Source organism: Variovorax sp. YR752 (assembly GCF_943372545.1).
Genome location: NZ_CALRZC010000028.1, coordinates 1 through 56,106 on the forward strand (window position 1 = coordinate 1; position 56,106 = coordinate 56,106).

Below are 56,106 nucleotides of genomic sequence, written 5' to 3' on the forward strand. Positions count from 1 at the left end.
TGGACGCGGAGCCCGTGTTCGACACGCTGCAGCGCTGGCTCGACCGGCGGTTTCCGGTCGCGGCCGAGTCCACGCTCGCCGCCTGAGGTCGCTCAGGCCTTGGCCGCCAGCGCCTGCTTGCGCTGAGTCTGCGCGAGCCAGAGCAGCGCTGCGCCGGTCAGCACCACCGGCACCAGCGAACCGTAGTTCAGCAGCTGCCAGCCCTGCGTGGTCACCAGCACGCCCGAAGCGAACGAGGTCAGCGCCAGCGTCGCGAACACGCAGAAGTTGAGCGCGCCCTGGGCGCGGTCGCGCTCTTCGGCGGTGTAGGCCGTGAGCGAGAGCGTCGTGCTGCCGGTGAACAGGAAATTCCAGCCCACGCCCAACAGGAACAGCGCCACCAGGAAGTGGTGCAGCTCCACGCCCGACAACGCCACCACGATGCAGCCGAGGTTGAGCGCCAGCCCCACCCCCATCACCGGCAGCACGCCGAAGCGGCGAATCAAGTGGCCGGTGAAGAAGCCCGGCGCGAACATGCCGATCACGTGCCATTCGAGCACCAGCGCCGCGTCGGAAAACGGCAGGCTGCAGATCTGCATCGCGATGGGCGTGGCGGCCATGAGCAGGTTCATCACGCCGTAGCTCAGTGCGCCCGCGGCGGCGGCCACGATGAACACGGGCTGCCGCATGATCTCGCCCAGCGACCTGCCGCCGGCGGCTTCCTTGCGCGTCGGTGACGGGGGGAATTCGATGAAGCGCATCACCGCCATCGAGAGCAGCGCCACCGCCGCCAGCGCGATGTACGCGCCGGCGAACGGCACGGAAAGGGCGTCGCGCGTGAAGGTGGCGAGGTTCGGGCCGGCCACCGCACCGATCAGGCCGCCGGCCATCACCATCGACACGGCCTTCTCGCGCCAGGCCGGCAGTGCCAGCTCGGCCGCCGCGAAACGGTAGAGGCCGGCGTTGGCGTTGTAGTAGCCCGCGACCAGGGTGGCAAAGCACAGCAGCCAGAAATTCTTCGACGACGCCGCGTAGGCGCACAGCAGCGCCGAGCCGACCGCCACCGCCAGCCCGATCTGGAACGAGCCGCGGCGGCCGAAGCGCTGCTGCGTGCGCGCCACCAGCCCCGTGCTCAGCGCGCCGCCCACCACGTAGCCCATCACAGGCAGCGTGGCCATCCAGCCCTGCGGCGCGATGCCCAGGCCCACGAGACCGTTGATGGCGATGAAGGTGACGTTGTTGGTCAGGAGCAGGCCCTGGCAGATGGCCAGGAGCCACAGATTGCGATTCATGGGGCGCGGTTCTACGCGATTGGCCGACGAAGGCAAGGCGCCGGCCAAAAAAAAGCGCCCTCGCGGGCGCCGGAATTCTGAGAATGAAAATTCGCCGGTTGGCAGGTCAGGTCGGCTTGTTGCCTTGCAGCAGACCGCTGAGCGAGCCCAGTAGGTCGTCCTGGTTGCCGAGGCCTTGCTCGGGCACCTTGCCCTGCGGCGTGAGCTGGTTGATGAGGGCCGGCAGCATGGTGGCCAGCATCGGCAGCAGCATTTGTGCGTTGATGCCGAGTTTGGACGCGATGGCGGCGATCGTGTCGCCGCCCAGCGCGTTCTGCAACTGATCGCCCGAGACCTGCTTGTTTTCACCGTTGCCGATCCACGAGCCGATCACGTCGCCCATGCCCGCCTGCTCGAATTTCGAGACCATGCCGCCGAGGCCGCCCTGCCCGCCGTTGTTGGCAAGCAGACCGCCCAGGGCGCCGGCGAGGCCTCCGAGATCTCCCAATCCCCCGAGGCCACCGCCCTGCGGTTGCTGCTGTTGTTGTGCAGCGCCTCCCAGCACCTGACCGAGTACCGAATCGAGCAATCCCATGGCGTTTCCTTGGTGTGTGACAGAACCGGCGGCATTTTCCGACGCCCCGGACCGCAAGCCGAAGGTGGCGTGACCACTTTCAAGCTGGCATCGTGACAAATTACTTGGTCCGCGCAGGCCGTTTGGGAAGCAATGCGGGATTGACCCCTTGCACGCCCACCAAGCCCAGCACGGTGACGAGCGAATTCTGCGCGCCTTTCCATGCATCTGTCACGTCGATCGACTCGGCCAGCGAGTGGAATCCGCCCGACTTGCCGCCGCCGCCGATGATGATGGCCGGGATGCCCAGCGAAATAGGAACGTTTGCATCCGTGCTGCCGCCGCGCAGCAGCGTCTTGTGGCCAAAAGCACTGTTGGCGCGCGTCGCGGCTTCGACGATCACCGAGTCGGGTGCCGTGCGGCCACCCGGGCGGTCGCCGATGAGCTTGGTGCTAACGCTCAGTGAGCTCACGTTCCAGCGCTTGTTCTCTTCCGCCACGGCCTCGTCGAGCGTGGCGAGGATCTTCTTCTCGGCCTCGAGCAGCGAGGCCATGTCGTCCGAGCGGATGTCGATCGCCATGCGCGCATCGGGCGCGATGGTGTTCACCGACGTGCCGCCGCCCACGGTGCCGACGGTGAAGGTGGTTTTGGGGAAGCTGGGCGTGCGCACTTCGGCGATCTTGGCGATGGCGCGGCCCATGCCGTGGATCGCGCTGGGCACCTGGCCGAAGGCGCCGAAGCTGTGGCCGCCCGGGCCCTTGAAGGTGACTTCGTAGCGGTGGCTCGCGGTGCCGAGCACCAGCACGTGGCCGTCGGGCGAGGGCTCGAGGCCGACCATGCCGTCGATGTCGAGGTGGTCGCGGAAGATGGCCTTCATGCCGCGCAGGTTGCCCAGCTCTTCCTCGCCGACGTTGGCGACGAACATCAGGTCGCCGACGGTCTGGATCTTGTTGTCGTTGAGCACCTTGAGCCACGACAGCAGCACCGACAGGCCGCGCGTGTCATCGCCGATGCCGGGCGCATAAAGCTTGCCGTCGCGCTCCTTCACCTTCACGTCGGTGCCGGCCGGAAAGACCGTATCGAGGTGCGCTGAGATCAGCAGCTTCGGGCCGTTGCCCGTGCCCTTGCGCACGCCGACCACATTGCCTTCGGCGTCGATCTTCGCGTCGGTCAGGCCGAGCGCCTTCATGCGCGCCAGGAAGGCTTCGGCACGCTTCTGTTCCTTGAAGGGCGGCGCCTCGATCTCGGTCAGCGTCTTCAGTTCTTCGACCGTGCGTTCGTGGTCGGCCTTGACCGATTCCAACAGCTTGCGGATCGCAGGCGAGGCCATGAGTTGGGTGTAGGCCTGGTCGACCGCGGGGCTGACCTGCGCCGGCGTGGGCGCGACGGCCTGGCTCTGGGCGTGGACGGCGGGCACCGCGCACAGCGCGGCCAGGACGAGGGGAGCGAGACGAAACGCGCGGGATGAACGAGGCATGAGGGAGCGGTCCTTCCGGGAGGCGGATTGAACAAGAAAAGGGAAGCGGCCATTGTTCCGCAGGCGCCCGGCTCGCGCCTCGCGGAAAACCCCCCGGAACGGCTCAGGCGCCGATGAGCGACACCAGCGCGGCGAGTGCGGCGGTTTCCGCGCGCAGCACCCGCGCGCCGAGCGTGGCTGGTGCGAAGCCGCGCGCGATGGCGTCCTGTTCCTCGGTGGCGCTGAGCCCGCCTTCGGGGCCGCTCAGCACGAGCGCGGGCTGCGTGGTCGGGGTGCCCGCAGCCACGGCGGCGACGGTGCGTGTGCCGTCGGCCAGGCTCAGTACGAGACGCGTTGCCGCAGCGTCGGAGGCGGCAGCACCGCCGAGCCAGCCCGCGAAGGACTGCACCGGATGAATCACCGGCACGCGGTTGCGTCCGCATTGCTCGCAGGCCGCGACGGCGATGGCTTCCCAGTGCGCCCGCTTCTTCTCGGCGCGTTCGCCCGACAGGCGCAGCACGCCGTGCGCGGTGGCCAGCGGCTGGATGCTGGTCACGCCGAGTTCGGTGGCCTTTTCGACCAGCCAGTCCATGCGCTCGTTGGCCGGCATGCCGACCGCGAGGTGCACGGCGCGGGTCGCTTCGCGCTCCACCGGCGTGTGGGCGCCGACCGCCACGGCGACCTCGCTGCGGCCCATGCGTTCGACCGTCGCGGCGTACTCGCCGCCCGCGCCATCGAACAGGGTGAGGGTGTCGCCGGGCTGCATGCGCAGCACCTGCACATGGCGCGCGGCGCCCGGCGGCAACGCCAGGCTGGCGCCGGCGGTCAGCGGCACGGAGCAGTGAAAACGGGGCATGCTATGAAATCAGGAGCTGACGGCGCCCGTGGTGCGGGCGCTACAGCGATTTTCTTTTTCGGCTTTTTTCAGTTTCTCTTCAGACTCGGCCGTAGGCGAAGCCGGTGACGGCCGTGGTGCCCTCGACCTCGTCGATCACCCGCACGAGCGGCGTGAGTTCCATGTAGCGGCTGGCGGTGGCGCGGATGTAGGCAATGAAGCGTGGCGTGTCGGCCAGGTAGCGCGGCTTGCCGTCGCGCAGCGTGAGGCGCGCGAAGATGCCGGCGACCTTGAGGTGGCGCTGCAGGCCCATCCATTCGACCGCGCGGTAGAAGGCGCCGAAATCTTCATCGACCGGCAGGCCCGCCTTGCGCGCGGCGTTCCAGTAGCGGATGGTGATGTCGAGCACGAACTCCTCGTCCCAGCTGAGGAACGCATCGCGCATCAGGCTGGCGATGTCGTAGCTAATCGGGCCGTAGACGGCGTCCTGGAAGTCGAGCACGCCCAGCGGCTGGCCGGCCTCGCTGCCGATCATGAGGTTGCGCGGCATGAAGTCGCGGTGCACGTACACGCTCGGCGACGCGAGGTTGTTCTCGACGATCAGCGCGAAGGCGCGGTCCAGGCGTTCTTTCAGCCGGCCTTCCACGGCCACGCCGCGGTGCTTGCTGATGTACCACTCGGGAAAGAGCGCCAGTTCACGTTCGAGCAGCGCCCGGTCGTAGGGCGGCAGCACGCCGGGTTTCGAGGCCAGCTGCCAGCGGATCAGCGCGTCGATGGCCTGGTCGTAGAGCGGCCGGTTGGCGTCGGGGCGGGCCGGGTCGATCACGTCGAGCATGGTCTGGTGGCCCAGGTCGTCCAGCAGCAGGAAGCCGTGGTCGCGGTCCCATTCGAGCACCTGCGGCGCGGTCACGCCCGCCTCGGTCATCAGCTGCGCCACCTGCACGAAGGGGGCACTGTTTTCCTTGTCGGGCGGCGCATCCATCACGATGCGCGTGCCGCCGTCGGCGGTGTCCAGGCGGAAGTAGCGGCGGAAGCTGGCGTCGGCCGAAGCCAGCCGCACGGTGTCCGGGCGCAGCTGCCGAGTCTCGGCGATGCCGGCCAGCCAGCCCCGGAACGCTTCGGCCCGCTGCGGATCTGTCCAGAGAATGGCCTGAGCGGGGTGTGGGGTCGTGGACGCCGGGGTCGAAGGTGCTGTCATGGATAATCAATTCTACAAATCCGCCTGGCGCGGCCCCCCTGTTCAAGGCCGATCCGGCCGGGCGGGGTGGCTGCCGGACCCCGCAACCCGCCGGCTTGCCGCGCCGTCCCGACGATTTTTCGTTCCGAATCGATGCCTACGACCCCACGCGCTGCCCTGCGACGTTCGAGCCCGCCGCTGCCACTGGCCGTGCTGTCGCTGGCGCTGCTGCACGCGCATGGCGCCTTTGCCCAGCAGGCCGGTGTGCTTGACGGACCGCTCACGCTGAAGCGCACGCCGCTGCTCACCGAGACACTCACGCCCGCGCAACGCAGCCAGCTGCCCAGCCTCGTCACCGGCGACCGCATTTCCGGCCGTCCCGACCTCGAGACGGTGGTCGAGGGCAACGCCACGCTGCGCCGCGGCCCGCTCGCCATCACGGCCGACCGCCTCGAGTACTACCAGCCCGACGACCGCGCCAAGGCCACCGGCAATGTGCGGGTCAACCAGGCCGGCAACGTGTACGAAGGCCCCGAGCTCGAACTCAAGCTCGAGACCTTCGAGGGCTTCTTCAACAACGTGCGCTATCGCTTCCTCTCGACCGGTGGCCACGGCGAGGCCGAGCGCATCGACTTCGTCGACTCCAACGTCTCGATCGCGCGGCGCGCCAGCTACACCACCTGCCGCCGCGAAGATTTCCCCGGCTGGATGCCGGCCTGGCTGCTGACCGCCGCCACGCTGACCACCGACACCGAGGAAAACGAGGGCGTCGCCATCGACGCGCGGATGAGCTTCATGGGCATCACGACGCCGCCGATTCCGCGCGTGACCTTCCCGCTGTCGAACGAGCGCAAGAGCGGCCTGCTGCCGCCCACCATCGGGCTGGACAACACCAACGGCTTCGAGGTCGCGCAGCCCTACTACTGGAACATCGCGCCCAACCGCGACGCCACCATCACGCCCACGCTGATGAGCAAGCGCGGGCTCAACCTGGCCAACGAATTCCGCTACCTTGAGAAGGACTACAGCGGCAGCATCCGCCTGGACCTGATGGGCAGCGACCGCCTCGTGGGCCAGCGCTACAACGAGGCGCGCGCCGAGCAACTGCAGAGGTTCAACAACGGCGAGATCGCGCTCAAGGACCTGAACCTCGGCAAGCAGCCCGACGGCAGCAAGCGCTGGGGCCTGTGGCTCAACCACCACCACGACTTCGACGCCAAGGCGTTGGGGCTCGACTCGCTGTCCGCGAACATCAACATCAACCGCGTCAGCGACAACGACTACTGGCGCGACTTCACGCGCACGCCGACGCTGGCGCAGCGCCAGCTGCCGAACGATGCCTCGCTGAACTGGGTCAAGGGCGACTGGAGCGGCGCCGTGCGCGCCCTGCGCTACCAGACGCTGCAGTACAACCTGTCGCCGGTCGTGCCCTCGTATGACCGCGTGCCGCAGATCACGGCCAACTACGCCAAGTACGACTGGCATGGTTTCGACGTTTCGCTGAACACCGACTACTCGCGTTTTCGCGTCAACAGCATCCTGGCGGGCCAGCCCGGCTTCGATCTCAACCAGCAGTCGCAGCCCGACGGCGACCGCGTGTTCGCGCAGGCGGCGATCAGCCGGCCGTTCCTCACGCCGAGTTCCTTCGTCATTCCCAAGCTGCAGCTGCACGCGACCTCGTACAACTACTACCTGCCGCAGTCGTCCATTCCGAAGGTGTCGGTCAACGGCATCGACTATGTGAACGGGATGCCGTACAACCCGAGCCAGCTGTACTTCTTCCAGACCTCGTCGAACCGCGTCGTGCCGACCTTCAGCCTCGACAGCGGCCTGATCTTCGAGCGCGACGCCAACTACTTCGGCCGCGCCTTCCGCCAGACGCTGGAGCCGCGCGCGTACTACGTGTACACGCCGTACCGCAACCAGAGCATGCTGCCGAACTACGATTCGGCCGCCAACGACTTCAGCTTTGCGACCATCTACACCGAGAACGCCTTCTCGGGCGCCGACCGCATCTCGGACACCAACGCGCTCACGCTGGGCGTCACGTCGCGCCTGATCGACCCCGGCACCGGCGTCGAAGCCGTGCGCTTCGGCATCGCGCAGCGCTTCCGCTACGCCGACCAGAAGGTCACGCTGCCGGGCATCGCACCGGTCACCGACCGCACCAGCGACCTGCTGCTGGGCGCCCAGATCAACTGGACGCCCAAGTGGAGCCTGGACACGCTGCTCCAGTACAACCCCGATTCGCGCCGGTCCACGCGCAGCGCGATCAGCGCTCGCTACAACCCGGGGCCGTACCGCAACCTCAGCGCCGCCTTCCGCTACCAGGCGCCGAGCACGCCCACGGCCACCGACGGCAACAAGTCGATCGACTTCGGCTGGCAATGGCCGCTCAACGACCTGTGGGGCGACAAGGGCAAGGACCTCGGTCCGGGCAAGGGCGAAGGCGGCGGACGCTGGTACGCCGTGGGCCGCCTGAACTACAGCCTGCAGGACAAGAAGCTCACCGACGGCGTGCTCGGGGTCGAGTACGACGGCTGCTGCTGGATCAGTCGCGTGGTGCTGCAGCGCATCACCACCGGCCAGGTCACGGCCAACACCCGCATCATGTTCCAGCTCGAATTCGTCGGGTTCTCCGCCATCGGATCGAGCCCGATGCAGGCCCTGCGGCAGAACGTGCAGCGCTACCAGCCGCTGCGTCAACCGACCGAGGCGCCGAGCCGCTTCACCAATTACGACTGAAACGACGACCGTTCACGCCATGAAACACATCCGTTCCCTCCTCACCCTGGGTTGCCTTGCGGCCATCGCCGCAACGGCCGGCGCACAGGGCTTTCGTTCCGGCAGCGGCATCACGGACATCATGCGCGCCGGTCCCCGCATCGTGCCGCCGACGGCCCGCCCTGCCGCTCCCACGGCGGCGCCGGTGCAGCGCGCCGCCGAGTACATCGTGGCGCTGGTCAACTCCGAGCCCATCACCAACACCGAGGTGCAGTCGCGCGTCACGCGCCTGATCCGCGAGAACCCGGACGCCGAGCGCGTGCCGCGCGCCGAACTCACGCGCCTCGTGCTGGAGCGCCTGATCACCGAGCGCGCGCAGCTGCAGCTCGCGAAGGAAAACGGCATCAAGGTCGATGACGTGGCGATCGACCAGGCCGAGCAGACCGTGGCCCGCCAGAACGAGATCAGCCTCACCGAACTGCGCAGCCGCGTCGTGGCCGAGGGCATCTCGCCGCGCGAATTCCGCAACGACCTGCGCGACCAGCTGCTGCTCACCCGCCTGCGCGACCGCGAAGTCGAGTCGAAGGTCAAGATCAGCGACACCGAAGCCGACGAGTACCTGCGCGACCAGCGCGAGAGCGCCGTCAAGAACAACGCCCTGCTCAACCTGAACATCGCCCAGCTGCTGGTGGCCGTGCCCGAGAGTGCCACCGACGCGCAGATCGCGACCGCACAGAAGAAGGCCACCGACCTCGCGCAGCGTGCGCGCAGCGGCGAAGACTTTGCCAAGCTGGTGCGCGAGAACTCCGACTCGCCCGACCGCGCCAATGGCGGCGCGCTCGGCCTGCGCAGCGCCGACCGTTACCCGCCGGTGTTCGTCGAAGCCACGCAATCGACCGCGGTGAACGGCATCTCCGGCCCCGTGCGTTCGGGCGCCGGCTTCCACGTGCTCAAGGTGCTGACCAAGACGCAGGTGGGTTCGTCGGATGCATCGATCACCCAGACCCAGGTGCGCCACATCCTGCTGCTGAACGACCCCAAGCGCACGACCGCTCAGGCGGTGGCGCAGCTGCAGGAATTCAAGCGCCGCGTGCAGTCCGGCACGGCCGACTTCGCCGGCCTGGCGCGCGACAACTCGCAGGACGCCAGCGCCAAGGAAGGCGGCGACCTCGGTTGGTCGCGTCCCGGCCAGTTCGTGCCCGAGTTCGAGGAAGCCATGGACCGCCTCACGCCGGGCCAGATCAGCGACCCCGTGGTGTCGCGCTTCGGTGTCCACCTGATCCAGGTGGTCGGCCGCCGCGAAGCCAAGCTGAGCCAGTCGGAGCAGCGCGAAGCCGCGCGCGCCGCGCTGCGCGAACAGCGCGTCGAAGAAGCCTTCACCACCTGGGTGCAGGAAGTGCGCGCGCGCGCCTACGTCGAATTCCGCGAGCCGCCGCAGTCCTGATGGCCGCGGCAGCGTTCTAGGCCGCGATGGCACAACACATTGCAAGAAAGCGGTTCGGACAGCACTTTTTGTCCGACGGCGGGATCATCGACGGGATCGTGCAGGCGATCGCGCCACAGCCCGGCGATGCGATGGTCGAGATCGGACCGGGGCTGGCGGCGCTCACGCAGCCGCTGGTCGAACGGCTCGGCCGCCTCACGGTCATCGAGCTCGACCGCGACCTGGCCAAGCGGCTGCGCGAGCATCCGCAGCTCGAGGTCATCGAGTCCGATGTGCTCAAGGTCGACTTTGCCGAACTCGCGGCCAAGGCCGAGCCGAAGCCGCTGCGCGTGGTCGGCAACCTGCCCTACAACATCTCGACGCCGATCCTGTTCCACCTGCTGGGCTACGCCCACCTGATCGCCGACCAGCACTTCATGCTGCAAAAGGAAGTGATCGACCGCATGGTGGCCAAGCCCGCCACCTCGGACTACAGCCGCCTGAGCGTGATGCTGCAGTGGCGCTACGACATGGAGAACGTGCTGTTCGTGCCGCCCGAGAGCTTCGACCCGCCGCCGCGCGTGGACAGCGCTGTGGTGCGGATGGTGCCGCTGGCGCAGCCGCCCGCGGTCGACGCGGCGCGGCTCGGCGAGATCGTGCAGGTGGCCTTCAGCCAGCGCCGCAAGATCCTGCGGCACACGCTGGGCAAATGGCTGGAGACGCACGGCTTCGAAGGGGCGTTCGACCCGCAGCGCCGCGCCGAGGAGGTGCCGGTGGCCGAATACGTCGCACTGGCCCAAGCCGTTCCCCCATGAAAAATGCCCGTCGATGACGGGCATTTTTTCTTTCCAGGGTGCCACCGATCCGGCGTTGCCGCTCGGTAGGCGCCGCTCCGTGCGAGCCTGCTTACGCAGCGGCCAGCCAGTAGCCTGCGTTGAAGGGGCTGCTCATGCGCAGCGCCAGGGGCGACACGTCGACGAGCTTGTCGGTCGGCATTTTTTCGCCGGCCGGCTCGGTGCTGGCGGCGGTGGCCGCCGCGGTTGCTGCCGTGGCGGCAGGGTTGACTTCGATGCCATCGAGGGTTTCAGCGGTGGGCTGAGCCTCGTTCGCCCGTTCTGCTTGGCTGGTAGATGCAGAACGGGCTACAGAAAAGAATAGAAGCAGCGGAACGGGACCTTGCGATCGCCCCAGTAGTCCGAGGCGTCGCGGAAGATGTCGAGCAGTTGCTCGCGCGCTTCCTTGTCGAACTTGGCGTTGGCCGGGATCTGCTCGAGCACGATGACGAAACCCGGCTGCGGGCCCGATTTATGCAACGGGTCGGTCATGCAGTCGTACAGCGCGTCGAAGTTCTTGCCGAAGTGCGCCGGGAAGGTGAACTGCTGGGCAATCAGGTCGAGCACGTCCTGCTTGGTCTGGGCGTTGCCCAGGTTGGCGTACAGGAAGTGCTGGCCGGCCGCGTTGGCGGCATCCTGCAGGTCGTTCACGCGGAACGCGCGGATCGATTGCACGATGTTCGGGCGTACGGCTCGAAGGGATAAGGTCATATCCGCTGGTCTTTCCATAGTCATCATCATCTCGTCGGGGCGCTTCGGGGCGCCGCTCAGGTCGTTGTCATCGCTCATGGCGCAATCCGTCTGAAACTCGCATAGTGATCCGCCGTGTACCAGCAGGCTTCGGGCGCCGCGCGCTGCTCGCCACCGCAAACGATCCGCCGGGCACCGCGGTTGCGCGCGCCGGGCGTTGGCACCGTGTACTCGCGGTAATGCCCGCGACGTGCCGCGGGCAGAATGCGTTCGCGATTGCCGAATACCGTGCCGTCTTTGTCGTACCGGAAGGGGCCACCGTCAAGGATGGCCTGGTAGGTTCGCTGGCCCTGGACCGGGAGATCGGTCAGGGCAATTGATTCCTCGGAGGACGTTTTTCCGGCGCCGAACCATCCGCGGGCCTCGGCCCCCGTCGTCAGAGCCACCAGCATCAAGCTGGTGAGCGCAAACTTAGTGACAGAGGACGTGATCGAGGCGTAAGCCGCCATGGGGCACCACAAGAAAAGAGCGGGGGGTTTGAACTGCGCTCAACCTCGGGGTTAACCCGCAAATTCAAGCCCGCGAGTGTGCACCACGCTGGCGAAAATAGCAAGCGACTGCCCAAAGTTTGAGCAGTCGCCGGGACGAAAAGCGACGCCTTAAGTTGGCGTCCACTCTCGCCAAATGGCCTATCTCTCGGCGTTTGCGTCGGCGACTGTCAAGGCCGTCATGTTCACAATGCGGCGAACAGTCGCGCTCGCCGTGAGAATGTGCACAGGTTTGGCCGCGCCGAGCAGAACCGGGCCGATGGCGATGTTGCCGCCGGCCGCGGTCTTGAGCAGGTTGTAAGAAATGTTGGCGGCGTCGATGTTGGGGAACACCAGCAGGTTGGCGTCGCCCGCGAGCGCGCTGTGCGGCATGACGACCGCGCGTTGCTTGCTGTCCAGCGCCACGTCGCCGTGCATTTCGCCGTCGACTTCGAGCCAGGGCGCCTGCACGCGCAGCAGGTCGAGCGTGCGGCGCATCTTGATGGCGCTGGGCTCGTTGCTGGTGCCGAAGTTGGAGTGCGACAGCAGCGCGGCCTTCGGCTTGAGGCCGAAGCGCATCATTTCCTCGGCCGCCATGGTCGTGATCTCGGCCAGTTCCTCGGGCGTCGGGTCGTAATTGACGTGCGTGTCGACCAGGAACACCTGGCGGTCGGGCAACAGCAGGCCGTTCATGCAGGCGTACACTGGCACGTCTTGCGGGGTGCTCTCGCAGCCGCCGGGGCGCTTGCCGATCACCTGGTCGATGTAGTGCAGGTGGATCAGCGTGGTGCCCCAGGTGCCGCAGATCATGCCGTCGACCTCGCCCTTGTGCAGCAGCATGGCACCGATCAGCGTGAGGCGGCGGCGCATCTCGATCTTGGCGGTCTGCACCGTCTGGCCCTTGCGCTCGGTCATGCGGTGGTAGGTCTGCCAGAAGTCGCGGTAGCGGTGGTCCTGCTCGACGTTGACGACGTCGTAGTCGAGCTCTTCCTTCAGGCGCAGGCCGAACTTCTCGATGCGCTGGGCGATGATGGCCGGACGGCCGATGAGTGTTGGGCGCGCCAGGCCTTCGTCCACCACGATCTGCGCGGCGCGCAGCACGCGTTCTTCTTCACCTTCGCAGTACGCCACGCGCTTCTTCGGTGCGCGCTTGGCGGCGTCGAAGATCGGCTTCATGGTGGTGCCCGAGGCGTAGACAAAGCTCTGCAGCTTGTCGCGATAGGCGTCCATGTCCTTGATCGGGCGCTGCGCCACACCGCTTTCCTCGGCCGCCTTGGCCACGGCCGGCGCGATCTTCATCATCAGGCGCGGGTCGAAGGGCTTCGGGATCAGGTATTCGGGGCCGAAGCTCAGCTTTTCACCGACGTAGGCAGCCGCCACACGTTCGCTCTGCTCGGCCTGGGCCAGCTCGGCGATGGCGTGCACCGCGGCAATCTCCATCTCGTCGGTGATGGTGGTGGCGCCCGAGTCGAGCGCGCCGCGGAAGATGTACGGGAAGCACAGGACGTTGTTGACCTGGTTCGGGTAATCGGTGCGGCCCGTGGCCATGATCACGTCGTTGCGCACCGCATGGGCGTCTTCGGGCGCGATCTCGGGGTTCGGGTTGGCCAGCGCGAAGATCACCGGCTTGGGTGCCATCTTCGCGACCATCTCAGGCTTCAGCACGCCGCCGGCCGACAGGCCGAGGAACACGTCGGCACCGGCGATCACTTCCGACAGCTTGCGCATGTCGGTCTTCTGCATGTATTGACGCTTGTCGTCGTCCATCAGCTCTTCGCGGCCTTCGTAGACCACGCCGGCCAGGTCGGTGACGAACACGTTTTCGCGCTTCAGGCCCACCTTGAGCAGCAGGTTCAGGCAGGCCAGCGCCGCGGCTCCCGCGCCCGAGGTGACCAGCTTCACTTCGGCGATGTTCTTGCCGGCGACCTTCAGGCCGTTCAGCATGGCAGCCGCCACCGTGATGGCCGTGCCGTGCTGGTCGTCGTGGAACACCGGGATCTTCATGCGCTTGCGCAGCTCGCGCTCGACGTAGAAGCAGTCCGGGGCCTTGATGTCTTCGAGGTTGATGGCGCCGAAGGTCGGCTCCAGCGAGGCGATGATCTCGACCAGCTTGACCGGGTCTTTTTCGTCGATCTCGATGTCGAACACGTCGACGCCGGCGAATTTCTTGAAGAGAACGCCCTTGCCTTCCATCACCGGCTTGGAGGCCAGCGGGCCGATGTCGCCCAGGCCCAGCACGGCGGTGCCGTTGCTGATGACACCCACGAGGTTGCCGCGCGAGGTGTACTTGAAGGCGTTGGCCGGGTCCTTGACGATTTCCTCGCAGGGCGCGGCCACGCCGGGCGAGTAGGCCAGCGACAGGTCGCGCTGGTTGACCATCTGCTTGGTCGCCGCAATGGCGATCTTGCCGGGAACGGGAAACTCGTGGTACTCGAGGGCGGCACGGCGCAACAGGGCGCGCTTGTCTTCCGGGGTGGGGGTCGAAGGGGACGATGCGGTCGAATCGGACATGTGCCGTTGCTCCTGGTGGCGCTTCTTCTGGGGGCGCCGATTGTAGACCTGGGTCCATACCGCCCTACGCCGCATGGCCGGTGGCAGGCATGACCAAAAGCACGGGGCGCCGTCAAAGCCCTGTGGCAATATGTGCGGCTGGGATACAAACCGACAACATCTCGAGAGGAACGACCATGGCCCTGATGGATTTCATCAAGAAACAGTTCATCGACATCATCCAGTGGACCGAGTCCGGCGATGGCACGCTGGCCTGGCGTTTCCCGATGGCCGAGATGGAAATCCAGAACGGCGCTTCGCTCACCGTGCGTGAGTCGCAGATGGCCGTGTTCGTCAACGAAGGCCAGGTGGCCGACGTGTTCGGCCCCGGCATGTACAAGCTCACGACGCAGACGCTGCCCGTGCTCACGTACCTGAAGAACTGGGACAAGCTCTTCGAATCTCCCTTCAAGAGCGACGTCTATTTCTTCAGCACGCGCCAGCAGGTCGACCAGAAGTGGGGCACGCCCCAGCCGATCACGATCCGCGACAAGGACTTCGGTGCCGTGCGCCTGCGCGCCTTCGGCAACTACAGCTTCCGCATCGGCGATCCGAAGCTGTTCCACACTGAAATCTCCGGCACGCGCGACATCTACTCCGTGGCCGACCTCGACGGCCAGTTGCGCGGGCTGGTGCTGCAGAACATCAGCAACGCCATCGCTTCGAGCGGCCTGCCCTTCCTCGACCTCGCGGCCAACCAGATCCAGTTTGCGACCGCGCTGGCCACCCAGCTGGTGCCCGAGTTCGAGAAGATCGGCATCAAGCTCGAGAACATCACGGTCCAGAACGTCTCGCTGCCTGAAGAGCTGCAGAAGATCCTCGACCAGAAGATCGGCATGGGCATGGTCGGCAACGACATGGGCAAGTTCATGCAGTACCAGACGGCGCAGGCCATTCCCAAGTTCGCCGAAGGCGCGGCCGGTGGCGGCGGCATCGCGGGCGACGCAATGGGCCTGGGCGCCGGCGTGGCGCTCGGCCAGGTGCTGGCGCAGAACCTCGCACAGGGCCTGAGCCCCAACGCCGCGGCCCAGGCTGCGGCCACGACGCAACAGCCGGCCGTGGCCGTGGTGAGCGCCGCCGACGTGATGACCACGCTCGAGAAGCTCGGCGAGCTCAAGACCAAGGGCATCCTCACGCAGGAAGAGTTCGACGCCAAGAAGGCCGAACTGCTCAAGAAGCTGGTCTGACCCCAGGCTTCGCGCGTTTCGTGTCGCTCTTCCCCGCTCCTTGCAGGGGGCGATGCCTGCGGGCCGGCGTAGCCGGTGCCGCGGTGGTGTCTCCCGCCTCGTTCGTTGTTGCCGTCGTGTCTTCTGCTGTGTGCCATGGCTGAGGAAACCGGCAACCAACGCTACTACCGCGCGCCCTGCCCCGGCTGCGGCGCGCCGGTCGAATTCCGCTCGGCGCAATCGACGCACGCCGTCTGTCCTTACTGCCAGAGCACCGTCGTGCGCCAGGGCGACACGCTCGCGCGCACCGGCAAGATGGCCGAGCTGTTCGACGACTTCAGCCCGCTGCAGCTGTTCGCCGCTGGCCGCATCCAGGACAAGCCCTTCACGCTGATCGGCCGGCTGCAGTACACCTACCCCGGTGGCCGCTGGACCGAGTGGATCGCTGCACTCGACGGCGACCGCACCGGTGTGCTCAGCGAGGACAACGGCGCCTACGTTTTTGCGCTGCCCTTCGACCTGCAGCGCGCCGCGCCGCCGCCGGTCGACCTGCGCGTGGGCGCCACCACCGCCTTCGCCGGCCAGAGCTACACCGTCGCCTCCAACGAGCAGGTGGCGCTGACCTCCGCGCAGGGCGAACTGTCGCACCTGCCCGAGCTCGGCAAGCCGTTCGCGATGGTCGAGCTGCGCAACGACAAGGGGCTGGTGCTCAGCATCGACTACGGCACCGCCAAGCCCACCGCGTACCTCGGCCGCTCGGTGCAGCTCGACGACCTGCAGCTCACCGGCCTGCGCGACGAATCCGCGAAGGACGAAAAGGGCCGCAGCTTCAACTGCCCGAACTGCGGCTCGCCCGTCACGGTCAACCTGGCCGACAGCAAGAGCATCACCTGCGGCTCGTGCAACAGCATCATCGACCTGTCGCAAGGCATCGGCGGCGAGCTGAAGCACGCCGAGCAGAACGAGCCGGTGCGCCCGCTCATCGCGCTGGGCAGCATGGGCCAGTTGCAGGGCGCGCAGTGGCAGGTGGTGGGTTTCCAGCACCGCATGGGCCAGGAGCCCGGCGACGACGAGCAGTTCGGCTGGGACGAGTACCTGCTCTACAACAAGAAGCGCGGCTTCAGTTTCCTGGTCGATGCCGAAGACGGCTGGAGCATGGTCAAGCCGACCACCGGTGCACCCGTGATGGCCGAGAACGGCACCACCGCCACCTACCTCAACAAGCGCTACCAGCAGCAGTACGCCTACAACGCCGAGACCACCTACGTGGCCGGCGAGTTCTACTGGCAGGTCGAGCGCGGCCAGAAAACCTTCAACCGCGACTTCGCCAGCGGCGGTGCGCTGCTCTCGATGGAGCGCTCGGCCAACGAGCTGACCTGGTCCTCGGGCAGCAAGATCGACAGCGGCGCCGTGGCCACGGCCTTCAAGCTCGACGCCAAGAAAGACCTGTTCTCGCGCGGCGACGCGCTGCCCGTGAGCGCCGCCTCCGGCATGGGCTGCGGCACGATCATCCTCGTCATCGTGGTCATCATCTTCGTGCTGATCATGATGAGCAACTGCAGCGGTTCCTCGAGCGGCTACCGCAGCTCGGGCGGTTCGTACGGCGGCTATTCGAGCGGCGGCGGCCACAAATGACGAAGATCGCGCGCAGGCGTTGCGCTCTCATCACATCTCTTTTTATTGCTACGACTGGAGGTCCCCATGGGAATTGAATGGCTGAAACCGGGCGTGGTCCTCGGATCGCTCGTGTATGCGCTGATCGGCGTGGCGGTCTTCTGGGTCTGCTTTCTGATCATCGACAAGATCACCCCCTATGACCTGTGGGGCGAGATCGTCGAGAAGCAGAACATGGCGCTGGCCCTGGTCGTGGCCGCCATGAGCCTCGGCATCAGCGTCATCGTGGCTGCTGCAATCCATTGAGCGACGCGGCCCTGCCCGCGCGCACCCCGGAGGCGCGGGGGCCGCAACCCGTCGAGATCGCGCTGCTCGCCAGCGTGTTCGTGGTCGCCGCGTGCGGCCTGGTCTATGAACTGAGCGCAGCCGCGCTGAGCTCTTACCTGCTCGGCGACTCGGTGCTGCAGTTCAGCACCATCATCGGCACCTACCTGTTCGCCATGGGCGTCGGCTCGTGGCTCTCGCGCTACTTCGAGCGGCAGCTGCCGGCGCACTTCCTTCGCATCGAACTGCTCGTGGCGCTGATCGGCGGCGCGCTGCCGGCGATCCTGTTCCTGGCCAACGCCTACGTGCCGGGCGCGTTCCGTCTGCTGCTGTACGGCCTCGTGGTGGTGGTGGGCACGCTGGTGGGGCTCGAGATTCCGCTGGTGATGCGCATTCTCAAGCGCAACATCGTGCTCAAGGACCTCGTGTCGCAGGTGCTGACCTTCGACTACCTGGGCGCGCTCGCTGTGTCGGTCGCGTTCCCGCTCATTCTTGTGCCGCAGCTGGGCATGATCCGCACCGGCCTGCTGTTCGGCGTGATGAACGCCGCGGTGGCCGTGTGGGCGCTGTGGCTGTTCCGCCATGAACTGCGCCGCGCCGGCGCGCATGCGGTGGCCTGCTTCCTGACGCTGGCCGCGCTCATCGGCGCCTTCTGGGGGGCCGACCACATCACCACGCTGGCGGAAGACAAGTTCTACCAGGACCACATCGTCTTCAGCGCCAGCTCGCCCTACCAGCGCATCGTGGTCACGCGCGGCGCGCTGGGCCACCGGCTGTTCCTCAACGGCAACCTGCAGTTCGCCGAGCGCGACGAGTACCGCTACCACGAGGCGCTGGTGCACCCCGCGATGGCCGCACACGGCGCGCCGAAAAAAGTTGCCGTGCTCGGCGGCGGCGACGGCATGGCGGTGCGCGAAGTTCTCAAGTACCCCTCGGTCGAGTCGGTCACGCTGGTCGAGCTCGACCCGAATATGACGCAGCTCTTCACCACGCACGAGACGCTGGCCGCGCTCAACGGGCACGCGCTCTCGTCGCCGAAGGTGAAGGTGGTCAACACCGACGCGTTCCAGTGGCTGCAGCAAGAGGGCGATACCTTCGACGTCATCGTGGTCGACTTTCCGGACCCGACCAACTTCGCCATCGGCAAGCTCTACACCAACAGCTTCTACGCGCTGCTCGACCGGCGCCTGTCGGCCAGCGGCTACGCGGTGATCCAGACCACCTCGCCGCTGGTGGCGCGCAAGAGCTACTGGACCGTGGCGAGCACCATCGAGTCGGTCGGCCTGAAGGCCACGCCGTACCACGCGCACGTGCCGAGCTTCGGGGAGTGGGGCTACATCATCGCGAGCCGTCGGCCCTACCGGCTGCCCGATGCGCTGCCGGGCGGCATGCGCTTTCTCACGCCTGCCACGCTGCCCCTGATGTTCGACTTTCCGCTCGACATGGCGCGCGTGCCGACCGAAGTGAACCGCCTGTCGAACCAGACCCTCGTCACCACTTACGAACAGGAGTGGGGCAAGGTCATGGCGCACTGATATGGCTCGCCCCCAGGCTGCGCGCACTTCGTGTCGCTTCGCCAACCCCCTACCGGGGGCAACACCTGCGGCCCGGCAAAGCCGGTTCCGCGGTGTTCCACGAAGGAACCGGGTGCCATGAGGCGTCGTGGCTTTCTTGGCGTCGCTGCCGGTGCAGGCGCCCTGGCGCTGGCCGGCTGCGAGGCGCCACCGCCGCCCATCGACGGCGGCTTCACCGGTGTCGATGTCGCGCGCGGCCACGCGATGCGCGACGGTGCGCTCAGGTCGCAGGCCCCGGCCATCGTCAAGCGCACCCGCGTCGTCATCGCGGGCGGTGGCGTGGCCGGCCTTGCGGCGGCGCGCGCGCTGCGTCTCGCGGGCATCGACGACTTCGCGCTGCTCGAACTCGAAGACACCGCCGGCGGCAACGCGCGCGGCGGTGCGGTCGGCGGCATCGCCTGCCCGCTCGGCGCGCACTACCTGCCCACGCCCGGCGACGACGCGCACGAGGTGCAGGACCTGCTTGAAGAACTCGGCCTGCGCCGCCGCGTGGCGGGCCGCTGGACCTACGACGAGCGCCACCTCTGCCACAGCCCGCAGGAGCGCCTGTTCTTCCGAGGCGAGTGGCAGGACGGGTTGCTCCCCGTGCACGACGTCGGCGACGGCACGCACGCCCAATACCGCCGCTTCGCGCAGCGCATCGATGCGCTGCAACACGCCGCGCACTTCGCCATTCCCACGCTGCGCTTCGCCGTCACACCTGAACTGCTCGCGCTCGACGCCGTGCCCTTCGCGGGCTGGCTCGACCGCGAAGGCTTCGACGACGCTCACCTGCGCTGGTACCTCGACTACTGCTGCCGCGACGACTACGGCGCTGGCATCGCGCAGGTGTCGGCCTGGGCCGGCATCCACTACTTCGCAAGCCGGCACGGCTTCCATGCGCCGGGCGATGCGAGCGGGAGCGTCAACGACACCAACCCCGATCGCGATGGCGTGCTCACCTGGCCCGAAGGCAACGGCTGGCTCACGAAGCAGCTGGCCGCGCCGCTGGGCGAACGCCTGCGCATCGGCCAGGTCGTCACGCGCATCGCCGAAGGGCGCGGCGGCGTCGAGGTCGATGCGTGGGATGCCGCCTCGAAATCGATGGTGCGCTGGCAGGCCGAGCGCTGCATCGTCGCGCTGCCCGTCTTCATCGCCGCGCGCGTGGTCGAGAACCCGCCGGCGCTGTTGACGAGCGCCGCCGCGCATGTGCGCTACGCGCCGTGGCTGGTCGCCAACGTGCACCTGCGCGGCCCGCTGGCCGACCGCGTCGGCGCCGCGCCGAGCTGGGACAACGTGATCTACGGCACGCGCGGCCTCGGCTACGTCGATGCGCGCCACCAGACGCTCGACCCCACGCCGCGCGGCACCGTGCTCAGTTGGTACCGCCCGCTGGGCCCGAGCAGCTACGACACCGGCGATGGCCGGCAGCTGCTGCTCGAACGCCCGTGGACCGCATGGCGCGACGAGCTGCTGGCCGAGCTGTCGGTGCCGCACCCCGACCTGCCCGCGCTCGCCACGCGCGTCGAAATCACGCGCTACGGCCACGCCATGTCGATCCCGCGGCCCGGGCTGCTCGCGCAGATCGGCGCGCATGGCGACCGCGTGGCCGCGGGCCGGCTGTCGTTCGCGCACGCGGACTGGTCGGGCTATTCGATCTTCGAGGAAGCGTTCACGCGCGGCCATATCGCCGGGGCGAGCCTCGCATGAAGACCTTGGTGCTCGGCGGCTACGGCAATTTCGGCGCGCGCATCAGCCGCGCGCTGGCGCAGGACGCGGGCATCGAACTGTGGGTCGGCGGGCGCGACCTCGAACGGGCCACGGCGTTTGCGCAATCGCTGGGCGGCAGTGTGCGCGGTGTGCGCGTCGATGCGCAGTCGCCCGATCTCGCGCAGGGGCTGGGCTTTCTGGGCGTGGACCTCGTCATCCACACCGCCGGCCCGTTCCAGGGCCAGGATTACCGCGTGCCGCAGGCCGTGGCGGCCGCCGGTGCGCACTACATCGACCTGGCCGATGGCCGGCGCTTCGTCTGCGACTTTCCCGCCGCGATGGACGCTGCCTTCCGCCGTGCGGGCCGCACCGCCGTGACCGGCGCCAGCACCGTGCCCGCGCTGTCGTCGGCGGCGGTCGATCACCTCGCCGCCGGTTGGCAACGCCTGCGCAGCATCGACATCTGCATCGCGCCGGCACAGGGCGCACCGCGCGGCGAAGCCACGCTCGCGGGCGTGCTCGCCTACTGCGGCGCGCCGATCCGCGTCTGGCACGACGGCCGGTGGACCGAGCAGCCCGGCTGGGCCCATCCCGCGAAGGTGCAGTTCGCCCGCATGAAGCCGCGCCGCGGCGCCCTGTGCGACATCCCCGATCTCGAACTCTTTCCGGCGCGCTATGCCGGCGTGCAGTCGGTCATGTTCCGCGCCGCCCTCGAAGTCGGCCTGACCCAGCACGCCTTCGCCTTCCTGGCCTTCCTGCGCCGCGCAGGCCTGCTGCGCGCGCCGCAGAAGCTGGCGCCCTTGCTGCATGCGACGGGCGGCGTGTTCGATGCGTTCGGCACCGCGCTGGGCGGCATGGTGGTGCGCGTCGAAGGCATCGATGCGCACGGCGCCGTCGCACGCCGCGCCTGGCACATCGCCGCCGACGACAACCACGGCCCCGAGATTCCTTGCATGGCCGCGATCCTGCTGGCACGGCGGCTCGCGCGTGGCGATGCATTGCCGGAGGGCGCACATGCCTGCGCCGGCCTGCTCACGCTGCCCGAGTTCGACCCCGAGTTCGCGCGCTGGGGCATGGTGACGGATGTGATCGACGAAGGCGACAGCGCGGCAGGCCATGGCACACCAGCGCTTTGAATTCGACATGCCGGCGCCGGCCGACGTGGTCTTCGATGCCTTTCACTATCACGTCTGGCGTGCGCGCTGGGACTCGCTGGTCGGCAACGCCCGCGTGGTGGGCGGCGCGCCCTGCCCTTTCGTGGGCGCGGAAACGGAGAACACCGGCGGCGGTTGGCTCCGCGGCCTGTCGATGCGCACGCGCTTCGTCACTTTCAACCGGCCACACGTGGCAGCGGCTTCGATGGTCGGCCGCTCCTTTCCTTTCAGCCGCTGGGCCGCATCGATGCGACACCGGGACACGCAACCCGGGCATTCGGTGCTGATCTACGTCTACACCATCGAAGCCGGACCGAAGGCCTTGCGCTGGCTGCTGGAGCCTGTGGTGGCCCGGGTCTTCGCACGGCAGACACAGCGGCGCTTCGCGCGCCTGCGCGACTTTCTCGCCGGGCATGCGGACGAGGTCGTTCAGTGGCAACGGGCACAGCATGGGAGTGATGCGGCATGACAAAGACGCGTGACGACGATCGCCTGCTGCGCCTGAGTCTCGTCGCCGTCTGGCTGTTCACCGCCATCGCCAGCCTCGTCGAACTCGACGGCCAGAGCCGCCGTGTCCTCGCTGACGCAGGCATCGCCTCGCCGCCGTGGCTGGTGCAGTCGTTGATCGTCGGCGGCGCGGCTGCCGATCTCGCGATCGGCCTGGCGCTGTGGCTGCGGCCGAGTCGCATCGTCTACCTTTCTGCTTTCGTGCTGATGCTCGCCATGACGCTCGTGGCGACCGTGCTGCAGCCAAGCCTGTGGCTGCATCCGCTCGGCCCGCTGCTCAAGAACCTGCCCATTGCCGCGCTGCTCTGGCACCTGTACCGACGCACGACGCCATGAACACCTACCTCGTCCTCAAGTGGCTGCACATCGTCTCCAGCGTGCTGATGGTCGGCACGGGGCTGGGGTCGGCCTTCTACATGTTCTTTGCCAACCGCAGCGGCAGCGTGCCGGCGCAGGCGGTGGTGAGTCGGCTGGTGGTGCGCGCCGACTGGTGGTTCACCACGCCGACGGTGATCCTGCAGCCGGTCACCGGCTTCGCGCTGGCGCACATGGCGGGCTGGCCGCTGTCGACGCCGTGGCTCGCGCTCTCGCTGGGGCTCTTCGCGTTCGCGGGGGCGTGCTGGCTGCCGGTGGTGTGGCTGCAGGTCCGCATGGCGGCCCTTGCGACGCAGGCGCACCGCGAGGCCACGCCGCTGCCGTCGCTGTATCTGCGCTACCAGCGCTACTGGGAACTGCTGGGCTATCCGGCCTTCGTGGCGATGGCGGTCGTGTTCTGGTTGATGGTGAACAAGCCCGCACTTTCGTTCTGACGCTCGAGACGGGCCGGTGCGCGGGCCTGTGCGGTTTTCACGCAGACTTCACACACAGCGCCGTGGCTTCACAGACCGGGCAGAAACTGCCAGGTGCCAACAAAAACATCAGGGGGAGCTTCCATGCTTCAAGTCGCCAATCGAAAACTCGCGTCGCTGAGCGACGTGCTCTTCACCGGACTGGGCCGCGTGCTCGGGTTCCTGCGTCCGCTGGCACGCGGACTCATCGGTTCCTGGCGACCTCCGGGGTGGCTGCGCATCGTGGGCGCCTTTCTTCTCTTCGGGTTGCAGTGGGTGCAGCAACGGCTGGCCTGGGTGGTGCTGCTGGCGTTGCTGGTGCTCGCCGGCTGGTTCGCCAGCCCGCATGTGCTGAAGTGGTGGCACGGCCTCACGCCCGACCGCGTCGAGCCTGTCGTTTCCACCGCGCAGATCGTGCCGCCGCCGCGCACGCAGATCGAGAACGACAAGGGGCCCAACCCGGTCGTCATCAATTTCTCCGCATCCGTCGCGCCGATTGCGCGCATCGGCCAGGAGGCGCCCGGCATCACCATCGAGCCCGCCATCGCCGGTCGCTGGTCGTGGAGCAGCCAGAAGAAGCTCGAATTCCTGCCCGCGCAGGACTGGCCGGTCGGCCAGCCCTACAAGGTGCAGCTCGCGAAGGACGCGCTCGCGCCGCACATCGAGATCGAGCAGCGCAAGTACGAGTTCACCTCGCCTGAATTCAACGCGCGCATCGCGGGCGCGGAGTTCTATCAAGACCCGGTGCAGGCCAACGTGCGGCGTGCGCTCTTCCAGGTGCGCTTCTCTCACCCCGTGAACACGGCGGAGTTCGAAAAGCGCCTGGTGCTGACCTATGACCAAGCCTGCGGCACTTCGATCTTCAGCGTGGGCAAGTGCGCGAGCGAGAAGTTCAGCGTCAGCTACGACAAGCTGCGCCTCACCGCCACGCTGCAGTCCGAGCCTCTGCCCATTCCCGAGAAGACGCGCCCCGTCGTGCTGAGCCTCACCGCCGGTGCGGTCGCACAGAAGGGCGGCCCCGGCCAGCGCAACGACATCTCGCGCGCGGTCGACATCCCCGGCCTCTTCAGCCTCGCCATTTCCAGCATCGACCCGACCATCGTCACGGGCGAGAACGGCGAGCCCGAGCATGTGATGCACGTCACCGCATCGATGCCGGTGCACGAGCGCGAAATGGCGCGCGTGGTGCAGGCCTGGCTCTTGCCCGCCACCGAAGAAGTCAAGGGCGATCCGGAAGAAAAATTCGACTGGTCCGCCGACCCCTCGAAGGTCACCGACGCCGTGCTGCGCCGCGCGAAGAAGATCACCCTGCAGCCCATCGCCAGCGAGCGCGAAGTCACCGAGATGGTCAGCTTCCGCCTCCCGCAGGCCGAGGGCGGCCGCTACCTCCTGGTGCGCGTGGCCAAGGGCCTGAAGACGCCCGGCGGCTACCAGCTTGGCGCCGCGCGGCAGGACGTGCGCCTGCTCAAGACCTTCGCGCCCGAGCTCACCATCATGAGCCAGGGTTCGCTGCTCGCGCTGTCGGGTGAGCGCAAGCTGCCGATCCTGGTGCGCGACCTGCCCGGCATTCGCCTCGAAATCGGCCGCCTGCTGCCGCAGCAGTTGCAGCACCTGGTCACGCAGACCAATGGCGATTTCGCGCATCCGCAGTTCAACGGCGGCCTGCAATCGGACAACCTCGTGGACCGCTTCCAGAAGGAGATTCCGCTCAGCATTCCCGCCGGCAAGGCGCACTACGAGACCGTCGACTTCGCCGAGTACCTGCGCAGCGACGTGGCCGACCGCCGCGGCGTGTTCCTGCTCAAGGTGCAGGGCTTCGACCCCAAGGCCAAGAAGAAAGCCGAAGGCGATGCGGCACAAGTGCAGCCCGAGGAAGAGCAGCAGGAAGAACAACAACAGTACGAAGGCGATCCCGAAAGCGGCAACCCCGAAGACCAGAAGGACCAGCGCCTGGTGCTCGTCACCGACCTGGGCATCGTCGCGAAGAAGTCGCTGGACGGCACACGCGACGTGTTCGTGCAGAGCATCGCCAACGGCCAGCCGGTGGCAGGCGCATTGGTCGAGGTGTGGGGCCGCAACGGCATGATCGTCGCGTCGCAATCCACCGATGCCACGGGCGCCGCCAAGCTGCCCAACCTCGCTGGCTACCAGCGCGAGAAAGCGCCCGTGGTGCTGGTCGTGCGCAAGGACGGCGACCTGAGCTTCCTGCCCTTCAACCGCACCGACCGCACGCTCGACATCTCGCGCTTCGACGTCGGCGGCCTGCGCGCGGCCGGCGTGCCGAACCAGATGACGGCCTACGTGTTCAGCGACCGCGGCATCTACCGCCCGGGCGACACGATGCACATCGCGATGATGGTCAAGGCCGGCAACTGGGGCACGTCGCTGCGCGACCTGCCGTTGGAAGCCGAGATCATCGATGCGCGCGGCCTCAGCGTGCGCCGCGAGAAGCTCAAGCTCGGCCCCGGCGGCGCGGCGGAAATCGCCCACGCCACGCAGGACACCTCGCCCACCGGCAACTACACAGTCAACCTCTACCTGCCGCGCGAGTCGTCGCCCGGCAACCCCGAGGTGCAGGGCCTGCTGATCGGCAGCACGACCGTGAAGGTGCAGGAATTCCTGCCCGACCGCACCAAGGTCGTCGCCAAGCTCAGCAATGAAGTGGCCGAAGGCTGGGTCAAGCCGAAAGACCTGAAGGCGCTCATCGACGTGCAGAACCTCTTCGGCACGCCCGCGCCCGACCGCAAGGTCGAAGGCACGCTCACGCTGAGCCCGGCCTTCCCGGTGTTCCGCGCGTTCGCGGACTACGCCTTCTTCGATCCGCAGCGCGCCACCGAGAAACAGGTCGACGACCTGGGCAGCGTGCAGACCAGCGCGGAAGGCAAGGCGGAGTTCGACCTGCGCCTGTCGCGCTTCGATGCCGCCACCTACCAGGTGCACGTGCTCGCCAAGGCCTTCGAGCCCGAGGGCGGGCGCAGCGTCTCGGCCGAAGCGCAGACGCTGGTGAGCGACATGCCCTACCTCGTGGGCGTGAAGGTCGACGGCGACACCAGCTACGTGAGCAAGGGCGCCGCGCGCAACGCCACGGTGATCGCGATCGACCCGCAGGCGAAGAAGACGGCGGTGGCCGACCTGAAGATCGAGCGCGTGGAGCGCAAGGTGCTGTCGGTGCTTGTGAAGCAGGACAACGGCCTGTACCGCTACGAGTCGCGCAAGAAGGAAATCGTGATCGACGAGAAGCCGCTGGCCATCGTCGCCGCAGGCAACACCATCGCGCTCAACACCGCCACGCCCGGCAACTTCGCCTACGTGGTGCGCAATGCGGGCGGGCTGGAGCTGAACCGCGTGGAGTACAGCGTGGCGGGCAACGCGAACGTCTCGCGCTCGCTCGATCGCAACGCCGAACTGCAGCTCACGCTCGACCGCAAGGACTACGAGCCGGGCCAGGAGATCGAGGTGAGCATCCGCGCGCCCTACGTGGGCGCGGGCCTCATCACCATCGAGCGCGACAAGGTCTACGCCCACGCGTGGTTCAAGACCGACAAGACCGCCTCGGTGCAGAAGATCACGCTGCCCAAGGACTTCGAGGGCACCGGCTACATCAACGTGCACTTCGTGCGCGACCCGGCCTCGGACGAGGTCTACATGAGCCCGCTGTCGTACGGCGTCATTCCTTTCGCCACCAGCCTGGCCAAGCGCACCGCGAACCTGCAGCTCACCAGCAGCGAACTCGTGAAGCCCGGCCAGACGGTGAAGATGAAGCTCACCAGCGACAAGCCCACGCGTGCCGTGCTGTTCGCTGTGGACGAAGGCATCCTGCAGGTGGCGCGCTACAAGACGCCCGATCCGCTCAAGCACTTCTTCCAGAAGCGCGCGCTCGAAGTGGGCACCTTGCAGACGCTCGACCTGATCCTGCCGGAGTTCAAAAAGCTCATGCAGGGCGCAGCGCCCGGCGGCGACGGCGAAGGCGAACTGGGCAAGCACCTGAACCCGTTCAAGCGCAAGCGCGACAAGCCGGTGACCTACTGGTCGGGCCTGGTCGACGTGAACGGCAGCCGCGAATTCAGCTACACCGTGCCCGAGAGCTTCAATGGCAGCCTGCGCGTGATGGCCGTCGCGGTGAACGACGAGACGACCGCCGCCAAGAGCACCCGCACCGTGGTGCGCGGCGACATGGTGATCCTACCGAACGCGCCGCTCGCGATGGCGCCCGGCGACACGGTCGAAGTGGGCGTGGGTCTTGCGAACAACATCGTGGGTTCGGGCCAAGGGGCGCCCGTCGCGCTCACGCTCACCGCCTCGGGCGGGCTCGAAGTGGTGGGCGATGCGACGCAGACGCTCAAGGTCAACGAGCGCGGCGAAGCGAGCACCAGGTTCAACGTGCGCGCCAAGCCGGGCGAGCAGGCGGTGCTGGGTTCGTCGGCGCTGGTGTTCACATCGACGCACAAGACCTTCAGCGCGCGCCTGTCGACCGAAGTGAGTGTGCGGCCCGCGTCGCCGTTCGTCACGATGGTGCAGGCGGGGAGCTTCCAGCGTGCGGGCGAGTTGAGCAGCAAGGCCGACCTGTACCCGAACTTCCGCAAGAGCGATGTGGCGGTGTCGGCCGCGCCGTGGGCCTTCGCGACCGGTCTCATGCAGTACCTGGAGGTCTACCCGCACGGCTGCACCGAGCAGATCACGAGCCAGACTTTCCCGGCCGTGCTGCTGTCCAGCCGCCCCGAGCTGGTGAAGGAGATGGCGCGCGGTCGCACCCCCGAGCAGGGTCCGATGCCCGAAGCGCGCAAGACCTTCGAGCGCTACCTCGTGCAGTTGCGCGCACGGCAGACGGCCGACGGCGGCTTCTCGCTGTGGCCCGGCGCGGGCGCCGATGCCTTCGCCACGCTCTACGCGGTGCACCTGCTGGTCGAAGCCAAGGACCACAAGCTGCCGGTGCCGCAAGACCTGCTGCAGAAGGCCAACACCTACCTGCAGGGCTGGCTAGGCAGCGGCGACACCTCGCTCGACGGCTGGCGCCAGCGCACGCAGGCGGCCTACCTGCTCACCCGCCAGGGCATCATCGCGCCGGCCGCACTGGCCAACCTGCGCGAAGCCTGGCGCAACAAGCAGACGCAAGGCTGGAGCGACGACCTGGGCGCCGTGTACCTCGCCGCGAGCTACCAGCTCGTGAAGCAGGAGCAGGTGGCGAACGAGCTGCTCAACCCCGTGTGGTCCGACCTGCTCGCGCGCACCGAGAAAAAACAGCGCCGCAACGTCTGGGGCGCCTACTACGACCCGCTGGTGCACGACAGCATGACGCTTCACCTGGTGGGCCGCCACTTCTCCTCGCGCCTGAAGACGCTGAAGCCGGAGGTGTGGGAGGGCATGGGCGCGATGGTGCGCGACGGTTGGTACAACAGCCTGTCGTCGGCCTCGATGCTGCTGGCGGTCGATGCCTACTTCGAAGCGGTGGCGCAGAACGCCGAGGGCAAGCTGACGGCGCAGAGCGTCAACGCGCAAGGGCAGGCCGCGGCGCTCGCACTGGGTTCGGTGAACCCGATCACGCGTGCTGCGGTGCCGGCCGGCACGGCCAAGCTCAAGCTGTCGAACGACAGCGACTTCAACCTGTACTACAGCTGGGCCGAGCAGGGCTTCGAGCGCAACGTGCCCACCACGCCGGTGAACCAGGGCCTCGAGATCTTCCATGAAGTGCTCGATGCCAAGGGCAACCCGATCACCAAGGCGAAGCTCGGCGAAGAGGTCACGGTGCGGGTGCGCGTGCGCAGCCTGGAGCGCACACAGCTCAACGATGTGGCGCTGGTCGACCTGCTGCCCGGCGGCCTGGAGCCGGTGCTGCAGGCCGTGGGCGACGATGACCAGGCGAACGCCGATGCGCCGATCTGGAAGAAGCGCCTCGGTGGCGGCGGTTCGTGGAAGGTGCAGTACGCCGACATCCGCGAAGACCGCGTGGTGTTCTATGGCGCCGTCGACAAGAACCTGCTCGAAGTGATTTACAAGGCGCGTGCGACCAACGTGGGCGACTTCGTGGTGCCGGCGGCGTATGGCGAGGCGATGTACGACCGGCGCGTGTATTCGCGCTCGGCGGGGGCGCGCTTCCAGGTGGTGGCCAATTGACCATGACGGTTTCCTGTCTTGTCCCCTCTCCCGCTTGCGGGAGAGGGCCAGGGTGAGGGTGCAGCGCCACCATGACCACGTTGCCTGATCGGCGGCCGATGCCCTCACCCCAACCCTCTCCCGCAAGCGGGAGAGGGAGTAAGAAGGGTCGAGGGAAGAGGGTTGCGGTCGCCTTTGCAGCGGTGGCGTTGCTGCTCGCGCTGTTGCGCCTCTGGCCGCATGCCCCGCTCAGCGAAACCGTCGGCAGCTCGCGCGCCGTGTACGCGCAAGGTGGCGAGCTGTTGCGCCTCACGCTCGCGGGCGACGAGCAGTACCGCCTTTGGGTGCCCCTCGACCGAATCTCCCCGACGCTTATCGACGCGGTGCTGCTCTACGAAGACCGACGCTTCTACGCACACCCCGGCGTCAACCCCGCCGCGCTGGTGCGCAGCGCCTGGCGCATCGCCAGCGGCGAGCGCAGGCAGGGGGGCTCGACGCTCACGATGCAGCTCGCGCGGCGCGTCTACGGCATCGACAGCCGCACGGCCTTGGGCAAGGTCGCTCAGATCAGCGCGGCCCTGTGGCTCGAAGCACAATTCAGCAAGCGCGACATCCTCGAGGCGTACCTCAACACCGCGCCCTACGGCGGCAATATCGAAGGCGTGCAGGCCGCGAGCCTCATCTACTTTCGCAAGGACGCCGCCAAGCTCAGCCTGCCCGAGGCGCTGACGCTCGCGGTGATTCCGCAGAACCCCGTCAAGCGCATCGCCGAGCGCGGCCGCAATGCCGAACTGCAATCGGCGCGCGAGCGGCTGTGGGCGCTGTGGGCCGAGCGCGACCCGACCGCGAAGCAGCATGCGCCCGATGCGCAGCTCGCGCTCTCGGCGCAGTCGCGCGGCAGCCTCCCCTTTCTCGCGCCGCACGCCACCGACATGCTGCTCGCGCAGGAGCGCGGCGTGCAGGAGGTGCGCACCACCCTCGACCTGCGCATGCAGGCCACGCTCGAACGCGTGATGGGCCAGTACCTGCGCACCCACGCCGACGTGGGCATGACCAACGCGAGCGCGCTGCTGCTCGACGCCTCGACCATGCAGGTGCGCGCGCTGATCGGCTCGGCCGACTGGCACAACGACGCGATCGCGGGGCAGGTCAACGGCACGCAGGCGAAGCGCTCGCCGGGCTCCACGCTCAAGCCCTTCATCTATGCGCTCGCGCTCGACCAGGGGCTGCTGCATCCGAAGACGATGCTCAAGGATGCGCCGACATCGTTCGGCCCCTACACGCCCGAGAACTTCGACCATCGCTTCGCCGGCCCGCTGCCTGCACAGGAGGCGCTGATCCGCAGCCGCAACATCCCGGCGGTGTCCGTGGCCGCGAAGCTCTCCAAGCCCGGGCTCTACGACTTCATGCGGCTTGCGGGCGTGCAGAAGTTGCAGAGCGAATCGCACTATGGCCTCGCGCTGGTGCTCGGTGGTGGGGAGGTCACGCCCGAGGAGCTTGCGGGCCTCTACGCCACGCTGGCGAACGGCGGCATTTCGCAGCCGCTGCGCTACACGCAGTCCGCGCCCGATGAGCGGCCCGCGCAGCCGCTGCGCTTGCTGAGCGAAGAGGCCTCCTTCATCACGCTCGACATGCTGCGCCACACGCCGCGCCCCGACACCACGCTGCCCGCGCGCCCCGCCATCGCATGGAAGACGGGCACCTCGTGGGGCTTTCGCGATGCGTGGACCGCGGGCGTGTTCGGTCGCCATGTGCTCGTGGTGTGGGTCGGCAATTTCGACGGCACGAGCAACCCCGCACTCGTGGGCGTCGATGCGGCCGCGCCGCTGTTCCTGCGCATGGTCGATGCGCTGCGCGCCGAGCGGCTGGACCCGGGCGAGATCGCGACGCGCCAGCCGGCCGACCTGCGGCAGGTCGAGGTGTGCACCGCGACGGGCGGCTTGCCCGACGCGCTGTGCCCGGTGCGCACCACGACATGGTTCATCGCCGGCAAGTCGCCGATCCAGGTCAGCAACCTGCACCGCGCGGTGTGGGTCGACGAGACGACCGGCAAGGTGGTGTGCGGGCCGCAGCCCAATGCGCGCCAGCAGGTGGTCGAGCAATGGGGCAGCGACATGCGCCGGCTGTTCCGCCAGGCCGGCCTGCCGCGCGCGAGCCTGCCGGCCGATGGCTGCGAGAGGGGCGAGGCCTCGGAAACAGCGCCGCTCATCACCTCGCCCCTGCGCGGCGTACGGCACACGCTGCGCGTGAAGAGGCCGGAGCCGCTCGTGCTGCGCGCCGAAGCGGCGGCGGGCACGCAGGCGATCTACTGGTTCGCCGACGACGCACTGATCGGCAAGACCACGCCCGGCGAAGGCATCACGTGGCTGCCGGACATGGCCGAGTCGGGCCGGCGCTACGTGCTGCGCGCGGTCGACGACCAGGGCCGCGCCGAGTCGCGCGAGGTGACGGTAGACATCGCGCCTTGAACGGATGTCATGGCTGCGTCACGCGGGCTCGGCATGGTCTCGCGTTTCGACTGAAACCTTTCTTCTGCCCATGACGCGTCTTGCCTCTCTCTCCTTCATCGCGCTCGCCACCGCCTTCGCTTGCGGTGGTGCTGCTGCCCAGACCGCCTTCCCCGCCACGCTCGCCGGCCACGCCGTGCTGCCCGCGCAGAGCTTCGTCGCTGCACCGAAAGACGCACCGGCCGACCTGCAGGCCAGCGGCAAGTTCACCACCGGCAAGCGCGTCGAGGCGCTGGGCACGGTCGAAGGCCTCTCGGCCGGCCGCGGCACCGGCGTGTCGGTGCCCTTCAAGGGCCAACCGCTGCAGGGGCACTCGGGCATCAAGAAGATGGACGACGGCTCGTTCTGGGTGCTGACGGACAACGGCGCCGGCGCGAAGGCCAACTCGCCCGACTTCATGCTCTACCTGAACCACTACAAGGTGGACTTCAAGAGCGGCAAGTTCAACCGCCTGAACACGATCTTCCTGCACGACCCCGACAAGAAGGTGCCCTTCCGCATCGTCCATGAAGGCACGAAACAGCGCTACCTGACGGGCTCCGACTTCGACCCCGAGAGCTTCCAGTTCGCCGGCGGCGCGCTGTGGATCGGCGAGGAGTTCGGTCCCTTCCTCATCAAGGCCGACCTCAAGGGCAAGGTGCTCGCCGTGTTCGATACGCAGGTCGACGGCAAGGCCGTGCGCTCGCCCGACCATCCGGCCGTGACCACGCCGGGCGCACCGGGCCTGCCAGGTGGAGGGGTCGATTTCCAGATCAAGCGCTCCAAGGGCTTCGAAGGCATGGCCTCGTCGAAGGACGGCAGCAAACTCTATGCATTGCTCGAAGGCCCGGTGTGGAACGCCGAGACGAAAGACTACGAAAAGCTCGACGGCAAGGAAGCGCTGCGGGTTCTGGAGTTCGACGTGGCGTCCGAAAAATGGACGGGGCGCCATTGGAAGTACGCGCTGGAGGCGAACGGCCACGCCATCGGCGACTTCAACATGATCGACGGCACCACGGGCCTCATCATCGAGCGCGACAACGGCGAAGGCACGTCTGACAAGGCCTGCCCCGAAGGCCAGAAGCGCACCGACTGCTTCCACGACATCGCCAAGTTCAAGCGCGTCTACAAGGTCGAGCTGAGCGATGCGAACGTCGGCGGCGTGGTGCGCAAGATCGGCTACATCGACCTGCTGAACATCGCCGACCCGAACAAGCTGGCGCGCAAGCCGTTGAACGACGGCGTGCTCAAGTTCCCGTTCTTCACGATCGAGAACGTCGACGTGGTCGACGCCACGCACATCGTGGTCGGCAACGACAACAACCTGCCCTTCTCCACCAGCCGCGAGCCGAACAAGGCGGACGACAACGAACTGGTGCTGCTCGAAGCCGGCGCGCTGCTGCAGGCGAAGTAAGCGTAAAGCGCGGCCCGCCTTTCAAGGCCTCGCTCGCGGGATGGGCGGGGGCGAGAAAAACCCAGAAGATGAGTATGATTCTCATTCTCCAGGTTTCTCCTCTCCCTCTGTCCCATGAATTTCCGAACGACCTTGCACGTCGTCCGGCGCTCGTCGTGAGCGCCGGCGTCCGTTACCGGATGGGCGTGGCGTCGCGGGCCGTTGCCGCCATCGCGGGCGGCTACGGCGTCGCGGCGCTGTCGGCCGCCGTGCTCGCGCTGGGCCTGCCCGCCCTCTTCGACATGGCGCGCAGCGAAGCCGCGCTGACCGGCACGCTGGCCTCCTTCCTCGTCTACGCCGTGGCCGTGATGTGGGTCTTCGCGGCCCGCTCGGCGTGGCGCGCCTGGACCGGCCTCGCCATCGCAGCAGCGCTGCAGGGCCTGCTGTTGCTGCTGTGGACGCAGGGCGCCGGAGGTGCCGCATGAAAGACGGATTCCGCCAGTCGATGGCGTGGCTGCACACCTGGTCGGGCCTGCTGGTCGGCTGGGTGCTCTTCATGGTGTTCGCGGCCGGCACGGCCTCGTACTTCAAGGACGAGATCACCTTCTGGATGAAGCCGGAGCTGCACGCGGTGACGCCCGGCAGCGTGGCCCAGCCGGTCGCGGCCGAGAACGCGGTGGCCTACCTGAACCGCAACGCCGGTAACGCGGCGCGCTGGTTCATCACGCTGCCGACGGCGCGCGAGCCGTCGGTCAGCCTGCTGTGGCTCAAGCCCCCGCCGCCGCCCGGTTCGCCGCCGGTGGAGCGGCGCCGCAGCTTCGACCGCGCCACGCTCGATCCGGCCACGGGCCAGGCGATCACCGCGCCGCGCGAGACGCGCGGCGGCGAGTTCTTCTACCGCCTGCATTTCGACCTGCACTACATGCCCGCGCTCTGGGCCCGCTGGATCGTCGGCTTCTGCGCGATGTTCATGCTGGTGGCCATCGTCAGCGGCATCGTCACGCACAAGCGCATCTTCAAGGACTTCTTCACCTTCCGTCCGAAGAAGGGCCAGCGCTCGTGGCTCGACGCGCACAACGTCACCGCCGTGCTCGCGCTGCCGTACCACGCCATGATCACCTACACCGGGCTGGTCACGCTGATGTTCATGTACATGCCGTGGGGGCCGCAGGTGGCCTACAAGGCGCACGGCGGCAACGACACTTTCTTCGCCGAGGCCTTCCCGGGCGGCGTGCGCACGCAGATCAAGCCCTCGGGCACCAAGGCCGCGCTGGCGCCCCTCGCGCCCATGGTGGCGCAGGCCACGGCCCACTGGGACGGCGCGCCCGTCGGCCGCATCGTGGTGCACCAGCCCAACGACGCCAACGCCGTGGTCTCGCTCGCGCGGGCCGAGGGCCGGCACCTGTCGTACGAGCAGCCGACGATGCAGTTCAACGGCACGACCGGCGCACTCATCGGCAGCTTCGGCGACGTGCCCAAGGCCGCGGCCGAGACGCGCGGCGTGCTCTACGGCCTGCACATCGGCCGCTTTGCCGATCCGCTGCTGCGCGCGCTGTTCTTCGTCTCGGGCCTCGCAGGCTGCCTGATGGTGGCGACCGGCCTGCTGCTGTGGGCCGTGAAGGAGCGCCAGAAATACGCCAAGACCCTCAAGCAGGGCGGGCGCATCGGCGTCGGCCTGCGGCTGGTCGACGGGCTCAACCTCGGCGCGATCGCGGGCCTGCCCGTGGCGATGGCCGCCTTCTTCTGGGCCAACCGCCTGCTGCCGGTCGACGTGGCCGGCCGCAACGAGGCCGAGATCCGCTGGTTCTTCATCGTCTGGGGCGCCACCGCCGTGCTGGGCCTGCTGCGCCCGACCCTGCGCATGTGGCAGGCGCAGCTCGCGCTTGGCGCGCTGCTGTTCGCGCTGCTGCCGGTGCTCAACGCCTTCACCGGCCCCGCGCCGCTCACGGTCAGCCTGCGCACCGGTCCGAGTTCGGTGGCGGGCTTCGACCTCGTGGTGATCGCGCTCGGCCTGGGGCTCGCGGGTGCGACCTGGCTGGTGGAGCGCAAGCGCCGCAAGGCTTTGGCGGCGCCCAAGAAGGCCGTCAAGCCGCCGCCGACCGAACTCGCTGCTTCGGGGCAGGGGTCGTGATGCCGCTGCTCGGATTGGTGTTCGCGGCCTCGCTGGCCGGCTTCTGCGCGCTGAGCCTCGCGATGGACCGCCACAGCGAAGACGTCTTCGGCCGCGGCAGCACGCCGGGTGCATGGCGCCGATGGCTGCAGCTCGGGGGCACGGCGCTGCTGTGCCTGTCGCTGTGGGCCAGCCTGGAGGCGGCAGGCGGGTCGGTGGGATGGGTGTTGTGGCTCGGGGCGCTCACTGCGGCGGCGCTGGCGACGGTGGGGTTGTTGAGCGGGTTGCCGCATCGCTTTCACTGGATCGCTTCTGCCGCAGGGGGCGTTGCGTTCCTCAGCCTGCTGTTCTGCCTCTGATTGCTTGCCGCCGCGACAGGCAAGCCCCCGCTCAGGTCTTCTTGTCTGTTTTCTCGAACAGTTCTTCCAGCAGTTCGCGAGCCATCTCCTCGGCAGATGTCCTGGCGAACGAGGTGCGGCGAACTTCACCCGCCGTGATCAGTTTTCCAGAAAGGGGATCGCGAACCTTGATGGTGAGCTTGAACAGGAACATGGACATGTCCCAGGACCATTGGTCGTTGTAGGTCAGGATCACATCCATCGGCTCGCTGGGCTTGGCGGCAGCCCCCACCACGGCGGTGTACCCCATCGACTTCAACTGCTGCGCAATGACGCGGTCGACGTTGTAGCCATCGCCCTCGACCGTCTGCACGTAGATCTTGCGAACGTCCGGAGGAATCTTCTTGCTGGATGTCGTGAGGTCGGCGGCACATCCGGAGAGCAGGATCGCAAGGGACGACATCCATACCCAGAGCCAGCGCGACATGGTGCTTTGGATGGCATCCATTACTTGTTCCCTTCCAATTGAATCCTGCATTCCTCGAGCAGGTTCTTGCTCTGCGTCACGTGAAACGGCGACCCCACAAACATGGTGACGAGGGTGCCGTGCGCTGACTCCTCCAGGTCAAAAACGCGCATGGTGATGCCACCTGCCCTCAGGGCGACCGAGTCTGTGCTCGTCGTCACTTCGTAGGAGGTCTCTTTCAGCTTGCGGGCCAGGCATGCGGCCACGTCAGACTTGCTGGCCTCGATCTCCTTGATCTCGCGGGCCGGCGACTTGCGAACGGTGTCCGCAGAGACCGAACACCCCGCCAGCACGACCAGTGCCGGCACCCATGCAAACGCCCATCTTCCAAATACTCTCGCCACGTCTTCTCCCGTTTTCTTGTTTGGCGCAATGCCCGAACCGGGCCATCACCCCCGCATCAACGCCTCGATCTCATCCGCCTTCACCGGCACCCCCCGCGAAATCAGTTCGCAGCCCGTGGCCGTGACGATCGCGTCGTCCTCGATGCGGATGCCGATGTTGTGGAACTTCTCGGGCACGCCTTCGCCGGGCCGCACGTAGATGCCGGGTTCCAGCGTCAGCACCATGCCCGGGTGCAGGATGCGGCTCGGGCGGTTCTTGATGAGTTCGTTCGACAGCGGATCCTTGCGCTCGCTCACCTCGCCCACCTGCGTGGGTTCGACATAACTGCCGCAGTCGTGCACGTCCATGCCCAGCCAGTGGCCGGTGCGGTGCATATAAAACTGGAAGTAGGCGCGCGAGTCGATCACGTCGTCGACGCTGCCGACCTTGTTGCCGTCGAGCAGGCCCAGGTCGAGCATGCCCTGCGCCAGCACCTTCACGGCCGCGTCGTGCGGGTCGTTGAAGCGGTTGCCGGCCTTGGTGGCGGCGGCCGAGGCGTCCTGGCTGGCGAGCACCAGGTCGTACAGCGCGCGCTGCGGGCCGCTGAACTTGCCGTCGGCCGGGAAGGTGCGGGTGATGTCGCTGGCGTAGCCGTCGAGTTCGCAGCCGGCGTCGATCAGCACCAGCTCGCCCTGGCGCACGGGTGCGGCGTCGGCGCGGTAGTGCAGCACGCAGGCGTTGGCGCCGGCCGCGACGATGGAGCCGTAGGCCGGGTACTGCGAGCCGCCGAGGCGGAACTCGTGCAGCAGCTCGGCGTCGAGGTGGTACTCGCGCACGTCCTTGCCCTCGCGCAGCATGCGCGCCGACAGCTGCATCGCGCGGATGTGGGCGCGGGCGCTGATCTGCGCGGCGCGACGCATGATGTCTTGTTCATGCGCGTCCTTGACCAGGCGCATCTCGTCGAGCGGGCCGCACAGGTCGCGCTGCTCTTCGGGGCACAGCGCGCCGTAGCGCACGCGCGCGCGCACCGACTGCAGCCAGCCGTCGATGCGGGTTTCCAGGCCCTTGTGGGTGGCGAAGGGGAACCACACGGTCGATCGGTTCTCGAGCAGCTTCGGCAGCTTGGCGTCGAGGTCGTTCACCGAAAAGGCTTCGTCCACGCCCAGCGCGGTGGGGGCGGCGTCGGGGCCGAGGCGGTAGCCGTCCCAGATCTCGCGTTCGAGGTCTTTCGGCGCGCAGAACAGCGTGGCGCGGCCGTCGCCGGCCAGCACCAGCCAGGCGTTCGGCTCGGTGAAACCGGTCAGGTAATAGAAGTAGCTGTCGTGGCGGAACAGGAAGTCGCTGTCGCGGTTGCGCTGGCGCTCGAGCGCGGTCGGGACGATGGCGATGCCGTCTTTGCCCAGTTGCGAAGCGAGGCGCGCGCGGCGCTCGGCGTAGATCGTGGTGTCATTGAGCATGGGATTTCACTTTCGATACGGTGCAAGTCCGGGGTCCGCGGGTACCAGATGCCGCCATGGGAACACATCCTGTGCAAAGTGGCTGACGTAGCCGCCGATCGTTGACTGGATGACCATGAATTGCAGCCCCTGCCGCACGCCCTGCAGCTGCTGCAGCTGGGCCAGGTCGAGGCAGGTGTTGCGCAGCCTCAGCACGCGCAGCCGCGCGCCCACGGGGCTGTGCAGCAAGGCCTCGTAGTCTTCGAAGGCCGTGATGCCGCCGGGTGCCCGGTCGGCCGACCACACCATCTGCTGCTCGGTGGATTCGGAAAAATCCAGCAACGTGAGGCCCGGCAGCTGCGTCGCCGCGGCAAGGTGGCGAATGAAGTTCTGCGTGTCGAAATGGGCGCCGACGCACAGGCTGGTCAGTTGCGGCAGCGGTACGGCGAAGAAGTCGGCGTTCGGCGGGTTCGGCACCGTCAGTTCGCTCAGGCGCGGCGTCTTGCGCACCCAGCGCGCGATGTCGCCGCCTTCCTCGAGGATGCCGTCACTGGTGCAGACGAGCGACTGGTTGTGGTCCTCGGGCTGCGTCGGCTTGATGAACAGCGAGCGCAGGCGGGGAAACATCACCGGGCTGTCGAGCAGCGGCGTGAACATCCATTCGCGCGAGCCGTTGGCCCCGCTGTCGGGGCCGCTGAACGACAGCGAAGTGAGGCAGTCGGCCACGTCCTGCTGGCTCAGGCAGGCGAGCGTTTCGTCAAAGGCGTCGCCCCAGGTCTCGCCGAAATATTCGACATGCCAGCCCTGGCGCATGGGCGCGAGGCTCAGGCGCGTGAAGTCGCTCACGTAGAGCGGCACGGTCAGTGGGTCTTCGGGCGCGCCGTCGTTGCGTTCGGCGGCGGTGGCCAGGGCCAGGTCCTGCAGGCGCTGCGGCAGCAGGCGCAGGGCGTCGGGCAGCGGCGCGAGCGTCATGCGCCCGCTGCCGGCGCGACCCCGGCGTTGAGTTGCTGCAGGCGCTGCGGCGTGCCCACGTCGGTCCAGTCGCCCGTGTAGAGCTCGGCGCTCACCTGCTGGTTGTCCATGGCGGCGCGCAGGATCGGTGCCAGCGGGGCCTTGATGCCGTCCGGGTTGCCGGCCGGGATGCCGCTGTACGGCGGTGCGAACAGCGCGGCGCGGTACAGGCCGATGGTCGAGAAGGTGTATTTCTCTGCCGCCTGGTTCAGCGCAAGCCCGTCGGCCGAGAGACCGAAGTCGCCCTGGGGGTTGTGCGCCGGGTTCGGCACCAGCCACAGGTGGGCGAGCTTGCCTTTGGCCAGGAAGCGGTCGACGGCGGCCTGGGTGAAGCGAAAGCCGGGCGCGAACACGTCGCCGGCCGCGACCCAGAAGACCTCGCCCAGGAGCGGCAGCGCGCGCACGATGCCGCCCGCTGTTTCGAGCGCGCCGCCGAAGTCGCGGCCCTCGTCGGAATAGGCGATGGACAGCGCGCCATGCCCATTCAGCACAGGGTTCGCGCCGAACCGGGCGGCGACCTGCGCGCCGAGCCAGTCGGTGTTGACCACCAGTTCGGTGAAGCCGCCCTTGGCCAACGCTTCCATCGGCCACTGCATCAGCGGCTTGCCGCGCACGTCGAGCAGGGGCTTGGGCGTGGCGTCGGTCAGCGGTCGCATGCGTTCGCCGCGGCCGGCGGCCAGGATCATCGCGCGCACCGCCATCACCGCACCGACCCGGCCACACGCCCGCGTTGCAACTCGTTGCGCTCGCTGTGCGAGGGCTGGAACAGCGCCACCAGGCAGGCCATCAGCGCATGCGCCTTGGCCGAGTGGTCGGCGCCGAAGTTGCACACGTACACGTCGAGCGTCACGCCGCGCTGCTCGGGCCAGGTGTGGATGCACAGGTGCGATTCGGCCAGCAGCAGCGTGGCTGTCACGCCGCCCGGGCCCTGCGGCGTGGCGGGAAAACCGTGGACCAGTTTGCCCACGGCCTGCAGCCCCGCGGCCGTCACGGCCTTGGTGCAGACCTCGCCGAGCGCACGCCCGTCGGTGAGCCATTGGAGGCCGCATTGGCAGTCGTGGAGATCGGCGGTGAGGTGCAGCCCTTGCATGGGGGGCAACTCTAGCAGCGTGCCTGCGACACAAGAGAGCATCAGTGGGGTGTTGGCCCTGTATCGAGGCCGGGCGCGGCTCGCCCGGTAAAATCTCGGGTTCTCCCGTATCCCCCACCCACCCTTTTCCCCCGAAAGCCCACTGCCCATGGCAAACCAAGCCCTGATGGCCAACGCGATCCGCGCGCTGGCAATGGATGCCGTTCAACAAGCAAATTCCGGACATCCGGGCGCACCGATGGGCATGGCCGACATGGCCGTCGCCCTGTGGGGCGAGCACCTGCGCTACAACCCCGCCAACCCGCATTGGTTCGACCGCGACCGCTTCGTGCTGTCCAACGGCCACGCCTCGATGCTGATCTACGCGGTGCTGCACCTCACGGGCTACGACCTGCCCCTGGCCGAACTCAAGAACTTCCGCCAGCTGCACGGCAAGACCGCCGGCCACCCGGAAGTCGACGTCACCCCCGGCGTCGAAACCACCACCGGCCCGCTGGGACAGGGCATCACCAACGCCGTGGGCTTCGCGCTGGCCGAGAAGCTGCTCGCCGCCGAGTTCAACCGTAAGAACCTCGCCATCGTCGACCACCACACCTACGCCTTCCTGGGCGACGGTTGCATGATGGAAGGCATCAGCCATGAAGCCTGCGCCCTCGCCGGCGCCTGGCACCTGAACAAGCTGATCGCCCTGTACGACGACAACGGCATCAGCATCGACGGACAGGTCAAGCCCTGGTTCATCGACAACACCGAAGAGCGCTTCAAGGCCTACGGCTGGAACGTCATCGGCCCGATCGACGGCAACGACGCCAAGGAAGTGGCCAAGGCCATCGCCAAGGCCAAGAAGGAAGCCACCAAGCCCACGCTGATCGTCTGCAAGACCACCATCGGCAAGGGCAGCCCGAACCGCGCCGGCACCGCCAAGGCGCACGGCGAAGCGCTCGGTGCCGAAGAAATCAAGCTCACGCGCGAAGCCATCGGCTGGCCCTACCCCGCCTTCGAAATCCCGGCCGACGTGTACGCCGACTGGGACCACAAGGCCGAAGGCGCCAAGACCGAAGCCGCCTGGAACGACACCTTCGCCGCCTACGCGGCCGCGTACCCCGAACTCGCCGCCGAGTTCACGCGCCGCATGAAGGGCGAGCTGCCCAAGAACTTCCACCAGGTCGCCTTCGACACCGTGGTCGCCGCCCACACCAAGGGTGAAACCGTGGCCAGCCGCAAGGCCAGCCAGCTCGCACTGGAAGCCTTCACGGCCGCGCTGCCCGAAATGCTCGGCGGCAGCGCCGACCTCACGGGCTCCAACCTCACCAACACCAAGAGCACCGCCGCGCTGCGCTTCGACGCCAAGACCGGCGCCGTCGTGCTGAACGCGCCCCCCGCACCGGTGGTGCCCCAGGGCGGCGAAGACGAAGCCGCACAAGGCGATGCCGTCGAGCCGCCGCACGGCGACATCGGCCGCCACATCAACTACGGCGTGCGCGAATTCGGCATGGCCGCCATCATGAACGGCGTGGCGCTGCATGGCGGCTACATCCCCTACGGCGGCACCTTCCTCACCTTCAGCGACTACAGCCGCAACGCCATCCGCATGGCCGCGCTCATGAAGCGCCGCGTGGTGCACGTGTTCACGCACGACTCCATCGGCCTGGGTGAAGACGGCCCGACGCACCAGTCGATCGAGCACGCCGCCTCGCTGCGCCTCATTCCGAACCTGGACGTCTGGCGTCCGGGCGACACGGCCGAAACCGCCGTGGCCTGGGCGGTCGCGCTGCAGAACGCCACGCGCCCGACCGCCCTGCTGCTGAGCCGCCAGAACATCGCTTACGCCGCCAAGAGCGACCTGGGCGACATCAGCCGCGGCGCCTACGTGCTGTCCGAGCCCGAGCACGTCGGCCTCAAGAACAAGAAGACGGCAGCGGTCATCATCGCCACCGGTTCCGAAGTGCAGCTCGCGCTGGCCGCCCAGAAGCTGCTGGCCGACAAGAAGATCGCCGTGCGCGTGGTGTCGATGCCCTCGACCACCACCTTCGACCGCCAGGACCTGGCCTACAAGAAGGCCGTGCTGCCCAAGAAGATCCCGCGCGTCGCGGTCGAAATGGGCTGCACCGACGGCTGGTGGAAGTACGGCTGCGCGGCCGTGGTCGGCATCGACAGCTACGGCGAGTCGGCCCCCGCGCCCGTGCTGTTCAAGCACTTCGGTTTCACGGCGGAGAACGTGGCCGCCACCGTGGAAGCGGCCCTGCGCGACTGAGCGTCGCGCGGTTCGTCCGCTTCCCGTCCGATCAAAAAGTTTTTCAACCTTAGGAGCAAGTCAGATGGCTATCAAACTCGGTATCAACGGCTTCGGCCGCATCGGTCGCAACGTGCTGCGCGCAGCGGTGCAGAACTTCAAGAACGACATCGAAATCGTTGCCATCAACGACTTGCTCGAGCCGGAATACCTGGCCTACATGCTCCAGTACGACTCGGTGCATGGCCGCTTCAAGGGTGAAGTGACGGTCGAAGGCAACACGCTGATCGTGAACGGCAAGAAGATCCGCCTGACGCAAGAGCGCGACCCGTCGCAGCTCAAGTGGAACGAAGTCGGCGCCGACATCGTGCTCGAGTCGACCGGCCTCTTCCTCACGAAGGAAACCGCGCAGAAGCACATCGACGCAGGCGCCAAGAAGGTCATTCTGTCGGCCCCCTCGAAGGACGACACCCCCATGTTCGTCTACGGCGTGAACGACAAGAAGTACGCCGGCGAAGCCATCATCAGCAACGCCAGCTGCACCACCAACTGCCTGGCTCCGCTGGCCAAGGTGCTGAACGACAAGTGGGGTATCAAGCGCGGCCTGATGACCACCGTGCACGCGGCCACGGCCACGCAGAAGACCGTCGACGGCCCGAGCAACAAGGACTGGCGCGGCGGCCGCGGCATCCTGGAAAACATCATTCCCTCGAGCACTGGCGCTGCCAAGGCCGTGGGCGTGGTGATCCCCGAGCTCAACAAGAAGCTCACGGGCATGAGCTTCCGCGTGCCGACCTCCGACGTGTCGGTGGTCGACCTCGTGGTCGAGCTCGAGAAGGAAGCCACCTACGCCGAGATCTGCGCCGAAATGAAGGCACAGAGCGAAGGCGCGCTGAAGGGCGTGCTGGGCTACACCGAAGACAAGGTCGTCGCCACCGACTTCCGCGGCGACCCGCGCACCTCGATCTTCGACGCCGAAGCCGGCATCGCCCTGGACAGCACCTTCGTGAAGCTCGTGAGCTGGTACGACAACGAATGGGGCTACTCGAACAAGTGCCTCGAGATGGTGAAGGTCGTGTCGAAGTAAGACTTCGTGGCTCCAATAAGAAACGCGCCCTCGGGCGCGTTTTTTCATGGGCGAATGGTCGTCGAACCGCTCAGCGCAGCTTCTCGTTGCGCCGGATCTCGCTGCTGAGCTGCGCCGTCATCCGCGTGGCCGCGCGCCGTGCGGCCAGCCCGTAGTCGCCGTTGAACTCACCGAACTCCGCCGTGCCGTTGCCGACCGCGCGCACGCGCGTGACTTCGGCGCCCGCGGTATCGGTCACCACGCAGGCCACCTCGGCCGTGAATGCGGTGGGCGGCCAGGTGATCCATGAGGACGAGCTCGAATCGGTCTTGATCTGCGGCGTGAACACCAGCGACACGCCCGCCGCTTCGTTGGCCTTGGCATCGCCCGCGGTGCGCAGCACGACCACGTTGCGGTAGACCCCGCGCAGCGCATCGCGGATCGACTTTTCCAGGTCGCGGTACGGGTAGTAGCTCACGCGGTCGCCGCTGCCGCCGGCGGTGATCACCTGCAGGTCGCGCTGCGCGTCGGTCATCACGTAGGCCACCTTTTTCGGAATGAGGTGGGCGGTCGACCGGGGCGGTGCGGTCTCGGTGATCATCGTGATCGGGTGGGAGCAGCCCGCCAGCAGCACGGCGGTTGCCAGCGCTGCGACCAGCCGGGGCATCGGAGAAGAGGTAAGAAACGACATGGTGCTTCTCCGGCCTTACTGCGCAGACGGCGCGATGGCCGCAACGAATTGCGGATCGGCATACACCTGCCGCAGCAGCGCCCGCACCAGCCGCGGGTACGCGGCCTGTCCGGCGGGCACGGCCACGATGTTGGCGTAGCTCGAATCGAAGGCGATCTCGCCGCGGTAGGTCTTGCGCAGCCTTTGCGCGGCGTTGCGCGTGACGGTGACTTCGACGTCCATGCGGCCGGAGCCGTTGATCACGCCCAGGTCGAGTTCGTTGACGAGGATGCGCGCTGCGATGCGGGTCGGCGCCTTGGGGTCGTAGACCGAGATCTCGCCCAGGTCGCGCATCAGCGCGTCTTCGAGGTACTGGGCGAAGGTGCCGCTGGGCGACACCAGCCTGGCGCGGCGCAGGCCCAGGGTGTTGACCCTGTCGTTGGGGTCGGTGGGCTGCACCTTGGCGACCGCGACCTTGCCGGGGTTGTGGGCCTCGAGCCGGTCGAGCGCCTCGTAGTCGGCGGCATAGGGTGGTGCGCCGAGTTGTGCGCAGCCTGTGGCCAGTGCAGCCAACAGGAGCGCGCCAGTGCGCATGCGCAGACCCTGCGGTCTGAAGACGATCGCCATGTCTTGAACCCCCTCGTCCGAGATGTCTTCTTCTCCCCGGCGCGAGGGTAGCAGGCATCGCGCCGCGCGCGAAGGCGGCAGCGGCGCGGCGAACTCAGATCGGCTCGAGCACGTGGATCAGCTTGCTCTCGGTGAACTCCCGGGTCTGGGCGCTGAAGGCCGCCATGTGCGGCGCGACCCCGTGGGCCTGCAGGGCCGGGAGCGAGGCCCACTTCTCGATGACCACAAAGGTGTCGGGCCCGAAGCTGGCCTTCGACGGCGGAACGCCCTGTGCGTCGACCGTGGCCCCGTACTCGATGCAGCCCTCTTCGGCGAGCACGGCGGCGCGGTTGGCGATGAAGGCTTCGAGCAGACGGGCGCGCTGGCCGGGCTTGGCGGTGATGACGGCAACGACTTGGATCATGGAACAGGGTCTCCGTTGAAGTGAGGTGGTGATGCGGTGAAGGGAACGACCGAATCTACGAGATCGCGCGCCGCCGCGCAGGTCCGGTGGGCGACAAGGCCGCCGCTCGGCCACCGCATGCACACGCCGCATGCGACACAGTTACCCGCGAGACACACTCTCGCCCCGCCACTGTCGCGCCGAGGTCATAGGATCAGGTCTTCTTCCGCATCGACCTGCCTTTTGCCATGTTCATCGTCACCCTGACCTACATCCGCCCGCTCGAGGAACTCGACGCTCTGATGGATGCGCATGTCACCTGGCTCAAGAAGCACTACGCCAGCGGCCTGTTCGTGGCCTCGGGGCGCCAGGTGCCGCGCAAGGGCGGCGTGATCCTTGCGCGCTCGGGCGACCGCGAGGGGCTCGAGGCGGTGCTGGCACGCGACCCCTTCGTGCAGGGCGGCGTCGCGCGCACCGACGTGATCGAGTTCATCCCCAGCATGACCGCGCTGAGCGTCGAGGTGCTGCGCGGCTACTGACGCCGCGCAGTTTCAGCGGCAGATCAGGCCCCCGGCACTTCCTCGCGCCCATCCGGGTGCCGCGCAAAGCGCGCGGCCTCGGCGCCATGCACCGGCGCCGGATCGGTCCAGGGCCAGCCACCAAATTGCGTGCGGCGGTAGTCGGCCATCGTCTGGCTGATCTCGGCCTGCGTGTTCATCACAAAAGGGCCGTACTGCGCCACCGGCTCGCCGATCGGGCGGCCCTGCATCAGCAAAAACTCGCCGTCGCCCTCGGGGCCGTTGCACAGTTCCACGGCCGCGTCGGCGCGCAGCTCGATGGCCGCCGGTCCGTCCACGCGCCGGCCCGCCACCTGCGCGGTCGCGCCCTTGAAGAAGTACAGCATGCGCCGCGTGCCCTCGCCTGTGGCGGGCGGCAGCGTCCAGCGCGCGCCGGGCGTCATGCGCAGCGTCCAGATCGCGAGGTCGGCGCCGGCCTGCGCAGCCCATGAATCGGGCGGCGGCGCGAGCGGGTCGATCGCTGCCTGAGCCGGTGCTTGCGCGTCATCGCCGCCGAAGCGCCCGGCGATCACCGCCACCTCGGTGCGGCCGCCCTGCGCGTCGTCCGAGGCGAAGCGCGGAATCGCTTCCGACCAGAACATCGTGAAGTGCGGCTCGGCCATCTTGTTCTTCGCTGGCAGGTTGAGCCAGATCTGAAACAGCTCCAGCGGGTTCGGCGCCGTGGCGTCGAGCAGCGGGAACATCTCAGAATGCACGATGCCCTTGCCGGCCGTGAGCCACTGCACGTCGCCGCCGCCGAAGCGCGCGGTGGCGCCCAGCGAGTCGGAATGGTCGATCAGGCCCTTGCGCACGATGGTCACCGTCTCAAAGCCGCGGTGCGGGTGCGAGGGAAAGCCCGGCACCGTCTCGCCGTGGTACATGCTCCAGCCGTCTTTGCGGCTGAAGTCCTGGCCGATCTGGCGGCCGGCCAGCGAGGCCTCGGGGCCCATGCGGCCGTTGGCCTTCGGGTAGGCGTCGTCGTGATAGACGCAGAACAGGAACGGGTCGAGCGTCTGCCACGGGAAGCCGAGCGGCTGGACCTGGACGATGGGAGACGGGCTGCTGCTGCTTTCGTTGCTGTCGGACATGTCGGTACTCCTGGGTGGGGTGGGCACGGCCGCCATGCGAGCCGTGCCTGAACCAGGAATATCGGGGCGCCGCCGCCTTTCGGTAGGTGCCTTCCGCGCAACGATCAAGAGCGCATATGGAACGATGGGCATCGTCCGGGCCGGTGTTACTGCGCGGGCATTTCGGCGTTCGGGTCCATGTAGACCAGCTCCCACAGGTGGCCGTCCAGGTCCTGGAAGCCGTGGCCGTACATGAAGCCGTAGTCCTTCGGCTCGCTGGGCGTCGTCGCGCCCGCGGCCACCGCCTTGGCGACCAGGTCTTCGACCTCGGCGCGGCTCTCGCACGACAGGCACACCAGCACCTCGGTGCTCGTGCGGGTGTCGGTGATGGCCTTGGTCGTGAAGGTCTTGAAGAAGTCTTCCATCAGCAGCATCGCGTGGATGCTGCCTTCGTGGATGACCATGCAGGCGGCGTTGGCGTCGGTGAACTGCGGGTTGAAGGTGTAGCCCAGCGCGCCGAAGAACGCCTTGCTCTTGTCGAGGTTATTGACGGGGAGGTTCACGAAGATCTGCTTGGTGGCCATGGTGTCTTTCCTGTGTCGATGAAGGGTGGCTGGGGTGTTTGCCGACGTCTTGTGTACGCCGTCCACAAAAGATATCAAAGAAAATGGACGGTGTCCACATGATTTTTTGAAGCACCGGAATCGGCCGGCACCACGTCGCTCAGGGGGAAGAAGAGCGGGCATCATGAACACCATGGAAATCGAGTTCAAGTTCTGCATTCCCCCCGACCGCCTGAAGGCCGTCGACACCGCATTGCGACGCGGCGCCGTCGTGCGCACGCGCCTCCAGGCCCGCTATTTCGACACCGCCGACCAGCGCCTCGTCGCCGACGGCATGGTGCTGCGCCTGCGCAAGGAGGGTCGGCGCTGGGTGCAGACCGTCAAGGCCGCCGGCGACAACGCGCTGCACCGGCTCGAGCACAACGTCGACCTGGGCACCGGCGCCGCCGCGCCCGCCATCGACCCCGCGCGCCACGCCGGCACGCCTGTCGGCGAGCGACTGGCGCGCCTGCTGCAACCGGCCGATGGCGCCCCGGTGCCGCTGGTCGAGCGCCAGTCGACCGACATCGTGCGGCTCACGCGCGACCTGCGCGTGAGCGGCCCGGGCGGCGCCGTCGTCGAGATGGCGCTCGACGTCGGCAAGGTCGTCGTGCACGCGGGCACGCCCGCGCAGCGCAGCTCGCCCGTGTGCGAGCTGGAGCTCGAACTCAAGAGCGGCGACGTGCAGGGGCTCGTGGCGCTTGCGCGGCGCTGGTCGCAGCAGCACGGCCTGTGGTTCAGCACCGTCTCGAAGGCCGAGCGCGGCATGCGCCTGCTGGCCGAGCAAGAGACGGTGCCCGCCGTCAAGGCTGAGGCGCCGCGCTTTCCGCAGGGCCGAGACGGCCGCGCCCTCCAGCAGGCCGTGGTCGCGTCGTGCCTGGACCAGATGCTGCCCAACGCCAGCGAGATCGCTGCGGGCAGCACCGACGAAGAACAGATCCACCAGCTGCGCATCGGCATCCGCCGCCTGCGCACCGCGCTGCGCGAACTCGCGGGGCTCGACGCCGACACAAGCCGCTTCGATGCCGCCGCCTGGGAGCCGCCACTCGTTGACGCCTTCCGCGCGCTCGGCGATCTGCGTGACCGCGAACAGGTCGTGAAGCTCGCGCAGCCGCGGCTGCGTGAAGCGGGCGCGCCGGAGGTTGATCCGTTGGCGGGCGATGCCGACGGCGGCACAACCGCGTCGGCGCTGACACCCGGCGACATCGTGCGCGCCGCGGCGTTCCAGGACGTGCTGGTGTCGCTGATCGGCTTCACCGCCGCCACGCCGCCGTCGACGGGGTCCGCGCCGCTGGCCGCAGACGAGGCCCGCCAGCAGCTGCGCGAACAGCTCCAGCGTTTGCACAAGCAGGCCGTGCGCGACGGCGAGCGTTTCGAATCGCTCGCCACCGAGCACCAGCACCGCGCGCGCAAGCGGCTCAAGCGCCTGCGCTACCTGGCGGAGTTCGCGGCACCGTTGTTCGCCGAGGCGGACGGCGGCAAAAAGAAGAAGGACGCGGCCGAGCGCTACCTGAAAGCCCTGCGCCCCGCACAGGACGCGCTGGGCGAGTTCAACGACGAGGCGGTGGCGCTCGCGCTGTACCGCGAGGTCGCATCGCGCGACCCGCGCGCGTGGTTCGCGGTCGGCTGGTTCAGCGCGCGCCGTGCAGCGGGTGCGAAGGCGTGCCGCAAGGCGCTGGAGACGATCGGCGACGCGCCGAGGTTCTGGAAGAAGCGCGGCTAAGTGCCCAGATCCAGGCTCAACTGCGAGTCGGGAAGGGTTGGATCGATGTTGCGCTTTGCCAGACTGTGAGCCGCGAACCCGGCGGCCCATGCAATCAGGCCGAGCCAGCACATCCACAGCGCGAAGGCAATGAGCACGACAAGAGACCAGCGTTGCTCGCTCAGAGTCTTCTTCATGAACTCGGCCGCACCCTCCGACTTCAGAACGCCGCAAAGAATGCCGACCTCTTGCTCGCTGAAAGTCGTCCGTGAGGCGTTCTCACTTGCGGCTTGTGAGCAGTGCGTCGCCTTGAGGGCCGGAGCACCAAGGAGGGGCCAGAGCGGCTTCACTTCTGTAGCACTTCCCCAGAAATACCGGTCGGTACTCTTGAGCGAGAAAAGGGATTGAGACGAGAAGAGGCCGATCACGCTGAGGAAGCTGATCGCCACGGCAATGAAGAGCCCGCTCAGTCTCCATGCTTGAGAAAAACCCGATGGCAGCTTGTGAACTCTCACTTGGCGAAGCTCTGTATCGAAGAGCTCGCCGCACACACTCAGCGTGCGCATCTGCACGCCATTCAGCTTGGTCCACTCGATCAGCTGATGCGCCTCCTTGAGGCTGGCGACGGGTACGCCCGCAAACATGCGGAATGAAATCAGGCTCGTTTGTTCGTCGACGAACGCGCGAACCTGTGGGTCCGAGATTTCCTGCTTGCCGTGGACCAGTTGCCAAAGGCGGCTCAGCAGTACATGCCGCGACTCGGTGCGCAGCACGACCCAGAGGAACGCCCCCGCGATCAGCAACGGCGCGATGACGCTGAAAACGCTGGAGATGTTGGAGGCGTTCGGGAAATCCATTGCCCGGGCGCTATTCAGTGATGGTGCCCATGCGCCCCATGCACATGCCGGTGCTCGATCTCCACCGGCAGTGCCGCGCGCACGTCCGTCACCTGCAGGCTGAACTTCAGTGCCTTGCCGGCCCAGGGGTGGTTGCCGTCGAGCAGCACGACCGGGCCCTTGATCTTGGTCACAGTGAAGACGTGCTCGGTGCCGTCGTCGAGCCGGCCCTGCAGCTGGCCGCCGACCTTCACGCCGGGCGGGAACTCGGTCTTGGGAATGGTGCGCACCAGCGCTTCGTCGCGCAGGCCGAAGGCGTCTTCGGGGGCGAGGTTCAGCGTGGTCTGGAAGCCCTTTTCCTGGCCGTCGAGCGCTTGCTCGATCTTGGGCAGGGTGTTTTCGTAACCGCCATGCAGGTAGGCCATCGGCTCGGGGCTGGCTTCGATGAGCTTGCCCTGGGCGTCGGCGACTTTGTACTTGAGGGTGACGACGGTGTCTTTTTCGATTTTCATGGCGGGCATTTTCTGTGGAAATCGATCCGCGTCCGAAGTCAGGTCATCCGCGCCCGCCATACGTCCGGCAACGCCTCCTCCTCCCGCAGCTTCTGCGTCACCACCGCGATGAACGCCGACACCGCCCGCGGCAGGTGCTTGCGGCTCGGGTAGACCACGCTCAGGCCGTGCCCGGTGCGCTGGTACTGCGGCAGCACCGGCACCAGCCGCCCGGCCTCCACGTCGAGCCGCCCCATGGCCGGTGGCAGCAGCGCGATGCCCAGGTCGGCGATGGCAGCCTTGCGCAATGCCTGTGCGGTGTTGCCGCTGAAACGGCCGCCGACCTGCACTTCTTCTTCCTTCCCGCCGGGCCCGGTCAGGCGCCAGGTGGTGCGGCCGCTGGGGTGGCCGGGGGTCACGCAGTCGTGGTCGGCCAGCTCGCCCAGCGTGGCGGGCGTGCCGCGCGCGGCCAGGTAGGCGGGGCTGGCGACGAGGCCGTCGGTGCGCGGGCCGAGCAGCTGACGGGCGACGTACCCCGAGTCGGCCAGCGCGCCGCCGCGGAAGGCGATGTCGATCTGCTCGGCGATCAGGTCGGCCTTGGCGTCGCTGAGCACGAACTCGACGCGCACCAGCGGGTACGCCGACAGGAAGTCGGCCACCCAGGCCATGGGAAAAAAGTCGAAGAAATCGGCCGTGGCCGCCACGCGCACCCGGCCGCTGGGTTCCTGGCTGCCGGTGATGAGCGCCTGCCCGGCCTCGACCAGCCCGTCGACCGCCTCGGCGCACTGCTCGTGAAATGCTTCCCCGGCGCCGGTGAGCGTGAGCTTGCGGGTCGAGCGCTGCAGCAGCCGGGTGCCGAGCTGCGCCTCCAGCTGCTGGATGCGCCGGCTCACGGTGTTGGGCGGCAGGCCCAGTCGGCGGCCCGCCTCGGCAAAGCTGCCGTGGCGCACCACCTGCACGAAGACGGCGATGTCGTTGAGGTCGAGCATGGCGGGGCCTATTCCTTCTGTTCGTGGACGAGTGCAATCCGACTCTACCGTCTAGTCGATCAATGCGTGCGTGCCTAACCTTCAGCCCATGGCCTTGCGGCCTTCGACCACCCCCATTTCATTCAGGAGCACGCACCCCATGACCGCACAACAACAACCCCGCATCGGCATCGTCATCGGCTCGACCCGCGAAGGCCGGTTCGGCGAGAAGCCCGCGCACTGGATCCACGAGATTGCGAAGCAGCGCACCGACCTGGCCTTCGAGCTGGTCGACCTGCGCGACCACCCGCTGCCCTTTTTCAACGAAGCCGGCGCGCCCGCCTGGGGTCCGGTGAAGAACGAGGCCGCGCAGCGCTGGCAGGCCAAGCTGGCCACCTTCGACGGGCTCATCATCGTCACGCCCGAGTACAACCACGGCCCGAGCGCGGTGCTGAAGAACGCGATCGACTGGGCCTACAAGGAGTTCATCCGCAAGCCGATCGGCTTCGTGGGCTACGGCGGTGTGGGTGCGGCGCGGGCCGTGGAGCAGCTGCGGCTGGTCGCGGTCGAGATGCAGATGGCGCCGGTGCGCCACGCGGTGCACATCGGCATGGTCGAGTTCCTCGGCATCTGGCAGCAAGGCAAATCGTTCGACGACTTCCCGCACCTGGCGCAGTCGGCCACGGGCCTGCTCGACGACATGGCGTGGTGGACCCGCGCACTGAAGGCCGCCAGGGAGGCCGTATGAGCGCAGCTGTTGTTGCCACCGACACCCGCGCGATCGTCTACCGCACGCGCGGCGCCAAGCACGGACCGATCACGCGGCTCATGAGCCCGGGCGACCTGGGCGAATACCTCAAGCCCTTCGTGTTCCTCGACCTGTTCGGCTTCGACACCACGGGCGGCCACAAGGGCTTCGGCATGCACCCGCACTCGGGCATCGCCACGCTGACCTGGCTCATCGAAGGCGACACGCTGTACGAGGACACGACCGGCGAACAGGGCGTGCTGCGCGGCGGCGGCGTCGAGTGGATGCGCGCCGGCAACGGCGTGTGGCACACGGGCGCACCGGCGCCGGGTGTGACGCGCGTGCAAGGCTTCCAGCTCTGGGTGGCGTTGCCGGCCGCCGAGGAAAACGCGCCCGCGCAGAGCATTTACCTCGCGCCTTCGCAGGTGCCGCAGGACGGCCCGGCGCGCGTGCTGCTCGGGCGTTACGGCGCGGCGCAAAGCCCCATTCCGGCGCCCTCGCCGATGAACTACCTGGCCGTGCAGCTGAAGGACGGCGAGCGCTGGCGCTACACGCCGCCCGCCGGCCACACGGTGGGCTGGGTGGCGGTGAATGCCGGCCGGCTCGACGCGGGCGACGGCACTGGCGGATCCATCGGCACGGGCGAGCTCGCGGTGTTCGAAGAATCCGACGCGGCGCTCGACTTTGTGGCGCAGGGCGACACGGCCTTCGTGCTCGGCTCGGCCGTGCCGCATCCGCACGAGCTGGTGATGGGCCACTACTCGGTCCACACCAGCCGCGCGACGCTCGACCAGGGCGAGGCCGAGATCCGCCGCATCGGCGCGAAGCTGCGTGAGGAAGGCCGGCTGGCCTGAATGAAACACGCGTAAGCCAGCATGCGCCGCGCGGGCGGCTGCGCCAGAATCGTTCGCTTCTGTTTTATCGAACGACCCTGCAGCTGCCCGCCATGAATCTCGTCGACGCCTTCGCCGCCCACGCCACCCATTTCATCGACATCCGGCGCGACATCCACGCGCACCCCGAACTCGGTTTCGAAGAGCACCGCACCGCCGAGAAGGTCGCGAGCCTGCTCACCGAATGGGGCATCGAGGTGCACCGCGGCATCGCGGGCACGGGCCTGGTCGGCGTGCTGCGCAAAGGCACGGGCACCCGCACCATCGGCCTGCGCGCCGACATGGACGCGCTGCCGCTGAACGAGGCCAACGACTTCGCCCACAAGTCCACGCACGCGGGCCGCATGCACGCCTGCGGGCACGACGGCCACACGACGATGCTGCTGGCCGCCGCCTGGCACCTGTCGCAGCAGGGGCCCACCGACTTCGATGGCACGGTGCATTTCATCTTCCAGCCCGCTGAAGAGATGGGCAAGGCCGGCGCGAAGAAGATGATCGACGAGGGCCTGTTCGAGCGCTTCCCGTGCGATGCGGTGTTTGCGCTGCACAACTTCCCGGTCGGCGACGTGGGCCGCTTTGCGCTCAACGAAGGTGCGCTGATGGCGTCGAGCAACACTTACAAGGTCACGCTGCGCGGACGCGGCACGCACGCCTCGATGCCGCACACCGGCATCGACCCGGTGGCCGCCGTGGTCACGCTGGCGCAGCAGCTGCAGACCATCGTGCCGCGCACCATTCCGAGCACCGAGCGCGCCCTGCTCGCGGTCACGCAGCTGCAGGGCTCCGACGCGCCCAACGTGATTCCCGATGAAGCCTCGGTGGGCGGCACGGTCCGCACCTTTTCCGTCGAGGCCATCGACAAGATCGAGGCGCGCCTGCGCGAGGTGGCCCAGGGCGTGGCCATGGCGCACGGCTGCACGGCCGACATCTTCTTCAAGCGCTCGTCGCCGCCGGTGGTGAACCACGCGGCCGAGGCGCGCTTTGCGGCCGGCGTGATGCGCGAGGTGGTGGGCGACGACATGGTCACCGACGACTTTCCCGCCGTGATGGGCGCCGAAGACTTCGCGCACATGCTGCTGGCGCGGCCCGGCTGCTACGCCTTCCTGGGCAATGGCGACGGCGACCACCGGCTGGACGGCCACGGGCCCGGCCCTTGCATCATCCACAACACCTCGTTCGACTTCAACGACGAGATCATCCCGATCGGTGCCAGCTACTTCGTGAAGCTGGTGCAGCGCTGGCTGCCGTCGGGCGCCTGACCCATTTTTTTGTTGACGATGATGAAAGCGGCTCCGCCCATGACTTTTTCTCTGCTGACCCGACGTTCGCTGGCTGCCGCGGCAGCCGCCCTGGCCCTCGGTAGCTTCGGCCTGGCCCATGCGCAGCAGCGCGTGATCCACATCATCGTGCCCTTCGGCACGGGCGCCGTGCAGGACACGGTGGCGCGCGCCTTCAACAACGAGCTGGGCGCCGCGCTCGGCGGCAGCGCCATCGTCGAGAACCGCGCGGGCGCGGGCGGCACGGTGGGCGCGGCGATGGCGGCCAAGGCGCCGGCCGACGGCAACACGCTGGTGCTGGCGGCGGCCAGCCACAACATCGCGGGCTTCCTGTACAGCAAGCTGCCCTACGACCCGCTGAAGGATTTCGTCGGCGTGGCCAACGTGGGCAACGCGGGCTATGTGCTGGCGGTGGCCAGCGGCATGAACGTGGCGAGCACGGCCGACTTCATCAAGGAGGTCAAGGCCAACCCCGGCAAGTACAACTACGCCTCGGCCGGCAACGGCAGCGCCACGCACCTGGCGATGGCGTCGTTCCTCGCGAAGGCGGGCTTGCAGATGACGCACATCCCGACCAAGTCGACCGGCGAGGCCGTGAACGAAGTGCTCGCGGGCCGTGTGCAGGCGGTGATCTCGTCGAGCATCGGCGTGATGGGCTTCCAGGACGACGCGCGCATGAAGCTGCTGGCCTCCACCGGCCAGGCGCGCAGCCCCTTCCTGCCGAAGCTGCCGACGGTGGGCGAGAGCGGCCTGCCGGGCTACGCCTTCGATTCGTGGATCGGCCTGCTGGCGCCAGCCGCTACGCCGAAGGCCGAGGTCGAGCGCATCAACGCGGCGGCCAACAAGGTGCTGGCCGATCCGGTGATCCAGGAACGCTTCAAGCGCCTGGGCGTGGAGCCGCGCAGCCAGAACGTCGAGGCTTTCCAGAAGCTGCTGCGTGCGGATTGGGATGCGATGGGGGTGGTGGTGAAGGCTTCGGGGGCGAAGGTCGACTGACCTTTTTGTTCGCTTGATTCAGCGCTCCTGTTCGGGGCGCGTGCCCGGGCCACCGGGTACTTCCCTCCGCGAATGTCCCCCGCTTCGCTCCTCCTGATATTGTTTAATCCGCTCCTACCGCGCTAAAGGGAGCCCGTTCGGTGAACCCCGATCTCCTCCTTGGGCCGACCAGCCCGCAATCAAGACTGGGAGCCCGAACGGATTCGACGCTGTAGCTCGAACGGTGTCTTGGGGCGTCGCCAGCCTGGCGCTGGCGATGACCCCGCATATCAGGGTGTGCATGTCGAATGCGGCGCATTGGTCCTTCAAGCAAGGAGTACTGCGGTGACATGCAAAGTAGGCGTCGACATCAGCAAGACGAAGCTGGATGCGGCATGGCTCAGAGCGGACGGCAAGTACCGATCCAAGGTGTTTCCCAACAATGCGAGCGGCTTCGCGGACATGCTGCGATGGCTGGATTTCCATCTGCCCGACGGCAAGGCCGACGCCCATGTGTGCATGGAAGCCACGGGCACGTACCACGAGGGCCTGGCGTTTTTCCTGCATGACCATGCCGTGGCGGTCTCGGTCGTGAACCCGCTGCAGGTCAAGCGATTCATGGAGCTGGAGCGGGTGCGCAACAAGACCGACGAAGGCGATGCGAAGGCCCTGGCGCGGTTTTGCGACAAGACAGAGCCACCGGTGTGGGAGGCGCCTTCCGCGGGCGTGCGCTCCCTGCAAGCGCTGGTGGCCCGACTGGACACGCTGCAGGAGCTCAGGCAGGGAGAGTTGAATCGACTGGAAGTCGCTCACGACTCGGTCAAGCCCTCCTTTGTTGCAGTCATCACCAGCCTGGACGAATCCATCGAAGAGGTGCGCAAGAAGATCCGTCAGACCATCGACGACGACCCCGATCTGCACCAGCGCAGCGAGCTTCTGGCCTCGATTCCCGGCCTGGGCGACAGGACAATCCCCCAGCTGCTGGCGTACATCGGGCGTCCCGAGCGGTTCACGTCCGTGAAGGCACTGATCGCCTATGCCAGCCTGACGCCGATGATTCGGCAGTCTGGAACCTCGCTGGACAAGCGACGAGGCACACACCCGCAGGGGCATCGGGAGTTGAAGAAGGCGCTGTACTTCCCGGCCATGGTGGCGGGCAAGTACAACCCGCTGATCGCCGAGTTCTGGCAACGCCTGAAGGCGCAGAACAAGCCCGGCAAGCTCATCGTGGTGGCCTGCATGCACAAGCTGCTGGCCATCGCCTACGGTGTTCTGAGGTCCCGAAAACCCTTTGATGCGAACTACCTCAAGGCA

49 protein-coding genes are annotated in these 56,106 nt (G+C 67.7%); 27 read left to right on the forward strand and 22 right to left on the reverse strand.

Going from position 1 to position 56,106, the window contains the following annotated elements:
* Nucleotides 1-92: 92 nt before the first annotated feature.
* The 5 genes from AAG801_RS09310 to AAG801_RS09330 all read right to left on the reverse strand — a co-directional run bounded on the left by AAG801_RS09310 (nucleotide 93) and on the right by AAG801_RS09330 (nucleotide 5,313).
* A complete protein-coding gene (locus AAG801_RS09310) occupies nucleotides 93-1,271 on the reverse strand; it encodes an MFS transporter (RefSeq protein WP_192194238.1) in 1,179 nt (392 codons plus the stop codon).
* 106 nt (nucleotides 1,272-1,377) lie between these two features.
* A complete protein-coding gene (locus AAG801_RS09315) occupies nucleotides 1,378-2,052 on the reverse strand; it encodes a YidB family protein (RefSeq protein WP_263864227.1) in 675 nt (224 codons plus the stop codon).
* Entirely contained in the window at nucleotides 1,946-3,301 is a 1,356-nt protein-coding gene (locus tag AAG801_RS09320) for a M20/M25/M40 family metallo-hydrolase (protein WP_341888145.1), read from the reverse strand. Before AAG801_RS09320 ends, AAG801_RS09315 begins: the two co-directional genes overlap by 107 nt.
* Nucleotides 3,302-3,404: 103 nt before the next feature.
* Nucleotides 3,405-4,136 (reverse strand): 16S rRNA (uracil(1498)-N(3))-methyltransferase, encoded by a 732-nt coding sequence (locus tag AAG801_RS09325; RefSeq protein WP_341888146.1) that lies wholly within the window; start codon nucleotides 4,134-4,136, stop codon nucleotides 3,405-3,407.
* Between the two features lie 79 nt (nucleotides 4,137-4,215).
* Nucleotides 4,216-5,313 (reverse strand): phosphotransferase, encoded by a 1,098-nt coding sequence (locus AAG801_RS09330; protein WP_341888147.1) that lies wholly within the window; start codon nucleotides 5,311-5,313, stop codon nucleotides 4,216-4,218.
* Between the two features lie 132 nt (nucleotides 5,314-5,445).
* Between AAG801_RS09330 and AAG801_RS09335 the strand changes: the two genes are divergently transcribed.
* From AAG801_RS09335 to rsmA, 3 genes are read left to right on the forward strand one after another with little or no spacing between them, the layout of a single operon-like run.
* On the forward strand, nucleotides 5,446-8,037 hold the full coding sequence (locus AAG801_RS09335; protein ID WP_341888148.1) for an LPS-assembly protein LptD: 2,592 nt from the start codon (nucleotides 5,446-5,448) through the stop codon (nucleotides 8,035-8,037).
* A gap of 19 nt (nucleotides 8,038-8,056) precedes the next feature.
* Nucleotides 8,057-9,460 carry a peptidylprolyl isomerase gene (locus tag AAG801_RS09340; RefSeq protein WP_341888149.1) on the forward strand — a complete coding sequence of 468 codons (1,404 nt, stop codon included), beginning with the start codon at nucleotides 8,057-8,059 and terminating at the stop codon, nucleotides 9,458-9,460.
* A 26-nt stretch (nucleotides 9,461-9,486) separates the two neighbouring features.
* Nucleotides 9,487-10,254, forward strand: coding sequence for a 16S rRNA (adenine(1518)-N(6)/adenine(1519)-N(6))-dimethyltransferase RsmA (gene rsmA / locus AAG801_RS09345; RefSeq protein WP_341888150.1), 768 nt, complete (start codon nucleotides 9,487-9,489; stop codon nucleotides 10,252-10,254).
* 327 nt (nucleotides 10,255-10,581) lie between these two features.
* Here the strand turns inward: rsmA and AAG801_RS09350 are convergent, their stop codons facing one another.
* From AAG801_RS09350 to AAG801_RS09360, 3 genes are all read right to left on the reverse strand, one after another.
* Complete coding sequence (locus AAG801_RS09350) at nucleotides 10,582-11,007, reverse strand: barstar family protein (protein ID WP_095747788.1); 426 nt, start codon at nucleotides 11,005-11,007, stop codon at nucleotides 10,582-10,584.
* Nucleotides 11,008-11,057: 50 nt separating this feature from the next.
* Nucleotides 11,058-11,471, reverse strand: a complete 414-nt coding sequence (locus tag AAG801_RS09355) for a ribonuclease domain-containing protein (protein WP_101490729.1) — start codon at nucleotides 11,469-11,471, stop codon at nucleotides 11,058-11,060.
* Nucleotides 11,472-11,651: 180 nt separating this feature from the next.
* A complete protein-coding gene (locus tag AAG801_RS09360) occupies nucleotides 11,652-14,000 on the reverse strand; it encodes an NADP-dependent malic enzyme (protein WP_319358205.1) in 2,349 nt (782 codons plus the stop codon).
* 176 nt (nucleotides 14,001-14,176) lie between these two features.
* Here AAG801_RS09360 and AAG801_RS09365 point away from each other — a divergent pair, with 176 nt between their 5' ends.
* The 15 genes from AAG801_RS09365 (at nucleotide 14,177) to AAG801_RS09435 (ending at nucleotide 35,332) form a co-directional block, all read left to right on the forward strand.
* Nucleotides 14,177-15,226: an SPFH domain-containing protein gene (locus AAG801_RS09365; protein ID WP_101490731.1), complete on the forward strand. Its 1,050-nt coding sequence runs from the start codon at nucleotides 14,177-14,179 to the stop codon at nucleotides 15,224-15,226.
* Between the two features lie 135 nt (nucleotides 15,227-15,361).
* Nucleotides 15,362-16,840: a DUF4178 domain-containing protein gene (locus AAG801_RS09370; RefSeq protein WP_341888151.1), complete on the forward strand. Its 1,479-nt coding sequence runs from the start codon at nucleotides 15,362-15,364 to the stop codon at nucleotides 16,838-16,840.
* 66 nt (nucleotides 16,841-16,906) lie between these two features.
* A complete protein-coding gene (locus AAG801_RS09375; protein ID WP_192194230.1) occupies nucleotides 16,907-17,125 on the forward strand; it encodes a DUF350 domain-containing protein in 219 nt (72 codons plus the stop codon).
* A gap of 11 nt (nucleotides 17,126-17,136) precedes the next feature.
* On the forward strand, nucleotides 17,137-18,678 hold the full coding sequence (locus AAG801_RS09380; protein WP_341888180.1) for a polyamine aminopropyltransferase: 1,542 nt from the start codon (nucleotides 17,137-17,139) through the stop codon (nucleotides 18,676-18,678).
* A gap of 117 nt (nucleotides 18,679-18,795) precedes the next feature.
* Nucleotides 18,796-20,406: an FAD-dependent oxidoreductase gene (locus tag AAG801_RS09385; protein ID WP_341888152.1), complete on the forward strand. Its 1,611-nt coding sequence runs from the start codon at nucleotides 18,796-18,798 to the stop codon at nucleotides 20,404-20,406.
* Complete coding sequence (locus tag AAG801_RS09390) at nucleotides 20,403-21,542, forward strand: saccharopine dehydrogenase NADP-binding domain-containing protein (RefSeq protein ID WP_341888153.1); 1,140 nt, start codon at nucleotides 20,403-20,405, stop codon at nucleotides 21,540-21,542. The genes AAG801_RS09385 and AAG801_RS09390 overlap by 4 nt, the downstream gene beginning before the upstream one ends.
* Before the next feature lie 7 nt (nucleotides 21,543-21,549).
* Nucleotides 21,550-22,029, forward strand: coding sequence for an SRPBCC family protein (locus tag AAG801_RS09395; RefSeq protein ID WP_341888154.1), 480 nt, complete (start codon nucleotides 21,550-21,552; stop codon nucleotides 22,027-22,029).
* Entirely contained in the window at nucleotides 22,026-22,403 is a 378-nt protein-coding gene (locus AAG801_RS09400) for a DoxX-like family protein (protein ID WP_341888155.1), read from the forward strand. The genes AAG801_RS09395 and AAG801_RS09400 overlap by 4 nt, the downstream gene beginning before the upstream one ends.
* A complete protein-coding gene (locus AAG801_RS09405) occupies nucleotides 22,400-22,876 on the forward strand; it encodes a DUF2269 domain-containing protein (RefSeq protein WP_341888156.1) in 477 nt (158 codons plus the stop codon). The genes AAG801_RS09400 and AAG801_RS09405 overlap by 4 nt, the downstream gene beginning before the upstream one ends.
* Nucleotides 22,877-22,999: 123 nt before the next feature.
* Nucleotides 23,000-29,005 carry an alpha-2-macroglobulin gene (locus AAG801_RS09410; RefSeq protein WP_341888157.1) on the forward strand — a complete coding sequence of 2,002 codons (6,006 nt, stop codon included), beginning with the start codon at nucleotides 23,000-23,002 and terminating at the stop codon, nucleotides 29,003-29,005.
* A gap of 182 nt (nucleotides 29,006-29,187) precedes the next feature.
* A complete protein-coding gene (gene pbpC, locus AAG801_RS09415) occupies nucleotides 29,188-31,452 on the forward strand; it encodes a penicillin-binding protein 1C (RefSeq protein WP_341888158.1) in 2,265 nt (754 codons plus the stop codon).
* Between the two features lie 70 nt (nucleotides 31,453-31,522).
* Nucleotides 31,523-32,884, forward strand: coding sequence for an esterase-like activity of phytase family protein (locus AAG801_RS09420; protein ID WP_341888159.1), 1,362 nt, complete (start codon nucleotides 31,523-31,525; stop codon nucleotides 32,882-32,884).
* A gap of 179 nt (nucleotides 32,885-33,063) precedes the next feature.
* Entirely contained in the window at nucleotides 33,064-33,348 is a 285-nt protein-coding gene (locus AAG801_RS09425) for a DUF3649 domain-containing protein (RefSeq protein ID WP_341888181.1), read from the forward strand.
* Nucleotides 33,345-34,994: a PepSY-associated TM helix domain-containing protein gene (locus AAG801_RS09430; protein ID WP_341888160.1), complete on the forward strand. Its 1,650-nt coding sequence runs from the start codon at nucleotides 33,345-33,347 to the stop codon at nucleotides 34,992-34,994. The genes AAG801_RS09425 and AAG801_RS09430 overlap by 4 nt, the downstream gene beginning before the upstream one ends.
* Nucleotides 34,994-35,332 (forward strand): DUF3325 domain-containing protein, encoded by a 339-nt coding sequence (locus AAG801_RS09435; RefSeq protein WP_319358189.1) that lies wholly within the window; start codon nucleotides 34,994-34,996, stop codon nucleotides 35,330-35,332. Before AAG801_RS09430 ends, AAG801_RS09435 begins: the two co-directional genes overlap by 1 nt.
* Nucleotides 35,333-35,363: 31 nt before the next feature.
* Here AAG801_RS09435 and AAG801_RS09440 read toward each other — a convergent pair whose 3' ends face one another.
* From AAG801_RS09440 to AAG801_RS09465, 6 genes are all read right to left on the reverse strand, one after another.
* The gene (locus AAG801_RS09440) at nucleotides 35,364-35,819 is read right to left on the reverse strand and encodes a hypothetical protein (RefSeq protein ID WP_341888161.1); all 456 of its coding nucleotides are present in this window, start codon (nucleotides 35,817-35,819) and stop codon (nucleotides 35,364-35,366) included.
* Entirely contained in the window at nucleotides 35,819-36,145 is a 327-nt protein-coding gene (locus AAG801_RS09445; protein WP_341888162.1) for a hypothetical protein, read from the reverse strand. The genes AAG801_RS09440 and AAG801_RS09445 overlap by 1 nt, the downstream gene beginning before the upstream one ends.
* An 81-nt stretch (nucleotides 36,146-36,226) precedes the next feature.
* Nucleotides 36,227-37,618 carry an aminopeptidase P N-terminal domain-containing protein gene (locus AAG801_RS09450; protein ID WP_341888163.1) on the reverse strand — a complete coding sequence of 464 codons (1,392 nt, stop codon included), beginning with the start codon at nucleotides 37,616-37,618 and terminating at the stop codon, nucleotides 36,227-36,229.
* A 6-nt stretch (nucleotides 37,619-37,624) separates the two neighbouring features.
* The gene (locus AAG801_RS09455) at nucleotides 37,625-38,569 is read right to left on the reverse strand and encodes a hypothetical protein (RefSeq protein WP_341888164.1); all 945 of its coding nucleotides are present in this window, start codon (nucleotides 38,567-38,569) and stop codon (nucleotides 37,625-37,627) included.
* Nucleotides 38,566-39,294, reverse strand: a complete 729-nt coding sequence (locus AAG801_RS09460) for a nucleotidyltransferase family protein (RefSeq protein ID WP_341888165.1) — start codon at nucleotides 39,292-39,294, stop codon at nucleotides 38,566-38,568. Before AAG801_RS09460 ends, AAG801_RS09455 begins: the two co-directional genes overlap by 4 nt.
* A gap of 14 nt (nucleotides 39,295-39,308) precedes the next feature.
* A complete protein-coding gene (locus AAG801_RS09465) occupies nucleotides 39,309-39,698 on the reverse strand; it encodes an S-adenosylmethionine decarboxylase (RefSeq protein ID WP_341888166.1) in 390 nt (129 codons plus the stop codon).
* Nucleotides 39,699-39,846: 148 nt separating this feature from the next.
* Here AAG801_RS09465 and AAG801_RS09470 point away from each other — a divergent pair, with 148 nt between their 5' ends.
* Together AAG801_RS09470 and gap are read left to right on the forward strand one after the other, a co-directional pair.
* Nucleotides 39,847-41,952: a transketolase gene (locus AAG801_RS09470; protein WP_341888167.1), complete on the forward strand. Its 2,106-nt coding sequence runs from the start codon at nucleotides 39,847-39,849 to the stop codon at nucleotides 41,950-41,952.
* 64 nt (nucleotides 41,953-42,016) lie between these two features.
* On the forward strand, nucleotides 42,017-43,018 hold the full coding sequence (gap, locus tag AAG801_RS09475; RefSeq protein ID WP_099794203.1) for a type I glyceraldehyde-3-phosphate dehydrogenase: 1,002 nt from the start codon (nucleotides 42,017-42,019) through the stop codon (nucleotides 43,016-43,018).
* A 70-nt stretch (nucleotides 43,019-43,088) separates the two neighbouring features.
* Here the strand turns inward: gap and AAG801_RS09480 are convergent, their stop codons facing one another.
* The 3 genes from AAG801_RS09480 to AAG801_RS09490 all read right to left on the reverse strand — a co-directional run bounded on the left by AAG801_RS09480 (nucleotide 43,089) and on the right by AAG801_RS09490 (nucleotide 44,697).
* On the reverse strand, nucleotides 43,089-43,688 hold the full coding sequence (locus AAG801_RS09480; protein ID WP_341888168.1) for a hypothetical protein: 600 nt from the start codon (nucleotides 43,686-43,688) through the stop codon (nucleotides 43,089-43,091).
* A gap of 15 nt (nucleotides 43,689-43,703) precedes the next feature.
* Nucleotides 43,704-44,294, reverse strand: a complete 591-nt coding sequence (locus tag AAG801_RS09485) for a hypothetical protein (RefSeq protein ID WP_341888169.1) — start codon at nucleotides 44,292-44,294, stop codon at nucleotides 43,704-43,706.
* A gap of 94 nt (nucleotides 44,295-44,388) precedes the next feature.
* A complete protein-coding gene (locus AAG801_RS09490; RefSeq protein ID WP_341888170.1) occupies nucleotides 44,389-44,697 on the reverse strand; it encodes a putative quinol monooxygenase in 309 nt (102 codons plus the stop codon).
* Between the two features lie 227 nt (nucleotides 44,698-44,924).
* Between AAG801_RS09490 and AAG801_RS09495 the strand changes: the two genes are divergently transcribed.
* Nucleotides 44,925-45,215 carry a YciI family protein gene (locus AAG801_RS09495; RefSeq protein WP_062473524.1) on the forward strand — a complete coding sequence of 97 codons (291 nt, stop codon included), beginning with the start codon at nucleotides 44,925-44,927 and terminating at the stop codon, nucleotides 45,213-45,215.
* Between the two features lie 23 nt (nucleotides 45,216-45,238).
* Here the strand turns inward: AAG801_RS09495 and AAG801_RS09500 are convergent, their stop codons facing one another.
* Nucleotides 45,239-46,321 carry a pirin family protein gene (locus AAG801_RS09500; RefSeq protein WP_341888171.1) on the reverse strand — a complete coding sequence of 361 codons (1,083 nt, stop codon included), beginning with the start codon at nucleotides 46,319-46,321 and terminating at the stop codon, nucleotides 45,239-45,241.
* Between the two features lie 146 nt (nucleotides 46,322-46,467).
* The gene (locus AAG801_RS09505) at nucleotides 46,468-46,884 is read right to left on the reverse strand and encodes a VOC family protein (RefSeq protein ID WP_341888172.1); all 417 of its coding nucleotides are present in this window, start codon (nucleotides 46,882-46,884) and stop codon (nucleotides 46,468-46,470) included.
* Between the two features lie 163 nt (nucleotides 46,885-47,047).
* Here AAG801_RS09505 and AAG801_RS09510 point away from each other — a divergent pair, with 163 nt between their 5' ends.
* Entirely contained in the window at nucleotides 47,048-48,625 is a 1,578-nt protein-coding gene (locus AAG801_RS09510; protein ID WP_341888173.1) for a CYTH and CHAD domain-containing protein, read from the forward strand.
* On the opposite strand, the gene AAG801_RS09515 is transcribed toward AAG801_RS09510, so the two are convergent.
* From AAG801_RS09515 to AAG801_RS09525, 3 genes are read right to left on the reverse strand one after another with little or no spacing between them, the layout of a single operon-like run.
* On the reverse strand, nucleotides 48,622-49,461 hold the full coding sequence (locus AAG801_RS09515; protein ID WP_341888174.1) for a DUF6216 family protein: 840 nt from the start codon (nucleotides 49,459-49,461) through the stop codon (nucleotides 48,622-48,624). The genes AAG801_RS09510 and AAG801_RS09515 overlap by 4 nt on opposite strands.
* 14 nt (nucleotides 49,462-49,475) lie before the next feature.
* Nucleotides 49,476-49,952 carry a peptidylprolyl isomerase gene (locus AAG801_RS09520; RefSeq protein WP_101490752.1) on the reverse strand — a complete coding sequence of 159 codons (477 nt, stop codon included), beginning with the start codon at nucleotides 49,950-49,952 and terminating at the stop codon, nucleotides 49,476-49,478.
* A gap of 38 nt (nucleotides 49,953-49,990) precedes the next feature.
* Nucleotides 49,991-50,920, reverse strand: a complete 930-nt coding sequence (locus tag AAG801_RS09525) for a LysR family transcriptional regulator (protein ID WP_341888175.1) — start codon at nucleotides 50,918-50,920, stop codon at nucleotides 49,991-49,993.
* A 139-nt stretch (nucleotides 50,921-51,059) separates the two neighbouring features.
* Between AAG801_RS09525 and AAG801_RS09530 the strand changes: the two genes are divergently transcribed.
* The 5 genes from AAG801_RS09530 to AAG801_RS09550 form a co-directional block, all read left to right on the forward strand.
* The gene (locus AAG801_RS09530) at nucleotides 51,060-51,647 is read left to right on the forward strand and encodes an NAD(P)H-dependent oxidoreductase (protein WP_341888176.1); all 588 of its coding nucleotides are present in this window, start codon (nucleotides 51,060-51,062) and stop codon (nucleotides 51,645-51,647) included.
* Nucleotides 51,644-52,501, forward strand: a complete 858-nt coding sequence (locus AAG801_RS09535) for a pirin family protein (RefSeq protein WP_341888177.1) — start codon at nucleotides 51,644-51,646, stop codon at nucleotides 52,499-52,501. The genes AAG801_RS09530 and AAG801_RS09535 overlap by 4 nt, the downstream gene beginning before the upstream one ends.
* A gap of 92 nt (nucleotides 52,502-52,593) precedes the next feature.
* Nucleotides 52,594-53,799, forward strand: a complete 1,206-nt coding sequence (locus tag AAG801_RS09540) for a M20 aminoacylase family protein (RefSeq protein ID WP_341888178.1) — start codon at nucleotides 52,594-52,596, stop codon at nucleotides 53,797-53,799.
* A 21-nt stretch (nucleotides 53,800-53,820) separates the two neighbouring features.
* Nucleotides 53,821-54,813 carry a tripartite tricarboxylate transporter substrate-binding protein gene (locus AAG801_RS09545; protein WP_341888182.1) on the forward strand — a complete coding sequence of 331 codons (993 nt, stop codon included), beginning with the start codon at nucleotides 53,821-53,823 and terminating at the stop codon, nucleotides 54,811-54,813.
* 324 nt (nucleotides 54,814-55,137) lie between these two features.
* Nucleotides 55,138-56,106: IS110 family transposase (locus tag AAG801_RS09550; protein WP_341888179.1), on the forward strand; the 969-nt coding region annotated here is incomplete at its 3' end.

Coding starts and splice junctions, on each gene's coding strand:
- gap (WP_099794203.1), top strand. CDS start 42,017: ATGGCTATCAAACTCGGTATCAACGGCTTCGGCCGCATCGGTCGCAAC.
- AAG801_RS09355 (WP_101490729.1), bottom strand. CDS start 11,471: ATGGCGGCTTACGCCTCGATCACGTCCTCTGTCACTAAGTTTGCGCTC.
- AAG801_RS09465 (WP_341888166.1), bottom strand. CDS start 39,698: ATGCAAGGGCTGCACCTCACCGCCGATCTCCACGACTGCCAATGCGGC.
- AAG801_RS09525 (WP_341888175.1), bottom strand. CDS start 50,920: ATGCTCGACCTCAACGACATCGCCGTCTTCGTGCAGGTGGTGCGCCAC.
- AAG801_RS09335 (WP_341888148.1), top strand. CDS start 5,446: ATGCCTACGACCCCACGCGCTGCCCTGCGACGTTCGAGCCCGCCGCTG.
- AAG801_RS09395 (WP_341888154.1), top strand. CDS start 21,550: ATGCCGGCGCCGGCCGACGTGGTCTTCGATGCCTTTCACTATCACGTC.
- rsmA (WP_341888150.1), top strand. CDS start 9,487: ATGGCACAACACATTGCAAGAAAGCGGTTCGGACAGCACTTTTTGTCC.
- AAG801_RS09310 (WP_192194238.1), bottom strand. CDS start 1,271: ATGAATCGCAATCTGTGGCTCCTGGCCATCTGCCAGGGCCTGCTCCTG.
- AAG801_RS09440 (WP_341888161.1), bottom strand. CDS start 35,819: ATGGATGCCATCCAAAGCACCATGTCGCGCTGGCTCTGGGTATGGATG.
- AAG801_RS09520 (WP_101490752.1), bottom strand. CDS start 49,952: ATGAAAATCGAAAAAGACACCGTCGTCACCCTCAAGTACAAAGTCGCC.
- AAG801_RS09350 (WP_095747788.1), bottom strand. CDS start 11,007: ATGACTATGGAAAGACCAGCGGATATGACCTTATCCCTTCGAGCCGTA.
- AAG801_RS09375 (WP_192194230.1), top strand. CDS start 16,907: ATGGGAATTGAATGGCTGAAACCGGGCGTGGTCCTCGGATCGCTCGTG.
- AAG801_RS09535 (WP_341888177.1), top strand. CDS start 51,644: ATGAGCGCAGCTGTTGTTGCCACCGACACCCGCGCGATCGTCTACCGC.
- AAG801_RS09400 (WP_341888155.1), top strand. CDS start 22,026: ATGACAAAGACGCGTGACGACGATCGCCTGCTGCGCCTGAGTCTCGTC.
- AAG801_RS09360 (WP_319358205.1), bottom strand. CDS start 14,000: ATGTCCGATTCGACCGCATCGTCCCCTTCGACCCCCACCCCGGAAGAC.
- AAG801_RS09540 (WP_341888178.1), top strand. CDS start 52,594: ATGAATCTCGTCGACGCCTTCGCCGCCCACGCCACCCATTTCATCGAC.
- AAG801_RS09455 (WP_341888164.1), bottom strand. CDS start 38,569: ATGACGCTCGCGCCGCTGCCCGACGCCCTGCGCCTGCTGCCGCAGCGC.
- AAG801_RS09470 (WP_341888167.1), top strand. CDS start 39,847: ATGGCAAACCAAGCCCTGATGGCCAACGCGATCCGCGCGCTGGCAATG.
- AAG801_RS09480 (WP_341888168.1), bottom strand. CDS start 43,688: ATGTCGTTTCTTACCTCTTCTCCGATGCCCCGGCTGGTCGCAGCGCTG.
- AAG801_RS09370 (WP_341888151.1), top strand. CDS start 15,362: ATGGCTGAGGAAACCGGCAACCAACGCTACTACCGCGCGCCCTGCCCC.
- AAG801_RS09390 (WP_341888153.1), top strand. CDS start 20,403: ATGAAGACCTTGGTGCTCGGCGGCTACGGCAATTTCGGCGCGCGCATC.
- AAG801_RS09405 (WP_341888156.1), top strand. CDS start 22,400: ATGAACACCTACCTCGTCCTCAAGTGGCTGCACATCGTCTCCAGCGTG.
- AAG801_RS09330 (WP_341888147.1), bottom strand. CDS start 5,313: ATGACAGCACCTTCGACCCCGGCGTCCACGACCCCACACCCCGCTCAG.
- AAG801_RS09340 (WP_341888149.1), top strand. CDS start 8,057: ATGAAACACATCCGTTCCCTCCTCACCCTGGGTTGCCTTGCGGCCATC.
- AAG801_RS09485 (WP_341888169.1), bottom strand. CDS start 44,294: ATGGCGATCGTCTTCAGACCGCAGGGTCTGCGCATGCGCACTGGCGCG.
- AAG801_RS09495 (WP_062473524.1), top strand. CDS start 44,925: ATGTTCATCGTCACCCTGACCTACATCCGCCCGCTCGAGGAACTCGAC.
- AAG801_RS09490 (WP_341888170.1), bottom strand. CDS start 44,697: ATGATCCAAGTCGTTGCCGTCATCACCGCCAAGCCCGGCCAGCGCGCC.
- AAG801_RS09545 (WP_341888182.1), top strand. CDS start 53,821: ATGAAAGCGGCTCCGCCCATGACTTTTTCTCTGCTGACCCGACGTTCG.
- AAG801_RS09385 (WP_341888152.1), top strand. CDS start 18,796: ATGAGGCGTCGTGGCTTTCTTGGCGTCGCTGCCGGTGCAGGCGCCCTG.
- AAG801_RS09425 (WP_341888181.1), top strand. CDS start 33,064: ATGGGCGTGGCGTCGCGGGCCGTTGCCGCCATCGCGGGCGGCTACGGC.
- AAG801_RS09315 (WP_263864227.1), bottom strand. CDS start 2,052: ATGCATGGAAAGGCGCGCAGAATTCGCTCGTCACCGTGCTGGGCTTGG.
- AAG801_RS09515 (WP_341888174.1), bottom strand. CDS start 49,461: ATGGATTTCCCGAACGCCTCCAACATCTCCAGCGTTTTCAGCGTCATC.
- AAG801_RS09460 (WP_341888165.1), bottom strand. CDS start 39,294: ATGATCCTGGCCGCCGGCCGCGGCGAACGCATGCGACCGCTGACCGAC.
- AAG801_RS09435 (WP_319358189.1), top strand. CDS start 34,994: ATGCCGCTGCTCGGATTGGTGTTCGCGGCCTCGCTGGCCGGCTTCTGC.
- AAG801_RS09420 (WP_341888159.1), top strand. CDS start 31,523: ATGACGCGTCTTGCCTCTCTCTCCTTCATCGCGCTCGCCACCGCCTTC.
- AAG801_RS09505 (WP_341888172.1), bottom strand. CDS start 46,884: ATGGCCACCAAGCAGATCTTCGTGAACCTCCCCGTCAATAACCTCGAC.
- AAG801_RS09320 (WP_341888145.1), bottom strand. CDS start 3,301: ATGCCTCGTTCATCCCGCGCGTTTCGTCTCGCTCCCCTCGTCCTGGCC.
- AAG801_RS09430 (WP_341888160.1), top strand. CDS start 33,345: ATGAAAGACGGATTCCGCCAGTCGATGGCGTGGCTGCACACCTGGTCG.
- AAG801_RS09500 (WP_341888171.1), bottom strand. CDS start 46,321: ATGTCCGACAGCAACGAAAGCAGCAGCAGCCCGTCTCCCATCGTCCAG.
- AAG801_RS09530 (WP_341888176.1), top strand. CDS start 51,060: ATGACCGCACAACAACAACCCCGCATCGGCATCGTCATCGGCTCGACC.
- AAG801_RS09325 (WP_341888146.1), bottom strand. CDS start 4,136: ATGCCCCGTTTTCACTGCTCCGTGCCGCTGACCGCCGGCGCCAGCCTG.
- AAG801_RS09410 (WP_341888157.1), top strand. CDS start 23,000: ATGCTTCAAGTCGCCAATCGAAAACTCGCGTCGCTGAGCGACGTGCTC.
- AAG801_RS09510 (WP_341888173.1), top strand. CDS start 47,048: ATGAACACCATGGAAATCGAGTTCAAGTTCTGCATTCCCCCCGACCGC.
- AAG801_RS09450 (WP_341888163.1), bottom strand. CDS start 37,618: ATGCTCAATGACACCACGATCTACGCCGAGCGCCGCGCGCGCCTCGCT.
- AAG801_RS09365 (WP_101490731.1), top strand. CDS start 14,177: ATGGCCCTGATGGATTTCATCAAGAAACAGTTCATCGACATCATCCAG.